The organism is Duganella sp. HH101 (assembly GCF_001758795.1).
Classification (GTDB): domain Bacteria; phylum Pseudomonadota; class Gammaproteobacteria; order Burkholderiales; family Burkholderiaceae_D; genus Rugamonas; species Rugamonas rivuli.
Map to the genome: position 1 here is coordinate 1 of NZ_LRON01000032.1, position 50613 is coordinate 50613.

Consider the following 50613-nt stretch of genomic DNA (forward strand, 5'->3'; position numbering starts at 1 on the left):
ATAAAAGCCGCTTGCGCGACTTTTGTTTTCACTACTTGTATCTATCCAGCATAAAGCCAAACATCAAACAATCAGTACAAACAACGTCAACTACAACATCTACAACTTTGGCGTCCCCAGGGGGATTCGAACCCCCGTACTCACCGTGAAAGGGTGATGTCCTAGGCCTCTAGACGATGGGGACTGCGAACAACCAATTCTGCAACGTGGTGGAGGTAAGCGGGATCGAACCGCTGACCTCTTGCATGCCATGCAAGCGCTCTCCCAGCTGAGCTATACCCCCGTTTGCTGCAGAAACAAGAGTATAGCAAAGAAGCTGCACTATGCAAATACCCTTTTGCAACTTTGCTCAGGATTCAATGCAGAATCACAGAAACTTGGCGAGGCGGGTCAGGATGACGTCGCGGCCGAAGATCTGCAGCACGGCATCGATGGCAGGGGTTTGCAGCTGGCCGGTGACGATCAGACGCAGCGGCATCGCCATCTGCGGCATCTTCAGCGTGTTGGCGGCCAATACTTCCTTGATCATCGCGGCCAGCGCTTCCTTGGTCCACTCCACCGTTTTGCAACGCTCGGCAAACTGGGCCAGCGCCGGCTTGACGGCGTCGGTCAGGTGCTGGGTCATCAGCGCGGCGTCCGGCTGCGGCGCGCGGAAGAACAGCATGGCGGCGTCGGCCAGTTCGTTGACGGTGTTGACGCGCTCCTTCATCAGCGCCAGCACGGCTGGCAGCGACGGCGCGCCCTCGCCTTCCAGCACGGCGCCGGCGGCCAGCATGCGCGGCTGCGCCAGCGCAGCCAGGCGCTTGTTGTCGGCCTGCTTGATGTAGTGGTTGTTGAGCCAGTTCAGTTTCTCGATGTTGAACTGCGCGGCCGAGTTCGACAGGTGGGTGCCGTCGAACCAGGCGCACACCTGCTCCATCGAAAACACTTCGTCGTCGCCATGGCTCCAGCCCAGGCGCGCCAGGTAGTTCAGGATCGCCTCCGGCAGATAGCCTTGCGCCGGGTAATCCATGACGTTGACGGCGTCCTTACGCTTGGACATCTTCTGGCCGTCGGCGCCCAAGATCATCGGCAGGTGGCCGTACAGCGGCAGCGGTGCGCCGATGGCGCGCAGAATGTTGATCTGGCGTGGCGTGTTGTTGACGTGGTCGTCGCCGCGCAGCACGTGGCTGATTTCCATGTCCCAGTCGTCGACGGCGACGCAGAAGTTATAGGTCGGCGTACCGTCCGGGCGCGCGATGACCAGGTCGTCCAGTTCCTTGTTGCCGATGGTGATAGTGCCTTTGACGAAATCGTCCCAGCTCACTTCGCCATCCAGCGGGTTCTTGAAGCGCACCACCGGCTTGCGGTCGGCAGGGATGGCCGGCAGGGTCTTGCCCGGTTCCGGACGCCAGGTGCCGTCGTAGCGCGGCTTCTCGCCGGCTTCGCGCATGCGCTCGCGCATCGCTTCGACTTCTTCCGGCGACGAGTAGCAATGGTAGGCGGTGCCGGCTTCCAGCATCTGCGCCACCACTTCGCGGTAGCGGTCCATGCGCTGCATCTGGTAGAACGGGCCTTCGTCGTGGCTCAGGCCCAGCCATTCCATGCCTTCGATGATGGCTTGCACCGCTTCCGGGGTCGAACGCTCCAGGTCGGTGTCCTCGATGCGCAGCACGAAGGTGCCGCCGAAGTGGCGGGCGTAGGCCCAGGAGTACAGCGCCGTGCGGGCGCCGCCCAGGTGGAGGAAGCCGGTTGGGCTGGGTGCGAAACGGGTGCGGACTGGCTTGGCTGGTGCAGTAGTCATCGAAGTAGGAATGCTTATGTGTAAAAGAAGCTATTTTACCGCGTCGGCGAAGGTGCGGCGATACCGCTCTTCGGCGTCGGCTCGGGTGTTGATCTCAAACAGCAGGCCGCCGGGCGCTTCACAGAAGAAGCGCGAGCCGCGTTCGTGATAGAACACTTCGGTTTTCATGGTGACGCCGTCCTGCTTGAATCGCTGGTACATGGCGCGCACTTCGTCGGCGCTGGGCAGCTCGAAACCGAGATGGAAGTTGTGCGGCCAGACGGCAGTACGGTCGCCGCAGTCTTCGATGACGATGTCGAAGCCGTCGCGCTTGAGGATGCTGACGGGGCCGGCCAGCTCGACGCGGCAGCCCAGCTGGCGCTCGAAGAAGGCGACGCTGGCGGCGACGTCGTTGGATGGGAAACTCAGGTGATTCAAACGCATGGCGTACTCCGTTGACGTGGTGAAGGAAAACCACAGCTTACGGAGTCCGCCCGGCACCGGCAATTCGCTATCCGGCTGGCGGGCGGCGACGAAAAACCGGTTTCAAAACAAGGCCTTGCGGCTTAGATCAGCCAAGGCGCGGCGGCGCCATTCGCTTTTCCATCAGGCCGACGACAGCGATACGAACAGCATCACCTGGGGGATGATGACGGCCAGCGTCAGCAGGTAGGCAACCATCAGCACCAGCCAGCGGGCGATCGTCGCCAGCGCTGCGCCGCCATAGACGTTCTGCATGGCCCGGGCGATATACAGGAACAGCACCGCCAGCAGCATCCGGACGCCCCAATGCCACGGCGCCAGGTGCACCAGCGCCATGACGAAGAAGGCGAAGGCGTTGACGTGCAGCGCGAACAGCAGATATTCGCCATAACGCCGGCCCGACGGCAGGTACAGCAGTTTGAGGAACAAGGCAAACACCGGCACCATAAAGAAGATCACATACGGCATGCGGGCGAAGAAGCCATGCGTCATGCGCTCGGCCTTTTGCTCGGGCGGCAAGGCATAGTAGCGGTCGAGCGATTGCTGGAAGGTCGGGAACACGATGCGCAAGGCGGTCAGCGCCAAGGATGGATTGTCGGTGCTGGGCAGCGTCATGCCGAAGTTGACCTGGTTGCCGTCCGGCGTGACGTCCACGCCGAAGTTGTAGTAGCCCAGCTTGACCTCGTGGCGGGTAATGTTGGCCGCGCCCGCCTCGCGCACCTCTGTTTTGCCGATATCGGCGCTGACCGACGGCGCCTTCGCGGCACGGCCTTCCTTGGTGCTCTCACCGACCGAAAAGCCGCTGAACTGCAGCAGCGCGAACAGGATCACGCTCAAGGTCAGGAACAGCCGCAGCGGCTGCATGTAGTTGACGCGCTTGCCGGCCATATAGGCCTTCGTCAAGGCGCCCGGACGCAGCAGCAACTGGCCCATCGTGCGCCACAGCTTGCCCTCGATGGCGACGTAGTGGCCGATGAACTCGGCGACGAATTCGCCCATGCTGGGCGGATGCAGCACGGACTCCTGGCCGCACTGGGGGCAGAAATTGACGCCGAGACGGGTCTGGCACCCGGGGCAGAATTCAGGGGCGGCGTGGTGCGCGGCCGATGCGGGGACCGCGTGCAGATGGGGCGATGTCAAGGCTGGCTCTCGGCAAAAGAAAGCCGCATGCTAACCCATGGAGTTGCGTTTTTTAATACTTTTTTTGGAAAAGTTACGCGCAGTGTGGGCTGCGCGCAACCATCGCGGCGATCGCCTTACTTGACGGTGATCTTGATGTCCTTGGCCATGCCTGGGCCGTAGGACTGGTGCAGGCCGTTGGCGAACTGCATCGACAGCACATAGGTGCCCGGCGCCAGCTTGACTTCGGTTTCGGTCTGGCCCTTGCCGAAGTGGATGTGGTGTTCATCGGCAGGCACGACTACGCCAGCCTTGACCGGCGCGGCGTTGATCAGCAGGTGATGGTGGCCGGTGTTGGCCGTCATGTCGCCGGCTGGCTTGACTTCCATACCGGTGACGGCGAACTTGACCTTGACCGGGCTGGTCACGGTGGCGCCGTCGGCCGGTTCGACAAACGATACCGATTGCTGGGCAAAGGCGGCAAAGCTCAGGCTCAGCAAGGCTGCTGCGGCTGCGATTTTCTTCATCATGTAGGTATCTCCGTGGTTAGTTAATCGTTCTTGATTACGATGCTGGGGAACTTGCTGGTCATATCTTTGGCCTTCTCCGAGACCTGCACTGCAATCTTGCGGGCGATGTCCTTGTAGATGGCGGCGATCTGGCCGTCCGGCTCGGCGACCACGGTCGGCTTGCCGGAATCGGCCTGCTCGCGGATCGCCAGCGTCAGCGGCAAGGCGCCGAGGAATTCGACATTGAAGTCCTTGCACATCTTGGCGCCGCCGCCGGCGCCGAAGATTTCCTCCGCTTGGCCGCAGTTGGAGCAGATGTGGGTGCTCATGTTCTCGACGATGCCGAGGATGGGGATGCCGACCTTCTCGAACATCTTCAAGCCCTTGCGCGCGTCCAGCAGCGCGATGTCCTGCGGCGTGGTGACGATGACGGCGCCGGTGACGGGCACTTTCTGCGACAAGGTCAACTGGATGTCGCCGGTGCCGGGCGGCATGTCGACGATCAGGTAGTCGAGGTCGCGCCAGTTGGTCTGCTCCAGCAGCTGCTGCAGCGCCTGCGTGACCATCGGGCCGCGCCACACCATCGGCTCGTCCGGGTCGATCAGGAAGCCGATCGACGACACCTGCACGCCGTAGTTTTCCAGCGGCTCCATGGTCTTGCCGTCCTTGGTTTCCGGACGGCCGGACACGCCCAGCATCATCGGCTGCGACGGGCCGTAGATGTCGGCGTCCAGCAGGCCGACCGAGGCGCCCTCGGCGGCCAGCGCCAGCGCCAGGTTGACGGCGGTGGTCGATTTGCCGACGCCGCCCTTGCCGGAGGCCACGGCGATGATGTTCTTCACGTTGGGCATCAGCTTGAGGCCGCGCTGCACAGTGTGCGAGATGACCTTGCTGTGCACGTTGACGCTGACGTTGCCGGCGCCCGGCAGCACGCGCAGCGCGGCGATGACGCTGGCGCGGATGGCGTCGAACTGGCTCCTGGCCGGGTAGCCCAGCTCGATGTCGAGCGAGATGTCGCCGCCATCGACCTTCAGATTCTTCACGGCCTTGCCGGACACATAGTCTTTCGTTGTATTTGGGTCAACGATTTGGGACAGCGCGGCTTTGACGTCTTCTACTGTGATGCTCATGTAACTCTCTCCGTAAAATGTGCCCTCATTCTAGCGCATCGCGACAGAAATCCCCTCGAACGTGCGCAGTAGCGGCTTCCACTGTTAAAATGCTCTTTTTCCACCCACAAAGTGCATCAACCATGACCCGCAAGCTGTTCGTCACCACTGCCCTGCCCTACGCTAACGCCGCTTTCCATATTGGCCACATGATGGAGTACATCCAGGCCGACATCTGGGTCCGGTTCCAGCGAATGCAGCGCGACGGCGACGCCCAACGCGTGGTGCACTTTGTCGGCGCCGACGACACCCACGGCACGCCGATCATGATCGCCGCCGAAAAAGAAGGCATCACGCCGCAGGAATTCGTCGCCAAGATCGCGGCCGGCCGCGCCCAGTACCTGGACGGTTTCCACATCGCCTTCGACAACTGGTACTCGACCGATTCGCCGGAAAACGTCGAACTGTCGCAGGGCATCTACCGCAAGCTGCGCGACAACGGCCTGATCCAGACCAAGATCGTGCCGCGCTTCTACGACCCGGTCAAAGGCATGTTCCTGGCGGACCGCAACATCAAGGGCGAGTGCCCGACCTGCCACGCCAAGGACCAGTACGGCGACAACTGCGAAGTGTGCGGCGCGGCCTACCAGCCGACCGAACTGATCAACCCGTTCTCGGTGTTCACCAACGCCACGCCGATTCTGAAGGATTCGGAGCAGTACTTCTTCAAGCTGTCCGACCCGCGCTGCTACCAGTTCCTCAAGGACTGGCTGAACACGCCGGGCCGCTTGCAGCCTGAGATGGTCAACAAGGTCAGCGAATGGCTGGGCGAAGCCGGCGAGAAGCTGGCGGACTGGGATATCTCGCGCGACGCGCCCTACTTCGGCATCCCGATTCCTGACGCGCCGGGCAAGTTCTTCTATGTGTGGCTGGACGCGCCGGTCGGCTACCTGGCCAGCCTGAAGAACTACTGCGAGAAAAAAGGCATCGACTACGAGGCGCTGCTGAAAGATCCCGGCACCGAGCAGATCCACTTCATCGGCAAGGACATCGTCTCCTTCCACCTGCTGTTCTGGCCGGCCATGCTGAACTTCGCCGACCATCCGGTGATCGACAAGCTCAAGGTCAACGTGCACGGCCACCTGACCGTCAACAACGAAAAGATGTCGAAGTCGCGCGGCACCGGCATCTCGCCGCTGCGCTACCTGAACCTGGGCATGAACCCGGAATGGCTGCGCTACTACATCGCCTTCAAGCTGAACTCCAAGGTGGAAGACCTGGACTTCACCGGCGACGACTTCGTGGCCCGCGTCAACAGCGACTTGATCGGCAAGTACGTCAACATCGCTTCGCGCTGCGCCGGCTTCATCGCCAAGAAATTCGACGGCAAGCTGGCCACCTCCTTGTCCGACGGCGCGCAGGGCTGGATCAAGCGCGCGCTGATCACCGCCGACGGCGTCGAACGCCAGGTCAGCATCGCCGCCAATTTCGAGGCGCGCGAGTTCGGCAAGGCACTGCGCGAGATCATGGAGATCGCCGACATCACCAACCAGTATGTCGACGAGAACAAGCCGTGGATACTGGCCAAGGACGAGGCCAAGCTGGCCGAACTGCACGATGTCTGCACCACCGCGCTGATCCTGTTCCGCCAGCTGACCATTTTGCTGTCGCCGGTACTGCCGGGCGTGGCCGCCAATGTGTCGAAGTTCCTCAACGACGAGCAACTGGTGTGGGCCGATACCGACGTCGCCAGCGGCGTGGTGTCAAACGCCATGCTGGGCCGTACCATCGGCGCCTACGCGCACCTGATGACCCGCGTCGACGCCAAGATGATCGAAGACCTGTTCGATGCGCCGGCGCAGCAGGGGGCGTCCGCAGGGACGCCCGCAGCTGCCGCACCGGCCGCCGCCGCCAAGCCGGCCAAGCAAGCCGCTGCCGCCGCGCCAGCCGCGCCAGCGCTGCCGATGCCGGAAGGCGTGGAGGAACTGGCGCCGCAGATCAGCATCGACGACTTCGTCAAGATCGACCTGCGCGTGGCCAAGATCGTCAACTGCGAGCATGTGGATGGTTCGGACAAGCTGCTGCGCCTGACGCTGGACGTGGGCGAAGGCCGTCTGCGCAATGTCTTCTCGGGCATCAAGTCCATGTACCAGCCGGAAGAACTGGTCGGCAAGCTGACCGTGATGGTGGCCAACCTTGCGCCGCGCAAGATGAAGTTCGGCGTCTCGGAGGGCATGGTGCTGGCCGGTTCAGCCAAGGACGAGAAGGCCAATCCAGGCATCTACATTCTCAATCCATGGCCGGGCGCTGAGCCGGGCATGCGCATCCGCTAAGGACTTGCATGAACATCGTGGTCCGCGAAGCGACGAATGACGATGCCAGGCTGATTGCCGACCTCACGCGCGCCGCGTGGGCCGGCAAGGTCAACGTCACTTCCAGCGGACACCGCGAAACCGCCGTACTCGTCGCAGAACATCTGCGTGCGGGCGGCGGTTTTGTTTTGCTGGTCGACGAGCAGCCGGTGGGTTCGGTGCGCTGGCTGCCGCTCGATGCGGAGCCGGACGTGTGGGAAGTGTGCCGCATGGGCGTGCTGCCGCAGTACCGGGGCAGCAATCTGTCGCAGCATCTGCTGGAGGCGGTGATCCATCACGGCCTGTCATCGGGCGTGGAAGAAGTGCGGCTGGCGGTGCGAGGCGACCAGCCCAAGCTGATCGATTTCTACACCGCCTTCGAGTTCGAGCTGGCCGAGGAACTCGAATACTCGCACGCCAACCCGATGGAGCCGCCGCCGCTGGTGATGCGGCGCTCGCTCAAATACTAAACTCCGGGGTCAAGTCTGACATTTGGACACGAGCTCGACTTTAGCCAGGCAACTATGGCTGAGGCCGTGTCCAAATGTCAGACTTGACCCCAACGGTTTACTTGTAGATTCCGCAGCCGATCACGACGTCGTCCACGCGCTCGACGTAGGTGCGCTTGCCGTCGACAGTGCCGGTGCTTGGGTTGGGCCATTTGTAATCGACCCAGCCCTTGCCTTCCTTGCTCATGCCCAGCGCCAGGATGTCCTTGATCAGGAACTTGCCGTCGGCGTCCTTCATCTCCAGCACGTTCTTGCCGACCAGCTTGACGTTGGCGCCGTTGGCCAGTTCCACGCCGTCGCCGTTGGCGCCGAAGGCGAAGATGTACAGATCCTTGTGGATGAACTGTCCCTTCGGATTATTGAACTCGGCGAAGGCTTTCTCCTTGCCGTTCTTCTTCAGGAACTCGCTGGCCTTCTTGACCATCGCCACCGCCTCGTCGGCCGTGCCCTTCTCCGCCGCACCCGCGCCCAAAGCCGCCAACATCATCAGCGCCGCTACCATACCCTTGAATAGTTTTTTCATGACCGCTCCTTAGAAAACATGGCGAATGCCGAGATTAAGACCACGATTGCCTGTGCCGCCTTCGATCGCGCTTCCGACCGTGTAGCCGGCGCCGTTCTTGTTGCGGATGTACGCGTACACCCCATACAAGTCGGTACGTTTGGAGAGATAGTAGCGGTAGCCCGCCGCCAGCTGCTCCGCATCCTGATTGAAACCGGTCTTGTCGTTCTTGCGGATATAGGAGCCTATCCACGTACCGAAGCCCTGCGGCACCGTCACGCCCAGCAGCACCACGCTGCTGTCGGTGGAAGGCGTCGGCGCGACCGCATAGCCGAACGGGTTGTTCAGGTTGCGCGGCAAGGCGCTGTTCAAGCCCTTGTCGACGCCATACGCGAAGTGCGCCTTCGCCACGCCGAAGTCATACAGCGCCGTCACCACGGTATTCCTCGCGCGGCTGGTGTTCTTCAACGTCGCGGTGTCGTTGTTGCGATTGTGGTGCGCGAGACGCAGCACCAGCCCACCATTGGCATACGCCAGCGCGCCGCCGAACTGGCGCTGCGCCGAGCTGTCGCCCGCCACCTCGCCCGCGCCGTAGACCAGCTCCCCACTGAAACCGTTCACCACCGGCGACGCGTACTTGACCGCGTTGTCCATGCGGCTGGCGCTGTTGCCGGTGGAGGCCATCAGGTTCTTGGTGTCGCCCGCCGTGCCGGAGCCGAAGGGATCGACCGCCGCCACCGCCAGATACTGCGGCGTGTACTGGCGGCCCAAGGTCAGCGTGCCGGCCGTCTTGCTCTGCAGGCCGACATAGGCCTGGCGGCCGAACAGCAAGCCGCCCTGTCCCATGGCGCCGGTGTCGGCCTGGAAGCCGCTCTCCAGCAGGAAGATGGCCGACAGGCCGCCGCCCAGATCCTCATTGCCCTTGAAGCCCAGCCGCGAACCCGCCTCGACGCCGCTGGTCAACTTGGTGCTGGAGGCGGCGGCACCAACGCCACCGCTCTCGCGCACCACCGCCATGTCGACGATGCCGTACACCGTCACGTTCGATTGCGCCGCAGCCGTCCCCGCCAATGCGCCCAGCATGAGCGCCAGCATAGTTTTTTTCATTGTTATCTCCAGTTGGTTTGCTTACTTGGTGCCAAAGCCGCCGCCACCCGGCGTCTCGATGGCGAACACGTCGCCAGCCTGCATATCGGCCGTGTGCGTGGCGCCGAATTCCTCTACCGAGCCATCACCGCGCTCTACCCAGTTGCGGCCCAACGCTCCAGGCGCCGCGCCTTCCAGCCCGAACGGCGCGATGCGGCGGTGGCCGGCCAGGATATTGGCCGTCATCGCCTCCAGGAAGCGGATGCGGCGCAGCGCACCGTCGCCACCCCGCTGCGCGCCCTCGCCGCCGCTGCCGCGCCGGATCGCATGCGTTTCGACCAGCACCGGGAAACGCCATTCCAGCACCTCCGGATCGGTCATGCGCGAGTTGGTCATGTGGGTCTGCACGGCGGCCGTGCCGTCGAAGCCCGGTCCCGCGCCGGAACCACCTGCAATAGTTTCATAGTACTGGTGTTGAGCGTTCCCGAAGGTGAAATTATTCATCGTTCCCTGCGAAGCCGACATCACGCCCAGTGCGCCGTACAAAGCGTCTGTGACATATTGCGACACTTCCACATTGCCAGCGACCACCGCCGCCGGATAACGCGGGTTGAGCATGGAGCCTTCCGGGATAATGAGGTTGAGCGGCTTGAGCACGCCCTCGTTCATCGGGATGTCGCTGTCGATCAGCGTGCGGAACACGTACAGCACGGCCGCCTTGCAGACCGATAGCGGCGCGTTGAAGTTGGTCGGCCGCTGCTCGCTGGTGCCGGTGAAGTCCACCGTGGCGCTGCGGCTGGCGTGGTCGATGGTCAGCTTCACGCGCAGCACGGCGCCGTCGTCCATCTCGTAGGCGAAGCTGGCGTCGCGCAGGCCGCCGATGGCCTTGCGTACGGCCGCTTCGGCGTTGTCCTGCACGTGGCCCATGTAGGCCAGCACCACGTCCTCGCCGTAGCAGGCGGTGGCCTTCAGCAGTTCATTGGCGCCGGTCTCGCAGGCGCCCAGTTGGGCGATCAGGTCGGCGATGTTCTGGTCGATATTGCGGCTCGGCCAAGGCCCGGCGGCGAACAGGCCGCGCACCATCGGCTCCTGGAACACGCCACGGTCGACGATCTTGATGTTATCGAGCAGGACGCCCTCCTCCAGGATGCTGGTGCTGTTGGGTGGCATGGAGCCCGGCGTGATGCCGCCGACGTCGCCGTGGTGGCCGCGCGCGGCGACGTAGAACAGCGGCTCCCCACGCGTCGACGCTCCCGCGCCATCGCCATACACCGGGCACACCACTGTGATGTCCGGCAGGTGCGTGCCGCCGTTGTAAGGCACGTTGAGCACATAGGCGTCGCCGGGCGCCATCGTGGCCGCATGTTCGCGGATCACACACAGCACACTGTCGCTCATCGAACCCAGATGGACCGGGATGTGCGGCGCGTTGGCGATCAGGTTGCCGTGGCGGTCGAAGATGGCGCAGGAGAAGTCCAACCGCTCCTTCATGTTGACCGAATAGGCGGTGTTCTCCAGCGTGGTGCCCATCTGCTTGGCGATCGCCATGAACAGGTTGTTGAAGATCTCCAGATGAATCGGATGCACGGCGGTGGTCATCTTGTGCGCGCTGCCGGCGGCCACGCCGCGCTCCAGCAGCAGCGTGTGGTCGGGCAGCACGCGCGCGGTCCAGCCGGCGTCCACCACCGTGGTGGCGATCTCCTCGCGGATCAGCGCGGGGCCGGCAACGCGGCTGCCCACTGGCAGCTCGGCGCGCACATGCAGCGCGATCGGCACGGTCTGGCCGTCGACGTAGCTGTAGACGCGGCCTGGCGAATCGCCCCCGCCGCCTGCCGGCACCTCGATGACGAAGCCCGCGCCGTCGCCCGCGCCTATCGCTTCGGCGGACACCGACTCAATCACCAGCGGCTGGCCTTCCATGACGAAGCCGAAGCGGCCGCGATACAGCGCCGCGAAGGCCTCGCTCATCTCGGCCATGCTGGCCAGCGGGATGACGAAGGCCGAATCGCTGTCCTGGTACTTCAGCCGCGCGCACAGTTCGACGCGGATGTCTTCCTGTGCCACCTGCTGCTCCAGCAGTTCGGTGGCGGCATCGCGGGCCAGCGCCACCAGCTGCGGCCCCAGCTCGGCCAGCGTGGCGTCGCTGAGCGGCTGCTCGACGGCGCCCTCGCGCATGGCGCGGATATCGGCCAGCCCCATGCCAAACGCGGACAGCACGCCGGCAAACGGATGGATGACGATCTTGGTCATGCCCAGCACGTCGGCCACGCGGCAGGCGTGCTGGCCGCCGGCGCCGCCGAAGCAGCACATGGCGTAGCGGCTGACGTCATAGCCGCGCTCCACCGAGATCGATTTGATGGCCTGCGCCATATTGTCGACCGCCACCGCCAGGAAGCCATCGGCCACGGCGGACGGCGACAGCCGGGTGCCGGTTTCGCGGGCGATCTTCTCGGCCAGTTCGCCGAAGGCGCGCACCACCACGTCGCGGTCCAGCGGCTGGTCGCCGTTCGGGCCGAACACGCGCGGGAAGTGCTCCGGCTGGATACGGCCCAGCATCACGTTACAGTCGGTGACGGTCAGCGGGCCGCCCTTGCGGTAGCTGGCCGGCCCCGGATTGGCGCCGGCCGATTCCGGCCCCACCTTGAAGCGGCCGTTCTCGAAGCTGCAGATAGAGCCGCCGCCCGCCGCCACGGTATGGATGTGCATCATCGGCGCGCGCACCCGCACCCCGGCCACCACGGTTTCGAACACGCGCTCGTAGGCGCCGTCGTAGTGGGCCACGTCGGTCGAGGTGCCGCCCATGTCGAAGCCGATCACCTGTTTCAGGCCTATCGCCTCGCAGCTCTTGACCGCGCCGACGATACCGCCGGCGGGGCCGGACAGGATCGCGTCCTTGCCCTGGAAGCGGCGGGCGTCGGTCAGGCCGCCGTTGGACTGCATGAACATGATGCGTACATCGCCCGTATCGGCCGACACCCGCGACACGTAGTCGCGCAGCACCGGCGACAGGTAGGCGTCCACCACGGTGGTGTCGCCACGGCCGACGATCTTCATCAAGGGGCTGACCTGGTGGCTGACGGAGATCTGCGTGAAGCCGGTCTCCTCGGCCAGCGCCCGCAGCTGCTGCTCATGCTGAGGGAAGCGGTAGGCGTGCATCAGGACGATGGCAATGGCGTCGATGCCCATCGCCCGCAGCGCCACGAACTGGCCGCGCAGCCGCTCTTCGTTCGGCACTTCCAGCACCTCGCCGCGAGCGCCTATGCGTTCATCGATCTCGATCACTTTTTCGTAGATCAGGTCCGGCAGCTCGATGCGCATGGCGAAGATGTCCGGCCGGTCCTGGTAGCCGATGCGCAGCTGGTCGGCGAAACCGCGCGTGATCGCCAGCGCGGTGCGAGCGCCCTTGCGCTCCAGCAGCGCGTTGGTGGCGACGGTGGTGCCCATCTTGATCACTTCGATCTGCTCGGCCGGCAGCGGCTCGCCGGTCTTCAGGCCGAGCAGGTCGCGCATGCCCTGCGTGACGGCGTCTTCGTAGCGCTCCGGGTACTCGGACAGCAGCTTGTGCGTCACCAGCTTGCCGTCCGGGCGGCGTGCGACGATGTCGGTGAAGGTGCCGCCGCGATCGACCCAGAACTGCCAGCGGAGTGGTTGGGCGGGGATGTCGTTTTTCATGGTGTGGCCTCTACTATTGCTGTTAGCTGTACTAAGTCAGGATTCAAGTTGTTTGCCGGCGGTTTCGGGCAACGTCAGCGCGGCCAGTATCATCACGCCGTAGGCTGTGCCGGCAAACACGCCGATCGCTTCGCCCAGCGCCATCGACTGGCTGCTCATGCCTATCATCAGCGGGAACAGCGAGCCGATGGCGCGGCCCATGTTGTAGCTGAAGCCTTGGCCGGAGCCGCGTATCGAGGTCGGGAACAATTCGGTGAGGAAGGCGCCCATGCCGCTGAACACGCCGGACACGCAGAAGCCCAGCGGGAAGCCGAGGAACAGCATCACGCCGTCCGTCACCGGCAGCCGGGTGTAGGCCAAGGCGATACACATCGAACCGGTGGCGAACAGGATGAAGTTCTTCTTGCGGCCCAGGTAGTCGGTCAGGAAGGCGCTGACGATGTAGCCGACGTAGGAGCCGACGATCACCATCGCCAGGTAGCCGCCGGTGCCCAGCACCGTCAGATGGCGCTCGGTCTTGAGGAAGGTCGGCAGCCAGGTGGTAATGGCGTAGTAGCCGCCCTGGGCGCCGGTGGTCAGCAGCACGGCACGCAAGGTGGTGCTCAGCATCCTGGGCGCGAAGATCGCGGCGAACGAGGCGCGGTCCTGCGGCGCCACCTTGTTCTGCTGCGCGACGAACACTTCCGGCTCGTCGACGAAGCGGCGGATGAAGATCACGAACAGCGCCGGCAATATCCCCAGCAGGAACAGCGAGCGCCAGGCCCAGTCGGCCGGCAGCAGCGAGAACATCAGCGCATACAGCAGCGCCGACACGCCCCAGCCTATCGCCCATCCCGCCTGCACCATGCCGACCGCCTTGCCGCGGTCCTTGGCGCGGATTACCTCGCCGATCAGGATGGCGCCGGCGGTCCACTCGCCGCCCATGCCGAAGCCCATCAGGCCGCGCGCCACCAGCAACTGCGTGAAGTTCTGCGCCAGTCCGCACAGCACGGTGAAGAATGCGAACCACAGGATGGTCAGCTGCAGCGTCTTGACGCGGCCGATGCGGTCCGACAGGATGCCGGCGATCCAGCCGCCGGCGGCGGACGTGAGCAAGGTGACGGTGCCGATCAAGCCGGCGTCGCCCTTGGACAGGCCCCAGGTGGCGATCAGCGTCGGGATCACGAAGCTGAGGAACTGCGTGTCCATCGCGTCGAGCGCGTAGCCGATCTTGCAGCTCCAGAAGGTGCGGCGCTCCTTGCCGGTCAGTGCGTGGAACCAGGAGAAGAATCCTTCTTTCTCGGCGGTCGATAGTGCTGTGGTGTTCATGGTGCTCCCCTATTTTTCAGGCGCAGCACTCCCCGTTCGGACGCGCGCTGCGGGTCCGTCGTGGGTGCCACTGTGGTTTTAAGTCAGAACGCTGCTAAGGATGAATTGAGGATGTCGGTGACGAGCATGTACCCCGGCTGGTGGGTGATCGCCAGCGGCAGGCGCGCATGGCGGATGGCTTCCTGCGGCGTCACGCCGCATGCCCAGAAGACCGGTATTTCGTCAGGCATGATCTCGACCGCGTCGCCGTATTCGGGGCGGTTGATGTCGGCGATGCCGATCAGCGCCGGGTCGCCCAGGTGCACCGGGGCGCCGTGCACCGCCGGGAATCGGCTGGTGATCTGGATCGCGCGGATCGCGTCGGCGGCCTTCATCGGCCGCATCGACACCACCATCTCGCCGCCGAACGGGCCGGCGCCATGGTTGCGGATATTGGTGCGGTACATGGCGACGTTGCGGCGCTGCTCGATGTGGCGCAGCTTGATGCCGGCGTCGATCAGCATCTGCTCGAACGAGAACGAACAGCCGATCGCGAACACCACGAGGTCATCGCGCCACAGGTCGTGCAGCGCGTGCGTCTGGGAGGACAGCTCGCCGTCGCGGTAGATGTTGTAGCCGGGCGTGTCGCTGCGCAGGTCCATGTCGGCGCCGAGCGCGCTGACGTTCCACTGCCCCGGCTCGCCGACCGCCAGCAGCGGGCAGGCGCGCTGATTGCGCTGGCAGAACAGCAGGAAGGCGTCGGCATGCGCCTGCGGCAGTATCACCAGGTTGGCCTGGGCGTAGGCGCCGCAGTAGCCGGAGGTCGGCAGGCGGAACTCGCCGCTGCGCACCTGGTGGCGTAATTGAAGTGGGGTCATGGCGGGTGTCTCGTTCTTATCGTTTAAAGTCATGATTAACTTGCATGAGTTAAGAATAAACTTGAATAACCCTACACGCCATCTAGTTATTTTTGCTGTTGTTGTATAGTTTTTCTTACCACTCCGCGCTATCTTGGTGCGCCGGGTTAAGGTATTCTTGTCTGCCATGAACACCCGCTTCCTGGAGACCTTCGTCACCCTCGCCCAGTTGCGCAGCTTCCGCGCCACGGCGCGCGCGCTGCACGCGACGCCGGCCGCCATCTCGCTGCGCATCAAGACGCTGGAGGAGGAGCTGCAAACGGAGTTGATCGACCGCGCCAGCAAGGACTTCCGCCTGACCGCCAACGCCGAGTACCTGCTGGCCCACGCCAAGGCGGTGGTCGACGCCACGCGCCGGCTGACGGCGGCGGCGCAGAAGGACAGCGCGATCCGCGGCCGCCTGCGCGTGGGCGTGATCGAATCGGTGGTCCACAGCTGGCTGGCGCAGTATATCCGCGAGTTGAACACCACCTATCCGGAGCTGGAGGTCGACCTGGCGGTCGACATGAGCAATGTGCTGGAACGCCGGCTGCGCGCGCGCGAGCTCGATCTTGTGATCCAGGTCGAAGGCGTGGAAAGCAGCGACATCGTCTCCGAGGCGCTGGCGGTGTACCCGCTGCACTGGATCGCTCGCAAGGGCCTGGTCGACACGCGCAAGGAAGGCCTGAACCAGCGCCTGCTGGCCCTGCCCATCCTGACCTTCGGGCGCGGCACGGCGCCGCAGCGCATGATCGAGGAGATCGTCAGCAAGATGGCCAACCTGGCGATGGTGCCGCTGGAGCAGACCCGCATCACCTGCTCGCCGTCGGTGGCGGCCATCGTGCAGCTGGTGAAGGACGGCTACGGCGTGGCGGCCATCCCCAGCCTGTTCGTGGTCGATGCGCTCAACAGCGGCGAGTTCATCGAACTGCCGGTGCAGCCGGAGCCGCCGGCCATCATCGTGTCGATGTGCTTTCACTCCAACGCCGAGATGCTGGTGCACGCCGCCGCCAACGCCGCCCGCCAGTCCTGCGCCAGCTACTGCGCGCAGGTCGATCCCCGCTATATCAAGTCGCTGGGCTAATCCCTAAGCCCGTCGCCGCCGCCGCGCAACAGTAGAAATACTGGGGTGCTTGTGCATGGTTTTATTTGCACTATTATCTTCCTGCCGGCGCACCCACACATCACGGAGACAAATCATGGCAATCCACATCAAGCATTTGATGTCGCGTGTGCTCGCCGCTGCGATCCTGCTGCTGACGGTCTGCGCTGCGCAGGCGGTGACTGCCGGCCCCGGCGCCTGGAGCGTGCAGCAGACCTGGGCCGCCGACAGCGTCAACGGCGGCAACCTCACCGGCTACTTCTACTGGCCCGCCTCGCAACCCACGCTGGGCGGCAAGCGCGCGCTGGTGCTGGTGCTGCACGGTTGCCTGCAAACGGCCGGCGGCGACGTGATCAACACCACCGGCGACGGCGGCTTCAATTGGAAGGCCGCCGCCGACCAGTACGGGGCCGTGATCCTGGCGCCCAACGCCACGGGCAACGTCTACAACAACCACTGCTGGGACTACGCCAACACCACGCACACCCGCAGCGCCGCCGGGCACGACGCCATCCTGCTCGACCTGGTCGGCCGCTTCGTCAACGATCCGCAATTGGCCATCGATCCGAATCAGGTCTACGTCACCGGCCTGTCGTCGGGCGGCGGCGAGACCATGGTGCTGGGCTGTCTGGCACCGGACATCTTCGCCGGCGTCGGCATCAATGCGGGGCCGCCGCCGGGCACCACCACGCTGCAGATAGGCGCGGTGCCGTCCGGGTACACGGCCGCCACGGCGGGCAACAAGTGCAAGGCCATGGCGGGCGCCAACGCCGGCGCCTTCGCCACGCAGATCGCCGGCGCGGTATGGGGCACGTCCGACTTCACGGTGGCGCAGGGCTACGGGCCTATCGACACGGCCGGCATGCGCCTGGCTTACGGCGGCAGCTACACCAAGGGCGCCGCCGTGGCGGTGGCCGGCGGCGGCAGCAACATCCCCTACACCGACAGCAACGGCAAGGTGCGTACGCACGAGATCACGGTAAGCGGCATGGGCCACGCCTGGCCGGCCGGCAGCGGCGGCCAGAACGCCAACTACGTCGACGGCACGCGGCTCAACTACCCGGCCTTCGTCATGGACTTCTGGTTCAAGAATAATCTGCGGGCGTCGGCGACACCGGGGCCGGCGATGAGCTCCTGCGGCAGCACGGTGGTCAGCGGCAGCGGCGTGACCATCAGCGGCGCGGGCACGGCCAGCGGCGGTGTCGCCAGCTACGGCGTGCTGCTGAACGGGCCGAGCGCCATCAACGACAACGCCGCCGGCAGCGGCGCCAGCTTCAGCAAGACCTACAACCTGGCCAGCGGCTACTACACCGGCAGCGTCACCGCTACCGACACGCTGGGCCGGGTCTCGACAGGATGCCCGCTGGCGCAATTTCTGGTCGGCACTGCGCCGGTGCTGCAGCCGCCTACGGGCCTTGCGGCCGGCACGCCGACGGCCAGCAGCGTGCCTTTGAGCTGGAACGCGGTCAGCGGCGCCAGCGGCTACAATGTCTATCGCAACGGCGCCAAGCTGACCGCGTCGCCGCTGGCCACGACCGCCTACACCGCCGGAGGGCTCGCGGCCGCTACCACGTACAGCTTTGCCGTGTCGGCGGTGGGCGCTTCCGGCGAGAGCGCGCTGTCGGCGGCGATCAACGTCGCCACCACGTCGGCGTGGACCTGCACCACCGTCAACGCCAGCAACTATGCACATGTACAGGCGGGGCGCGCGCACGACAGCGGGGGCTACGCGCTGGCCAACGGCTCCAATCAGAACATGGGCCTGGACAACCTGTTCTTCAGCAGCGTGCTGGCGCAGACGGCGGCCGGTTACTACGTCATCGGCGCCTGCCCGTGAGCCGCTGCAGCCACACTACAGCGCCAGCGTGAGCGCGGCGCTGCCGACGGCGGGGATCGTGGAGCACAGCAGCACTTGTCCGGGCGCGATGTCGGCGCTGCATTGGCGGGTGTATTCGACCTCGCCGGTCAGCAGGCCGACCGCGCAAGCGCCGCACTGGCCGGAGCGGCAGCTCGCTTCAGCGACGACGCCCTTGGATTCGGCCAGCTCCAGCAGATTGGCCGCGCTGCCGTCCCACAGCGCCGACATGCCCGACCGCGCAAACCGCACCGGCGCGTGCTGCGCATCCCGAGCCCTCGCGGGCGCAGTCTTCGCGGCGCCGGCAGGCGGGATCACGCTGTCGGCCAGCGCGGCATTACGCCGCATGCTGGCCGGACCGAAGGCTTCGAAGCGTATGCGCTGGTCGGCGACGTTCAGGCCGCGCAGGCCGTCGTACATCTGCTGCATGAACGCGGCCGGGCCGCACAGGTAGAAATCGTAGTCGTCGAACGGCAGCTGCGTCTTCAGCCAGTCGATGTCGATGCGGCCGCTGCTGGCCTGCCAGTTGACGATGTCGCCGGCCGCGCCGTCGCCGCCGCTGTAGCGTATGTGGACATTCAGGTTGCGGTGGCCCGCCGCCATTGTCTGCAAGTGTTCGGCAAACGGTTGCTCGTCGCGGTTGCGGGCGCCGTGGAAGAAGTGGATCGCGTGCCGATGCCGCGTGCGGCTGCCGTTCACCAGCAAGCCGTTCAGCATGGCGATCATCGGCGTGATGCCGATGCCGGCCGACAGCAGCACCGCCGGGCGCTGCGTGCCGCGCTCGAAGACAAAGTCGCCGCCAGGCCCCAACAACTCGACTCGCCCGCCCGCAGTCAGATGGTCGTGCAGCCAGCCAGAGACCGCGCCGTCGCGCTTGACGCTGATGCGGTAGCGGCGGCCGTCGGGTGCATCGGAGAGCGTGTAGCTGCGGATGCGCGCAGCAGCGCCGTCCCGCGCTTCGGCGGGCACCCGCAGCGAAATGAACTGGCCCGGCACGTGAGCAGCGACACCCAAGCCATCGGCCGGCTCCAGATAGAACGATTGCACGCTGGCGCTTTCCCGCGCCACTTCGGTGACGGTGTACGGTCGCCATGCGCTGGTCAGCGCGGCCGCCTGTTGCGCGCGGTCGGCTTCCTCCCAGCTGCCGGTGCGCGCCACCTGGGAGGCGGGCTTGGGCGCGCTCCAGCGGAATGGCAGCGCGCCGACGTTGCGCACCACTTCGCGTACATGAAAGCGCAGCAGCTGCTCGGCGCCGGCGAAGGCCTTCAATTGCGGACCTTCCCAAATGATCTCCGCCTCCACCGCCACGTGCAGCATGTCGCCGCTTTCGAAGTCGATGAACAGCAGACCCGCGCGCGGATGGCCCAGCAGGTTGCCCAGCGTGTTGAAGAAGAAGTTGCCGACGAATTCGGGCGACGTCAGCGTGCGCTCGTCGTCCACGCGCACGAAGCCGGGCCGCCCGCCGCGATGCGAGACGTCGACGCCCTGCCCGCGCCCTGCCTGCGCATCCAGATTGGCGCTGGCGATGAAGAAGGTGTCGGCGCGGGCGATCAGCGCACGGTCCTCCGCGCTCAACGCGGCGGCCCTCGACACCTGCGCGACAGGCGCGGCCGCCACCGGCGTCTGCACGCGGTCCTGGATGTACTGCGGGCAGTTGCCGAAGCTCTGCGACACCGCCACCCGCATGCCGCCCGCATCCATCGCCTCGATCACGCCGTTGACGCGGTTGCGCCGCCGCGTGGTGGGCACCAGTCCCAGTCCGCCGAGATGAGCGCCCACCCGCAGTTGGCCCTGCAGCGGATCGCCGGCCAGCATGCCGCCGGCGATGTGCAGCGTGCGCGCATCGGGCGTCGTGATGAAGCCCGCGTCGTTGACCAGCATGGTCGCCCACGGCTGCCCCGCCGCGTCCAGCGCGCCGATGAAGAACAGCGGCAGCTCGCCGAAGAACTGGCGATGCTGGTCCGGCATGTAGTCGCGCACACCGGCAGCGCCGGCGCCGGCCATCTGCTCGCGCACGCCCACGCGCTGCTGGATCGCCAGCTCGCCGGCGTGGAAGGGTGAGGTGTCCATGGCGCGGCCCCGCTTAAGCCGCTTCCGGCGCTTCAGGTGTTTCAGGCGCCACGCCGGCCTGCGTGGCCGGCATCGCCACGAAGCCCGGCAGCGCGCGCACATTGGCCAGCCAGCTGCGGATGTTCGGGTACGGCTTGAGCGACACGCCGCCTTCCGGCGCATGCTCGATGTAGCTGAAGGCGGCGACGTCGGCGATGCTGGCGTGCTCGCCCAGCACGTAGCGGCGGCCGGCCAGCTCGCGCTCCAGCACGTCGAACAGGCGCGTGGAGATGTCCTTGGCCCGCTCGTGATCCAGCGGCGCGCCGAACACCGTCACCAGCCGCGCCGCGCACGGGCCGTAGGCGATCTTGCCGGACGCGGTGGACAGCCACTGCTGCACCCGCGCCGCCGCCACCGGCTCGCGCGGCAGCCAGCGGCCGCTGTCGTCGTAGCGCGAGGCCAGGTAGACCAGGATCGCGGTCGAATCGGCCAGCGTCAGCTCGCCATCCTCCAGCACCGGCACTTCGCCGAACGGGTTGCGCGCCAGATGCTCGGGCGAGCGGTTCTGGCGGGCGCGCATATCGATCTCGACAAACTCGTAGGGCAGCTTCAAGAGGCTGAGGAACAGCCGTACGCGATGGGTGTGGCCGGACAGGGTGGCGCCGTAGAGTTTCATGGTGGTTTCCGTCAGAGTGGAGAGATGGCCCAGTATAAGCAGCCGTCATCGTGCTGATAAGCTGGACAAAAACAGAATCTGAGTTCACTCTAGGTGGACAATCATTACCACCGCCCGCCATGGTCGAATTAAACAACGTCAACCTGAACCGCCTGATCACCTTTGTCGCCGTCGTCGACGCCGGCTCGCTGACGGCCGCCGCCGAGCGCCTCGGGCTGGCCAAGTCCATGGTCAGCAAGCACATGCAGCTACTGGAGGCCGAGGTCGGCGTCGGCCTGCTGCTGCGCTCCACCCGCAAGCTGGCGCTGACCGAAGCCGGCCGCGCCTTCTACGACGCCAGCCGCCAGCTGCTGCAACAGGCCGGGCAAGCCATCGAACAAGCCCGCAGCAGCCGCGACATCCCGCAGGGCACGCTGCGCGTGGCGTCGCCGATCGATTACGGTGTGATGGTGGTGGCGCCGCTGCTGTCGCAATTGCGGGCGCGCTATCCGGCGCTGAAGGTGGAACTGGTGTGCGGCGACGGCCTGATCGACCTGATCGCCGAGGGCATCGACGTCACCGTCCGGCTGGGCAAGCTGGCCGATTCCGGCTACATGGCCGCGCGCGTGGGACGGCTGCGGCGCTGGCTGGTGGCCAGCCCCGCCTTCGTCGCCCGCCACGGCATGCCGGACGCGCCGGAAGCGCTGCCCGCCCTGCCCTACATCGCGCTGACGGTGTTGCAGCAGCCGCAGAGTTTCACGCTGGAGCACGCGGACGGCCGGCAGCACGCGGTGCGCATGCTCAATACCGTCTTCGCCACCAACACCGCCACCGTCTGCCGGGCCGCCGCGCTGGCCGGCGACGGCGTGCTGCGGGCCACCGAGTTTTCAGTGCGGGAGGACTTGGAGGCCGGCCGCCTGGTGCGGCTGCTGCCGGCGTGGACGCTGCCGGAAAGCGATATCCACGCGGTGTTCCCCGCCTCGCCCCACCTGCCGCAAAAAGTGCGGGTGTTCATCGATGCACTGAAGGAGGCCGCCGGCGATTGATCAGCGTCAGCGCCGCGCCGACACCACGATGCCGGCGACGATCAGCCCGAACGCCGTCGCGTGGTAGCCGTGCGGCGCCTCGCCCAGGAAGGCCGACGACAGCACGGCCGTGAACAAGGGCGTCAGGTTGACGAAGAAGGCGCCGATAGAAGGCCCCGCCGCCTGCACGCCCTCGCCCCAGCAGCGGAAGGCGATCACCGCCGGCCCCACCGCCACGTACAGCAGCGCCGCCGCCAGCGTCCAGCTCCACTGCACCGGCGCCGCGCCCAGCGCCTGCTCGCCCAGCGCGAAGCCGCCCGAGCACAGCACGCCGAACGCCACCTGCGCCAGCAGGAAGCCGGCCCAGTCGGCGCGCAGCGCGGCCGGTTCGCGCACCCGCATCAGCAGCCAGCTGTAGAACGACCAGGCGATGGTGGCCAGTATCATGAACAGATCGCCCGCCACCAGCCGCAGCTCCAGCACGTGACGCCATTCGCCGCGCGCCAGCACCAGCAGCACGCCGGCGATCGACAGCGCGGCGCCGGCCACCTGGCGCCGGCTGACCGGCACGCCGAAGAACAGCCAGCCGGTCAGCATCATCCACACCGGCATGCCGGAGGCGACCAGCGTGACGTTGATCGGCGTCGAGGTTTGCAGCGCCATGTATTGCAGGGTGTTGTACAAGCCGATGCCGAACAGGCCCAGCAGCGCGTATTGCTTCCAATAGCGCCACAGGCCGGCGTCGCGCCGGAACACCGGCCCGGCCAGCGGCCACAGCAGCGCGAAGGCGATCACCCAGCGCAGCAGGTTCAGCAGCACCGGCGGCAGCTGGTCGTGCACCAGGCGGCCGACAATCGAGTTGCCGGCCCACAGCAGCGGCGGCAAGGTCAGCAGGAATACGGTGCGGGGCGTCAGACGGGTGCTCATCGGGTATTTTTACGCGGAAACTATGCAATATTGCAACTTGAGCATAGCCGATTCCGCCATTTCCCGCTGGCCGCGAGCGATAGCATTAGCGCCCGGCCGCCACGGCGCGGTAAAATACCCGTTGCTGATCCACCCACTTAGAAAATATGAAACTCTCTAAACAACATTCGATGTACGAATCCGAGCACACCCTGTTCATCAAGGCGCTGAAGGAAAAGAACCCGGGCATGGAAGCTGGCCAGCAACAAGGCCGCGCGCTGCTGTGGGATCGTCCGCCGGTATCGCTCGATGAGCAGGAGCGCCAGCTGAAATCGGCCATCAAGCAACAAGCCTACGTCTACCAGAACAAGGTCTAAGCATCCCCGGGGCGGCAAGCATGTTGCCAGACGATATGGCTGAAGTCCAGCCGCCAGCAGCCGACGGCGTCCTCGCCGAGGCCGGGGCACAGCCGTCGCCCGAGGCGGCGGAGCTGGCCACGGCGGCCGCGGCGGTCGAGGCGGCGGCCGTCACCACCGAGGTGGCCGCCCTCGCCCGCCTGTACGGCGAGCCGCTGCTCAAGCTGCCCAACGATCTGTACATCCCGCCCGACGCGCTGGAAATCTTCCTCGACGCCTTCGAAGGCCCGCTGGACTTGCTGCTCTACCTGATCCGCAAGCAAAACTTCAACATCCTCGACATTCCGATGGCGCAGCTGACGCTGCAATACCTGAAATATGTCGACCAGATCCGGCTGTCCAACCTGGAGCTGGCCGCCGAGTACCTGCTGATGGCGGCCATGCTGATCGAGATTAAATCGCGCATGCTGCTGCCGCAGCGCCAGTCCGAGCTCGACATCGAGAGCGACGACCCGCGCGCCGAGCTGGTGCGCCGCCTGCTGGAATACGAGCAGATCAAGCTGGCCGCCTACGACCTGAACACGATCCCGCAGCTGGACCGCGACTTCGTCCGCACCCAGATCTTCATCGAGCAAAGCCTGGTGCCGACCTGGCCGGACGTGGAGCCTATCGACCTGCAGCAAGCCTGGCTGGACGTGCTCAAGCGCGCCAAGCTGACCCAGCACCACAAGATCAGCCGCGAGGAACTGTCGGTGCGCGAGCACATGACCGGCATCCTGCGGCGCCTGCAATCGAGCCGCTTCGTCGAGTTCGCCGACCTGTTCGACGGCGCCGGCGGCGTGCCGGTGGTGGTGGTGAACTTTGTCGCGCTGCTGGAGCTGGCCAAGGAAACGCTGATCGAAATTACCCAGGCCGAACCGTTCGCGCCCATCTACGTGCGGCTGGCCTACTCGCCCGCCTGACGGCAGGCGCCCCTGAATTCCCTTTACGCTCATAGCGACCATGTCATGAAAATCGTCACCTCCATAGAAGAACTGCGCGACCAACTCAGCGGCCAACTGCGCACCGCTTTCGTCCCGACCATGGGCAATCTGCACGAGGGCCATCTGTCCCTGATGCGCCTGGCGCGCAAGCACGGCGACCCGGTGGTGGCGTCGATCTTCGTCAACCGCCTGCAGTTCGGCCCGAACGAGGACTTCGACAAATACCCGCGCACCTTCCAGGCCGACGTCGAGAAGCTGGAGAAGGAAGGCGTGTACGTGCTGTTCGCGCCGACCGAAAAGGATTTGTACCCGGAGCCGCAGGAATTCCGCGTGCGTCCGCCGGACGACCTGGGCAATACACTGGAGGGCGAGTTCCGCCCGGGCTTCTTCACCGGCGTGACCACGGTGGTGCTCAAGCTGTTCTCCTGCGTGCAACCGCGCGTGGCCGTGTTCGGCAAGAAGGATTACCAGCAGCTGATGATCGTGCGTAATATGAGCCGCCAGTTCGCGCTGCCGACCGAGATCATCGCCGCCGAGACCTACCGCGCCGACGACGGCCTGGCGCTGTCGTCGCGCAATATGTACCTGTCGCCGGCCGAGCGCGCCGAAGCGCCGGCCCTGTACCAGAGCCTGAACTCGGTCGCGGCCGAGGTGCGCTCCGGCCACCTGGACATCTTCCAGCTGGAGCACAAGGCGATGGACGACCTGGCCCAGCGCGGCTGGAAGCCGGACTACATCTCGATCCGCAAGCGCATCGACCTGCAGCCGCCGAGCGCCGGCGACCTGGCGCAAGGCACGCCGCTGTTGGTGCTGGCGGCCGCCAAGCTGGGCTCGACCCGCCTGATCGACAATCTGGAAATTTAAGGCTTGGGCGGCGGCGCCGCGGGCACGGGCGTCGCCGGCAGCACGCTGACGCCCTGCGGCGTGACCTGGATGATGACGGCCGGCACTGCGGCGGCCGGCGCCACCAGCGGCGCGGGCGGCTGCGCCTTGGGGATCGCGTTATTCAGCACGAAGGTCATCACCGTGACGACGATGGTGATCCCTGCGGCAAGCACGCCCACCATCCATTTGACCATCTGCGAGGTGGCCCGTTCGAACGCGCTTTCGATCTTGGCTTCCAGCGCCGCGCGCATCTCCACCATCATCGCAATGATGGCTTCAAGCTTGGCGTCGGTGGCGGCGAAGCGGGCATCGACAGCGCCGAACTTGGTATCCATCTTGCCGTCGATCGCAGCTAGCCTGGCGTCGTAACTCTCCACCTTGGCGTCAATATAGTCTTTGTCGGAATTCGAGTTCATACGCCGATAATCCGCCCGACAACCCGCCTTGTCAACGCCCGCACGGACGCCGTTTGCGACGGGTCAGGCGGCGACGTTTTGCGCCCAGGCCAGCGCGGACAGGTGGGCCTGGTTGACGTCTTCCGGGCTCAGCTTGAGAGAGGCGGCCAGCGAGGCCACCAGGTCGGAATTGAGTTCGCAAGCCTCGGCCAGCGCCAGGTAGGGCCCGTACTTGCCGCTGCGCGTCAGCAGCGCCGCCACCACGTCGTCGGACAGCTGGATGTTAGCCAGCACTTCCTGCATGCTGATGCCCAGCAGCCGGTCCAGCAGCGAGAACATGCCTGCCACGAAGACGTTTTCCGCCTCGCTCTTGCCCAGCGCGCCGACCGCCAGCAGCTCGGCCAGGCGGCCGCGCACCACCGCCGTCTCCAGCAGCACCGGCGAGTAGCCGGAGGTGCTGGCCGTCGCCAGCAGCAGGGTCAGCCAGCGGTACAGCGGCGTGTAGCCCAGCAAGGTCAGCGCCTGCCGCAGCGACTGGATCTCGCGCCCGGCGCCGAAGCCGGCCGAGTTGATGAAGCGCAGCAGCTTGTACGACAGCGTGGCGTCGCGCTTGAGCACCGCCTCCAGCTGGGCGATGTCGGCGTTCTGCCGCACCATCTGCATCAGCTGCATGATGATGGCCTGGGCCGGATTCAAGCCCTTGCTGTCGGTGCTGGGACGGGGCGTCAGGTGCAGCTTGCCGACGAAGGCGTTCAGCCCCAGCGCGGCGCAGGCGTCGAAGTCGGCCCAGTTGCTGACCGGCCGCGCCACCATGCCCACCGCCGACTGCTTCAGCGCGGCGTAGGCGCGTGCCTGAGTGCCGACGTCGGCGCCGGAAAAGCGCACTTCCACGTACGAGGCGATGGTCGGCAGGCGGCTGCCGATGCGGGCCAGGTCGGCCTCGCGCAGCAGGATGCCGACGCCGCCGGCGCGCAGCGCCTGCACGGCGGCCAGCGTGTCGGGATGGGCCAGTTCGGAAGTCTTGAGCGAGAGGACGGTGCGTTCCGGCGGCAACTGATGCAAGGCATCGGTCGACAGCATGGCCGGCACCGCTTCGAGGAAAAGGATTTTGTCGCGCAAGGCCCAGTTGCCGTCGGCATCCAGCACCTGGCCGGCGACGAAGGCCACCAGCGCTTCCAGCTCGGCGGGCGAGGACGGCGCCTGCCCCTGCTGCTGCCGCTGCCGCTGCCAGCAGATCTCATACCCAACCACCCGCTGCTTGGGGTCCAGCAGCGGCTCACGAACGAGAAAATTGGTCTGATGCATGATGCTCGTATGGGAGGAGGCCCGCGGCGAACGGGCCGGTACAGATCAAAAGCCCAGACTATCCAGCAAGTCGTCCACCTGCTCCTGGTCAGCCACCACGTTCTCGCGGGTCGGATCGATCTGCGGTCCGTTCAGCAAGCCGTTGTCGATTTCCTTCTTCATCTGTTCAGGCGCAAAGTCGATCAGCATCTGCACCAACTGCTTTTCAAGGTTTTGCGCGATCGAGGTGACTTTCTTGATCACCTGCCCGGTCAGGTCCTGGAAGTCCTGCGCCATCATGATGTCCATCAGATGCGCCTTGGTCTGCGAGGTGCCGGCGGTGGCGCCGTCCAGCGCGGCGATGGTCTGCTGCGCCAGCGCGCGCCATTGCGCGTCGGAAGCGTCGCCGGCCAGCAAGCCGTTCCAGGAAGCGCTCAGCTGCCTGGCGTCGCCGGCGATCTGGTCCTGCAAGGGACTGGCGGCGTCGGTGGCGTTCAACACTTTCTGCGCCGCGTCTTCGCTGAGCCGCGCCACATAATCGAGGCGGTCACGGGCGTCGGGGATATCCGACGCCGCTTTTTCTATCAATTTATCCAGACCCAGGCCGCGCAGGCTTTCATGCAAGGCCCGCGTCATGTGGCCGATACGCGACAAAAACTCCTCATTCGGCTCCACCGCAGTGCCTGCGATGGCGCCGTTTTGTTGCTCAACCATCATCAAGCTCCGAGTTTCTCGAAGATCTTGTTCAGTTTTTCATCCAGCGTTGCAGCGGTGAAGGGCTTGACCACGTAGCCGTTGGCGCCGGCCTGGGCCGCCGCGATGATGTTTTCCTTCTTGGCTTCTGCCGTCACCATCAACACCGGCAGCTTGGCCAGCGCAGGATCGGCACGAATGTTTTGCAACATCGTCAAGCCGTCCATGTTCGGCATGTTCCAGTCGGACACGACGAAGTCGAACGATTCGGCACGCAGCTTCGCCAGCGCCATCACGCCATCCTCTGCCTCGTCGACATTGGCATAACCCAGTTCCTTCAACAGATTCCGGACAATGCGGCGCATCGTCGAAAAATCGTCAACGACTAAAAATTTCATCTTTGGATCAGCCATGAATTACTCCGTTGTTTCTCTACGCGGTTGTTAATAGTGTCTACAATTGCCAGCAAGTTGTAGGATAGCATTTTCGTTGCTTTAAGGCGAACAAAGTAGCAGTAAAACGTCACACTTGACGATTTAAAGCGCATTTGCTCCCGTCATACCCGCAATGCGCGCATGCCGTGGGCCGCCAGATAGCCCAGCACCATGCCCGGCAGCGCTTGCAAGGCCCCGACTTCGTGGGCGGCGCCGACCGCGATCGCTTCGCGCGGCATGCCGAACACCACGCAACTGGCCTCGTCCTGGGCAAAATTATACGCGCCGGCGCCCTTCATCTCCAGCATGCCGGCCGCGCCATCCTTGCCCATGCCGGTCAGGATAACCCCAACCGCGTTTTTACCGGCGCACTGCGCCGCCGAACGGAACAGCACGTCGACCGACGGCCGGTGGCGGTTGACCGGCTCGGCCTGGTCGATCTTGGTCATGTAGTTGGCGCCGCTGCGGGTCAGGTACAGGTGCGAGTGGCCGGGGGCGATGTAGGCGTGGCCCGGCAGCACCCGCTCGTTGCCGGCCGCTTCCTGCACCGAGATCTTGCACAGCGAATCGAGGCGCTTGGCGAACGAGCGCGTGAAGCCTTCCGGCATGTGCTGGGTGATCAGGATGCCCGGGCAGTCGGACGGCATCTGCATCAGGAATTCGCGGATCGCCTCGGTGCCGCCGGTGGAGGCGCCGATGATGATCAGTTTTTCCGACGAGGTCAGCGGATTGCGCAGCTGCGGCAATGGCGCCTGGCCTTCGGCGCCGGGCTGCGGCAGGGTGCGGGCCCGCACGCGCGCCTTGGAGGCGGCGCGTATCTTGTCGGTGATCAGGTCGGTGTACTCGCGCATGCCGGCCTGGATCGAGATCTTCGGCTTGGTGACGAAGTCCACCGCGCCCAGCTCCAGCGCGCGCATGGTGATCTCGGAACCGCGCTCGGTCAGCGAGGACACCATCACCACCGGCATCGGTCGCAATCGCATCAGTTTTTCGAGGAAATCGAGGCCGTCCATTTTCGGCATCTCGACGTCCAGCGTCAGCACGTCGGGGTTGGTTTGCTTGATCAGCTCGCGCGCGACCAGCGGGTCGGGGGCGACGCCCACCACCTCCATGTCGGGCTGGCTGTTGATGATCTCGCTCATCACGCTGCGGATCAGCGCGGAATCGTCGACGATCAGGACTTTGATCTTCATAAAAAGCTACTTTCCGGGCAAAAGGCCCCACTACTTACATTAAAACAGGTCGATATCGCCACCCACCGGCGCTTTCTTCAGGCGGCTGGCGTACTCGATTTCGCGCTTGGCCAGCGTGTCGTTATGGGTCTGCATCAGTTTCTTGACCAGCACCTTGCCGGTGCGCGGGAAGAAGTACACCTTGCGCGGGTGGATGTCGTTCAAGTCTTCGGCCACGACGCGGATTTTCTCGACCTTGAGGAAGTTCAGCACGAAGGCGGCGTTGCGTTCGCCGACGTTGATGGCGGTGAAGCCTTTCAGCACGGCGCCGCCGCCGAACACCTTGGCCTCCATGTTCTCGCGCTTGGCGCCCGCCTTGAGCAGGTCGTTGATCAGGATCTCCATCGCGTAGGTGCCGTAGCGGGCCGAGGCCGACACAGGGCTGCCGTTGTCGCCGCCGCCGTCGGGCAGCATGAAGTGGTTCATGCCGCCCAGGCCGGTCACGCGGTCGCGGATGCAGGCCGACACGCAGGAACCGAGCACCGTCACGATCAACATGTCCTTGTTGGTGAAGTAGTACTCGCCCGGCAGTATCTTGGCGGCTTCGCAGTCGAACGTTCTATCGTAATAAACGTTCGTGGCAAATTGTTCGAGGTCCATGTTTTACTCTCATGTGCGTTGCGATGCTTTTTGAGCAGCGCCACGGTGTTGTTCGTCCAGCTCGTACACCGTCTTGCCGCGTAGTTTGAGCGACTCCGACACGTAGAGGAAATTCTCCGAATGGCCCGCAAACAGCAAGGCGTCCGGTTTCATCAATGGGACAAAGCGGGACAGGATTTTACGCTGCGTGGCTTTGTCGAAGTAAATCATGACGTTGCGGCAAAAGATCACGTCGAACTGGCCGCTCAGCGGCCAGCCGTCGGCCAGCAGGTTGAGCGGCTTGAAGGTGATCATGTTGCGCAGCTCGGGCCGCACGCGGGCCATGCCCTCGCGGTCGCCCTTGCCTTTCAGGAAGAAGCGGCGCGAGCGCTCCGGCGACATCTTGTCCAGCCGGTCCATCGAATACACGCCGTTGGCGGCCGTGGCCAGCACATTGGTGTCGATGTCGGTGGCGATGATGTGGCAGTTGGGCGTGAGCGTGTTGAACGCTTCGCACACGGTCATGGCGATCGAATACGGTTCTTCGCCGGTCGAGCTGGCCGAGCACCAGATGGTGATGGGCTCGCGCTTGTGCTTGATGTGCTCGGCCAACAAGGGGAAATGGTGGGCTTCGCGGAAGAACGAGGTCAGGTTGGTGGTCAGCGCGTTGGTGAACGACTCCCATTCCTCGCCCAGGCGGCCGGCCTCCAGGTCGTCCAGGTACTTGGCGAAGGAGGCGATGCCGGTGGCGCGCAAACGCCGCGCCAGGCGGCTGTACACCATCTCTTGCTTGCTGTCGGCCAGCGAGATGCCGGCCCGTTTGTAGATCAGGCCGCGGACGCGTTCGAAGTCCTTGGCGTTGAAATCAAACTCTTTGACGGTGTCTTTGGTTTGCGGCATGTTCTGTATTCCTTAATCTAAACTAACAATGCCTGCGGCGACGTCCCGCAGGGGACGCCGCTTGCTGCTGCTTAAAACTCTTCCCATTCGTCGCCGGCGGCCGGGGCCGAGCTCAGCTTCTTGGGCGCGGCCGGCTTGGCGGCGGCCACCGCCGGGCGCGCGGCCACGGCAGGGGCGCGCTGGGCCACCGGCGCGGCCGGACGGGCCGGCGCCGACGGCGCCGCCGCGCGCGCGGCCGGGCGACGGCCCGACTCATCGTTCGACAGCTTGAAGATGCTGACCGCCTGCGCCAGCAACTCGGCCTGCTCCTGCATGCTCTCGGCCGCCGCGGCCGCTTCTTCCACCAGCGCGGCGTTCTGCTGGGTCATCTCGTCCATCTGGGTGATGGCCTGGTTGACTTCCTCGATGCCGTTGCTCTGTTCCTGGGTGGCGGCGGTGATCTCGCCCATGATGTCGGCCACCTGGCGGATCGACGTGACGATCAGGTCCATGGTCTGGCCGGCCTCGTCGACCAGCTTGCTGCCGGCGTCGACCTTGTTGACCGAATCGCCGATCAGTTCCTTGATTTCCTTGGCGGCGCCGGCCGAGCGCTGCGCCAGGTTGCGCACCTCGGAAGCGACCACCGCGAAGCCGCGGCCCTGCTCGCCCGCGCGCGCCGCTTCGACGGCCGCGTTCAGCGCCAGGATGTTGGTCTGGAAAGCGATGCCGTCGATCACGCCGATGATGTCGACGATCTTGCTGGAGCTGGCCTTGATCGAGCCCATGGTTTCCACGACCTGCGAGACCACGGTGCCGCCCTTTTCCGCCACCGACGAGGCGGTCACGGCCAGCTGGTTGGCCTGGCGGGCGTTGTCGGCGTTTTGCTTGACGGTCGAGGTCAGTTCTTCCATCGACGACGCGGTCTCTTCCAGCGAGCTGGCCTGCGATTCGGTGCGGGCCGACAGGTCGGCGTTGCCGGAGGCGATTTCCTGCGACGCGGTCGAGATCAGCTCGGTGCCGGTGCGGACGTCGCCGACGGTCTTGGCCAGGCTGTCGTTCATGTCCTTCAGCGCCTGCAGCAGTTCGCTGGTCTCGTCCTTGCCTTCGACGTAGACTTGCGAGGTCAGCTCGCCGGCCGCCACTTTTTGCGCGACTTCGACCGCGCCGGCCAGCGGGCCGGTGATCGAGCGGGTGATGACGGCGGCGCAGGCGATGCCGATCGCCACCGCGATCGCGCCCAGCAGGAACAGCATCATCATCAGGCTGCGGTCGGCCGTGACCGAGCCGGCCATCACATCCTTGGCGGCGGCCTGCTGCATGTCGACCAGCTTGTTGATCAGGGCCAGCGTCTGCTGGTTGAGCGGGTCGATGCGGCCGGAAATGACCTTGGCCGCGCCTTCGCTGTTAAACGCCAGCACCTGGCCGATGGCCTCCTTGAAGGCCTTGTCGGTGTCGGTGTCGAGCGCGGCGATATCGGCCAGCACTTTCTTTTCGGCGTCGTTCAAGCCCTGCGCCTTCAGGCTGGCCAGCGCCTTGTCGTAGCGGGCGCGCTGGTCCTTGACCTTTTGCTCTTCCTTCTGCATCAGGCTGACGTCGGACTGCAGGCCGATGTTGCGCATGGCGATGCCGGTTTCCAGCATCGCGCTCTTCATGATGCCCGCCTCCAGGTTCTTCTCGGTCGCCAGCTCCAGGCCGCCGGTCAGCTTGCTCTTGTTGCTGTAGTTCAGGTAGTTGGTCATCAGGACCATGACCACCAGGATCAGCAGAATGCTGCCGAAGCCGATGCGCAGCCGTGCGCCGATTTTGAAGTCGCGTAAATTCATGTGGTTTCTCCCCTATTGCTGTCTGTTCTATTTGTCCGCCGGGTACGGCCTGCGAACCCCGTATCGTTGTGTTCGTTGCGGCGCGCACTCTGCCGGGCGCTGCCGCGTGCTGCTGCCCGGCCTAGGCCGCCAGCTGTTCCATCAAGCCCATCTCGGCGCTCGACATCAGCTTGTCGATGTTCACCAGGATCAGCATACGCTCATCGATGGTGCCCAGGCCGATCATGTAGTCGGAACTGAAGGCGGTGCCCATTTCCGGCGACGGCTTGACCTGTTCGGGCGTGAGCGTGGTGACGTCCGACACCGAGTCCACCACCATGCCGACGATGCGGCCGCCGATGTTGAGGATGATGACCACGGTGAACTGGTCGTACACCGGCTCGCCCAGGTTGAACTTGATGCGCATGTCCACCACCGGGATGATGATGCCGCGCAGGTTGATCACGCCCTTGATGAACGCGGGCGCGTTGGCGATCCGGGTCACGGTTTCGTAGCCGCGGATTTCCTGCACCTTCAGGATGTCGATGCCGTATTCCTCCGAGCCCAGCGTGAACGCCAGGTATTCGTGGCCGGCGATCTCGTTTGCCCCGGTGGTTAGTACGTCTGCCATGATGGTTTCCTTGATGGGATTAGCTAAAAATCTGTTCGTCAGCGAGCTGGCGGGATGAGCGTATCAATGCGGCGACGTCGAGGATCAGCGACACGCCGCCGTCGCCCAGGATGGTGGCGCCGGAAATGCCGGCCACCTTGCGGTAATTCGATTCCAGGTTCTTGACCACCACCTGCTGCTGGCCGACCAGGTCGTCGATGAACAGGCCGGCCTTGCGGCCGTCGGTCTCGATGATGACCACGATGCCCTGGCAGGGATCGGTGAAGCGCGGCGCGATGCCGAACATCTGGTACAGCGGCACCAGCGGCAGGTATTCGCCGCGCACCTTGATCACCCTGCCCTTGCCGGAAATTTCCTTGACGTCTTCCGGCGCCGGCTGCAGCGATTCGATGACAAAGCCCAGCGGCAGGATGTAGACTTCCTCGCCGACCCGGATCGACATGCCGTCCAGGATCGCCAGCGTCAGCGGCAGCGAGATCGAGATCGTGGTGCCGAAACCCTTGGCCGAGCGGATGTCGACCACCCCGCCCATGGCGGTGATGTTGCGCTTGACCACGTCCATGCCGACGCCGCGGCCGGAGACGTCGGTCACTTGCTCGGCGGTCGAGAAGCCCGGCGCGAAGATCAGTTGCCAGACTTCGGCGTCGCTCATGTTCTCGTGCAGCGGCAAGCCGTTCTGCTCGGCCTTGGCCAGGATGCGTTCGCGGTTCAGGCCGCCGCCATCGTCCGACACTTCGATGATGATGTTGCCGCCCTGGTGGGAGGCCGACAGGAACAGGCGGCCGGCGTCGCTCTTGCCGGCGGCGCGGCGCACCTCGGGCATTTCGATGCCATGGTCGATGGAGTTGCGCACCAGATGGGTCAGCGGGTCGACGATGCGCTCGATCAGGCCCTTGTCCAGTTCGGTCGCGGCGCCGTTGGTGATGAAGTCGACCTTCTTGCCCAGCTTGGCCGCGAGGTCGCGCACCATGCGCGGGAAGCGCGAGAACACGAAGTCCATCGGCATCATGCGGATCGACATCACCGCTTCCTGCAGGTCGCGGGTGTTGCGGGTCAGCTGGCTCACGCTATTGAGCAGGCGCTCGTGCACCATCGGGTCCAGCGTGTCGACGCGCTGCTCGATCATCGCCTGCGTGATGACCAGCTCGCCCACCAGGTTGATCAGCTGGTCGACCTTTTCGATCGACACGCGGATCGACGACGATTCGGCGCCGGGGCCGGGACCGCCCTTCTCTTCCTTCTTGGCGGCTTTCTTTTCCTCTTCGGCGGCTTGCTGCTGCACGGTCGGCGCGGCCTCGGCGACGATGCCGGCCGCCGCGCGGATTTGCTCGACCGGCTGGAAGAAGCCATAGCCCTGCGCATCCTCGGCGCCGGCCTGGGCGGCGGCGCGGATCTCGTCGAGCGGCTGGAAGAAGCCGTAGCCCTCGCCACCCTTGGCGGCCGGATGCAGCTCGGTCTCGTCGAAGAAGCCATAGCCCAGCGCGCTCTCGACCTTGGAGCGTTCGGCGTTTTCCAGCTTGGCCTGCCTGGCGTCCAGCGCCGGCAGTTCGGTGACGACCATGTCGTCCGGGTTCAGCACGAAGGAGCAGATGGCGATGATGTCGTCCAGGCTCTCGTGGGTGGTGACGACCATGGCGTTGCGGTCGTGGTCCAGCGGCGTGATCGAGACGTGGCCCATCAGGCCCAGCTCGGCGCCCAGGGCCGTCACTTCGCGGTGCACCATGGCCGGCAGTTCCAGCCGGTAGCGCCGTCCGCCGCTGTGGTCGACCGCCTTGGTCTCGCCGGCGTGGAACGATGGCGCCACATGGGCCATGGCCGCCAGCGGCACGTCCTGCGCCAGCGACTGCAGCATCATGCGCACGTCGCCGACCGCGTCCTGGTCGACGGCCGCGCCGTGGCGGTGGCCGTCGAGCTGCATCTTGAGGATGTCCTTGGCCGCCAGGAAGGCGTCCACATGCTCGGAGGTCAGCGCCATCTCGCCCTTGCGGATGCGGTCCAGCAGCGTTTCCAGGATGTGGGTCACTTCCGTCATGTCGGTGACGCCAAACGTGGAGGCGCCGCCCTTGACGGAATGGGCGGTGCGGAAGATCGCGTTCAGATCCTCGGGGTCCGGCTGCTCGACGTTGACGGCCAGCAGCAGCCGTTCCATTTCCGCCAGCAGTTCCTCGGCCTCATCGAAAAAGACCTGGAAAAACTGGCTTATATCGATGGTCATGGGGATACTCCGTAAGTTTCGCTTAGCATCATTGCACGCGCCTTATCAGCCGATGACCTTCTTCACTACCTCGATGAGCCGCTGGGGATCGAAAGGCTTGACCAGCCAGCCGTTGGCGCCGGCGGCGCGGCCCTTGGCTTTCATCTCGTCGGACGATTCGGTGGTCAGCATCAAAATCGGCGTCTTCTGGTAGGCCGGCAGTTCGCGCAGCAGCTTGATCAGCTGCAGGCCGTCCATGCGCGGCATGTTCTGGTCGGTCAGCACCAGGTCGACGCTTTGCAGCTTGGCTTTTTCCAGGCCGTCCTGGCCGTCCACCGCTTCCACCACCAGGTAGCCGGCCGCTTTCAGGCTGAAGGCCACCATCTGGCGCAGGGAACTGGAATCATCAACTGCAAGTATTGTCTTGGCCATCTTGGTTCTCACTCTTATCAATGCGGACGGGGTCCGTTTTTAAAACAATCGGTAGGTCGCGGCGCTCAAAACAGTTCGATGTCGCCGCTCTCCAGGTGTTGTTGACTGACGGCCTTGCGCAGCACGCTGCGCAATTCCAGGCTCTGGATCGCCAGCGCCATGCTGACCTTGCCCAGCAGCGCGACGATTTCCTCGTTGTCGCTCTCGGGCAGCATCTCGGCGCCGTGCGCGCCCAGCGTGCCGAGGAACTCGCGCAGGCCCGTCACGCGCTTGAGCGTGCGGTCGATCAGCTGGCTGGTCATGTCCTGGAACTGCAGGCTGGTGATGGCGGCGTTGACGTAGCCGCCGACCTGGCCCTGCAGCGCCTCCAGCTGGGCGCGCTGTTCGGCGCTGGCGGTGCCGCCGTCGAGCAGCAGCTGGATCGTGGCCTGCTCGGCCTCCACCGCCTGGTGGATGGCCATGAAGTTGAAGGACAGCTTTTCGATCGCTTCCTCCAGCAGCAGGCCGGTCTGGATCAGGTCGGTCTCGACCTCGGTTAAATGCTTGCGTCCATGGTCAGACACGCCCGACAACAGGCGTTTTACATGTGAGCCCAGGATTTTTTTTCTCGTCATAACAGTCTCGTTGTTCCGCTTGCCGTACTTGTTGCGTGCTACTTGCGCACCGGCGGACCGGCCGGCGCCGCCGGCGGCGCCTGGCCTTCGTCGGCGCCCACTTCCAGCTGGCGCGCGCCGTCGCGCATCACGTTTTCCTCGGTGCGCTTGTTCATCACGATGATGCTGATGCGGCGGTTGATCGGGTTGAACGGGTCGGCCTTGTCGAGGTTGGCGGCCGAGGCCAGGCCCACCACGCGCAGCACCTTGGCGTCGGCCATGCCGCCGGCGATCAGCTCGCGCCGCGAGGCGTTGGCGCGGTCGGCCGACAATTCCCAGTTGCTGTAGCCGGCGTCGCTCAGGTAGGGCGTCGAATCGGTGTGGCCGGACAGGCCGATCTTGTTCGGCACGTCGTTCAGCACGAAACCGATCTCGTGCAGGATCTCGCGCGTGTACGGTTGCAGCTCGGCCTTGGCCAGCGCGAACATCGGGCGGTTTTGCTCGTCGACGATCTGGATCCGCAAGCCTTCGCTGGTGATGTCGAGCAGCAGCTGTTCCTTGTATTTCTTCAGCAGCGGGTTGGCCTCGATCTTGGCTTCGATCTTTTCCTTCAGCGCTTTCAGGCGCTGGTTTTCCTCGGCTTCCAGCGCGGCCTTGGCGGCGGTCAGGTTAAAGGTTTTCTTGATCTGCGGATCGTCGCTGGCCTTGACCTGGCCGTCGCGCCGCGTCAAATCCTTGCCGCCGCCCGGGATCACCGACGAACTGTCGCCGCTGCCCGAGCCGCCCTGCATGGCGACCTTCAGCGGCGTCTTGAAGTATTCGGAGATACCGTTGAGGTCGCCCTTGGTGGTCGAGCCCAGCAGCCACATCAGCAGGAAGAAGGCCATCATCGCCGTCACGAAGTCGGCATACGCGATCTTCCAGGCGCCGCCATGGTGGCCGCCGCCGCCCTTCTTGATGCGCTTGACGATAATCGGCCGCAAGCCCTCTTCAGCCATGGCGATTCCTTATGGTTGCTGTCACTTGGACTTCGATTTCTTGATATGGTCTTCCAGCTCGGCGAAGGTCGGGCGCTCGGTCGAGTACAGCACCTTGCGGCCGAATTCCACCGCCAGCGCCGGCGCATAGCCGTTCAGGCTGGCCAGCAGCGTGACCTTGACGCACTGGTACATCTTGGTCGATTCATCCAGCTTTTGCTCCAGCAGGCTGGCCAGCGGGCCGACGAAGCCGTAGGCCAGCAAAATCCCGAGGAAGGTGCCGACCAGCGCGTGGGCGATCAGGATGCCCAGCTCGGCCGGCGGCAAGCCCACCGATTCCATCGTGTGCACCACGCCCATCACCGCCGCCACGATGCCGAACGCCGGCATGCCGTCGCCCAGCTTGGCGATGGCGTGCGCCGGCACGGCGTGCTCGTGGTGGTGGGTGTCGATCTCGTTGTCCATCAGGTTTTCGATCTGGAACGCATCCATATTCCCCGACACCATCAGGCGCAGATAATCGGTCATGAACTCGACGATGTGGTGGTCTTCCAGCACGCTGGGATACTTGCTGAACAGCGGGCTTTGCTCCGGGCTGTCGATATCGCCTTCGATCGACATCAAGCCTTCCTTGCGCACCTTGGACAGGACGTCGAACAGCAGCGACATCAGCTCCATGTACAAATCCTTGGTGTAGCGCGACCCCTTGAACAGCGTCGGCAAGGCGGCCAGCGTGGCCTTGATCGCCTTGCCGTTGTTACCGACCAGGAAGGCGCCGAGCGCGCCGCCGCCGATCATCACCAGCTCCAGCGGCTGCAGCAGCGCGGCCAGATGCCCGCCGTTCATGGCGAAGCCGCCGAACACGCCGACACAGACCACTACATATCCAATTATGACTAACAAGCGCGCTGACTCCCCAGAATGAAAACGGCACGCATCATACCTAACAAACGGCCGTTTTCAATAAATTTACATGTAGAACTACAATAGCGTGACTAGGGGGGAGCGGGCAAGAGAATAACGCGAAATGATGCTTAAAAGTACCATATGTAGAGGGCGGCGCCGCCCTCTGTGGCGTGAATGGTCTGATCGGGCGCACGGGCGTGGATGGCAAACTCGTAGCTGATCAGCATGGCGCCGGGCTGCATTTCGGCGGCGGCCTTGCGCCACAGGCCGTCCATCGCGGCCGGCGACAGGTAGGCGAACACCAGCTCATATTGGGCGAAGTCGAGCTGTTCGTAATCGCCCAGCGTGAAACGGGCGCGGCTGCCGGCCAGCGCGGCGCGCAAGCGGCTCGCCAGCCACGGCAGCGGCGCCAGTTCGATGCCGCTGCACTCGGCGTCCGGCCGCTGCCGCGCCAGGTACAGCACCAGCCCGCCCAGCCCGCTGCCGATGTCGATCATGCGCAGGCGCTTGCCGGCGGCCGGCGGCGGCAGCACTTGACGTACCGCATCCCAGACCGCCGGGCGCGACGGGTAGTACGGCACTTGCGTGCGGAAGGTCGACCAGTACAGGCCGAGCAGCAGGAGGAAGGCCGCCAGGAACAGCCACGGCGGCAGTTGCAGCGCCAGCGCCGCCAGCAGAGCGGCCGGGAACAGCAACTGGATCGCGCGCCACCACACGGCCAGGCCCAGCTTCCAGCTCAGGCCGGCCGCGAGCAGGCCCTGCACCAGCACCAGGCTGCGGCCGTCGACGTCAAAACGGAAACTGGCCATCACGTACAGGATGGCCAGGGTCAGGGGCGCGGCGCCGCACTGGATCAGCAGCGCCCGCACGGCGGGCGCGCGGGCCAGGCGCCGGAGATAGGAGTCGGGGCGGGACGGCCGGTTCACGCGGCCAGGGCGTCGGCGTCGCGCGCCTTCTTGGTCTTGCCGGCGCGCGAAGGCATGTGGCACAGGCCGCAGACATAGCTGCCGTTCAAGTCCATGCAGTTGACCACGAACTTGCCCTGGCATTTGCCGCACGGGGCCAGTTCCAGCATCTTGCTGCTGAAGAAGCGCACCAGGGTCCAGGCGCGGGTCAGCGACAGCAGCGGCTCCTCGCCCGCTTCCGGCGGCATTTGTTCCAGGTACAGCTTGTAGGCTTTCATGACCGCCTCGATGCCGGTGGCGCCGGCGTGCTCGGTCAGGAATTTATGGATGTTGATGAACAGCGAAGCGTGGATGTTCGGCTGCCAGGTCAGGAACCAGTCGGTGGAAAACGGCAGCATGCCCTTGGGCGGCGACACACCCTTGAGTTCCTTGTACAGCTTGAGCAGGCGTTCGCGCGACAACGACACTTCCGACTCCAGCAACTGCAGGCGCGCGCCCAGCTGTATCAGTTCGATGGCCAGCTGGATTTCCTGGGCTTCCGTCACTACGCTTTTCTTGGTCATGATCGGCTCCGGCGGCGGTTAAGCGATTTCTTCGACGGCCTGGCCGGCCATCAGGATGGCGGCGTGCGACTGGGCCAGCACCCGGTCTTTATTGTAGTTGGTCAGCATCGACAGGATGGCGCTGTCGTCGAAGCGGAAGCGGGCCAGCATCATGTTGCCGCCTGCCAGTTTCAGGATCTGGGCGTTGCTCATGCCCTCGATCAGGTCGGCGATCTCTGCGGCGATGCCGAGGCGGAAGATCGCGGTGACTTTGTCGGCGCGTATCATCTGCTGGGCCAACATCAGGTAGCTCAGATTGGCATCGCGAATTTCAGCCATCATATCGTTAGCGGTCATTTCCATCTCCTAGTCCGTGATCTGCACTGCGGAACACAATTGCGTTTCCAGTGAGATACATTCTGCGGGAGCAACAAAAATACGAGTAGAGGATGTCCTCCGTATTTTTCGTCGGGAAATAGCGGGCACGACCCGTCGGTGTTTGTCTGACAAACACTCGCAGATCGCTCACCCACGCCCTTGCGGCGCGGGTTTCATAAGGTCCAAGATCTTCAAAAAAGTCCTGTCGTGAAACGAAAAATAGTCTGTATGGCGACTCTTTTTTGCTACATCTAACCCGGTTACGGCAGCATTTCGGGGAACTTTAGGGTTTCCGCAAAAATATTTTGAAGTATTTTCGACTTCCGTCTTGCCACCTGATGGCGCTTTTCCGCTCATCATGAAACTGGTAACGGCAGCGTTTTGGGGAACTTTAGGGTTTTTTTGAAAAAAATCGAAAATAATTTAAAAAAAGTCGCAAAGCCAGCAAACATGCGGGTTTCAAGGCGCCCCAAGGGCTTGGTATCGGCCTACGAACCGGGTCCGCCCCCGGTATTTCGGGTTACACTGGCAACTTATTTAAGCCTAAAGCATTCCACCTACCCTGCAAGAAAGTTACACAATGACAACTCGCAACGACTGCCTGGCCCGCGACGCGCAAGACCCGCTCGCCGCCCTGCGCGACCAGTTCGACCTGCCGCCGCATGTGATTTATCTGGATGGCAACTCTTTAGGCGCCCGCCCCAAGGCCGCGCTGCCCCGCGCCCAGCAGGTGATCGCCCAGGAATGGGGCCATGACCTGATCCGCAGCTGGAACACCGCCGGCTGGTTCGACCTGCCCAAGCGCCTGGGCAACCGCCTGGCGCCGCTAATCGGCGCCGCCGACGGCGAAGTGGTCGTCACCGACACCACCTCGGTCAACCTGTTCAAGGCGCTGGCCGCCGCGCTGCACATGCAGGCCGCCGACCCCGCCCGCCAGGCCCGCCGCGTGATCGTCACCGAACGCTCCAACTTCCCCACCGACATCTATATGGCCCAGGGCCTGAGCAGCTGGCTGGAACGCGGCTACAGCGTCAAGCTGGTCGACTCGGTGGAGGAACTGCCGGCCGCCATCGGCGCCGACACCGCCGTCGTCATGCTCACCCACGTCAACTACCGCACCGGCTACCAGCACGACATGCGCGCCGCCAGCGCCCTGGCCCACGCCGCCGGCGCACTGATCGTCTGGGATTTGGCGCACTCGGCCGGCGCGGTGCCGGTCGCCCTGAACGACGACGGCGCCGACCTCGCGGTAGGCTGCACTTATAAGTACCTGAACGGCGGCCCCGGCTCGCCGGCCTTCATCTGGGTGCCGCGCAAGCACCAGGCCGCCTTCCGTCAGCCGCTGTCGGGCTGGTGGGGCCACGCCGCGCCATTCGCGATGGCGCCCGACTTCGCGCCCACCGACGGCATCGGCCGCGCGCTGTGCGGCACCCAGCCGGTGGTGTCGCTGGCCATGGTCGAATGCGGCCTGGACGTGTTCGGCCAGACCAGCATGGCCGCCATCCGCGCCAAGTCGCTGGCCCTGACCGACCTGTTCATCACGCTGGTCGAGCAGCGCTGCGCCGATCATCCGCTGGGCCTGGTCACGCCACGCGAACATGCGCGCCGAGGCAGCCAGGTCAGCTTCACCCATCCGCACGGCTACGCGGTGATGACGGCGCTGATCGCGCGCGGCGTCATCGGCGACTACCGTGAACCCGCCATCATGCGCTTCGGCTTCACGCCGCTGTACACCAGCTATGCCGACGTCTGGGATGCGGTCGAGATCCTGCGCGACATCCTGGACCGCAAGGATTACAACGTCGACGCCAAGCGCGACGCAGTGACTTAATAACGAGATAAACGATATGAGCGATTCCCAAAAAACCGGCTGCCCGATGCACGCCTCCGATGCACAGTGGCACGGCGCCGATATGGACTTCAGCAACAAGATGAGCTACGGCGACTACCTGGGCCTGGACCAGATCCTCACCGCCCAGCACCCGCTGTCGCCCAACCACAATGAAATGCTGTTCATCGTCCAGCACCAGACCAGCGAACTGTGGATGAAGCTGATGCTGCACGAAATGCACGCGGTGCGCGCCCACCTGCAATCGGACGATCTGGCGCCGGCCTTCAAGATGCTGGCCCGCGTGGCCCGCATCATGGACCAGCTGGTGCACGCATGGGACGTGCTCGCCACGATGACGCCGCCGGAATACACGGCCATCCGCCCCTACCTGGGCGCATCGTCGGGTTTCCAGTCCTACCAGTACCGCGAGATCGAGTTCATCCTCGGCAACAAGAACGCCGCCCTGCTCAACGTCCACACCACCGCGCCCGACGCGTTCGCCGTGCTGGACAAGGCATTGCGCGAACCCTCGGTCTACGACGAAGCGATCAAGCTACTGGCCCGCAACGGCCTGCCCGTCTCCGCCGAACGCCTCAACGCCGACTGGACGCTGCCGACCGCCTCCGACGAGTCCGTCAAAGAAGCGTGGCTGGAAGTCTACCGCGACCCAAGCCGCTACTGGGCGCTGTACGAGCTGGCCGAAAAGCTGGTCGACCTGGAGACCGCGTTCCGCTTCTGGCGCTTCCGCCACGTCACCACGGTCGAACGCATCATCGGCTTCAAGACCGGCACCGGCGGCACGGCCGGCGTCAGCTACCTGCGCAAGATGCTGGACGTGGTGCTGTTCCCCGAACTGTTCGCCCTGCGCACCGCCCTCTGAGATTGCCGCGAGAATACACACCATGGGTAGTACCGCATTCTCCTTATAGCAAACCTACTGAATCTTCTCCTGAAATCTACTGAATTGAACTTCCTGCTACTGGGCCGGTCTAATTCAGTAGCCAGAAGCAGAATTCAGTAGATTTCAGTAAGGAGAAAAGTATGTTTGCCACAATGAGCGTGCAGGTCTCCCCCACCACCCTGCTCGCGTTGATGGAGCGGCTGCGTGAAACCGGCAGCGCCATCGATCCGGCCGAAGCCGTCGACGCCGCGATCCGGCTATGGCTGGCAGCTCCGAGCGGCGCACCGCCAGCCGCACCGCGCGGCTACCAATGGAAAACGCTGTTCCTGCCCGAAGGCACATGGCTGCGCATGGCCTACCGTGGCGACCATGAATACGCCATCGTCGAAGGCGATCACATCATGTACAAAGGCCGCGCCATCTCGCCCAACCAATTCGCCGGCGGCTACGCCGAAAGCGTACGCAACGCGTGGCAAGACATCTCCATCCGCATGCCCGGCGAAAAGAACTGGAAAATCGCCGACGCGCGCCGCCGCGAACTGGCCCGCGCCGCGGCCACCCCTGTAGCTCCTGCGACCCCGACCGCGGCTGCGGCAGCTGCCGCGACGCCGGCAGCTTCATCCAGCGCCGCGCCTATGTCCGCCGCACAACCGGCACCCCGCGACACCACTCCCGGCCAAGGCTGGACCGAGCCCGAACGCAGGAAATACCGCTTCCGCCTGGAGGACGTCGCATTCGATTGAAGCCATTTGTCCATGCTTGCGCAAACTGCCGCCGCCAGCAAAACAAGCGCCCCCAGCCGAAGTAAGATAAGCACCCTCTTACCCAGCAAGGAAACCGCATGGATGACGAAGTACTGACCCTGGCCGGCCTGTGGAACTCCGGCCCCGCCCACTGGCAATCGCAATGGGAGCGCAAGTACCCGCACTGGGTCCGCGTCCCGCACCGCGACTGGGAGACGCCCGACAGCACCGAATGGGTGGCCGAACTGGAAGCCGCCATCGCGCAATGCAAGCGCCCGCCGGTGCTGGCCGCGCACAGCCTGAGCTGCTCGCTGGTCGGCCGCTGGGCCGCCTCCGGCTCGCAATTGAAAATCGCCGGCGCCTTCCTGGTCGCCCCCAGCGACACCGACGCCCCCAGCTACCCCGACTGCACCACGGGCTTCCAGCCCATGCTGCTGCAACGCCTGCCCTTCCCCAGCCTGGTGATCGCCAGCAGCGACGACCAGTACGTCAGCCCGCAACGCGCCCGCCAGTTCGCGCAAGCCTGGGGCAGCGGCTACGTCGAGATCGGCAATGCCGGCCACATCAATGGCGACGCCGGCTACGGCCCCTGGCCCGAAGGCGAACAATTGCTGCAGGATTTTTGCGCAAAACTGTCCCGCTGACGGAACTTGCGCGCCTGAGCGCCCTCTAACTGTCATCAAGAACAAGGAGGGAAGCAAGATGAACCAGCGTATCCGCAACTGCGCGGCGGCCGCCGCCCTGCTGCTGACTGCCATGACAGCCAGCGCCACCAACTACACCGCCATCCTCACCGGCCCGCAGGAATCGCCGCCCAACACCTCGCCCGCCATCGGCGCGGCGGTCGTCAGGTTCGACCCCGCCACCCACGTGCTGGAGGTGGACGTCGCCTTCAGCGGCCTGCTCGGGCCCACGACCGCCTCGCACATCCACTGCTGCACCACCTCGCCGCACGCGGGCACCGCCGGCATCGCGACGGAAACGCCCACCTTCGGCGGCTTTCCCATGGGCGTGACGAACGGCGCCTACACCAATACCTACAACACGGCGCTGGCGGCCAGCTGGAACCCGATTTTCCTCAGCAGCCATGGGGGCACCACGGCAGGCGCCGAGTCCGCCTTCGCCGCCGGCCTGGCCAGCGGCGAAGCTTATCTCAACATCCACAGCAGTCTCTACCCAAGCGGCGAAATCCGCGGCTTCCTGACGGCCGCGCCAGTGCCCGAACCCGCCATGTTCGGCATGCTGGGCCTGGGCGTGCCGGCCGTGCTGCTGATGGCGCGCCGCCGCAAGACCCCGGCTTGATGACTGCTTAGCGGGTCGCGCCAACCAGCGGCAGCTCGATATAACTGTCGTGGTAGACACGCTGGGTCGCCTTCCTGTAGTCGGCCGGCTGGGCGTAGAAAATATTGGGCACAAAGGTCTGCGGGTTGCGGTCGTACAGCGGGAACCAGCTCGACTGCACCTGCACCATGATGCGATGCCCCGGCAGGAATACGTGGTGCGCGGTAGGCAGCGCGAAGCTGTACGGCAAGGCCGTGTTGGCCGGGATCGGCCTGGCCGTCTCCAGGCTTTCGCGATAACGGCCACGGAAGATATCGCCCGCCACCATCAGCTGGTAGCCGCCCATCTCCGGCTGCGCCGCCACCTGGTCCGGATAAACATCGATCAGCTTGACGACCCAGTCAGCGTCGGTGCCACTGGTCGAGGCCAGCAGATGCGCGACCGGCTCGCCGGCTATCTTCACCGGCGCCGTCAACACATCGGTCGTATAGGTGAGCACATCGGTGCGCCCCGACGCCTCGCGCTGGTCGTCGACCAGCCAGCGCGGCCAGGTCTGGCCCTTGGCCTCGTCATAACCGTAAGGCGCGATGGGCCGCGCGCGATAAGGTACGGGCTTGGCCGGATCGGACACATACTCATCGAACGCCGCCCGCTGCGCCGGCGCCGAGGCCGGCCGCGACGCCGCATTCGTCAAGTTCAGCCGCGAGTTGGCCGCCAGCTTCAGCGTGGCCGGCGCGATCGCACAGCCGCTGACGCAGCCGCTAGGCCAACTATTGAGCGAATGCCACTTGTTGCTGCCCGTCTCGAACGCCGACACCGGCGCAATCTGCGCCGGCGGCGCATCATCTTTCAGATAGCGATCCAGGAAAGGCCGCAGTATCTCCTGCCGGAAATGCAGCGCCGTATCGCTGTTGAAGCGCAGCGCGCCCAAGCGGCTGCCATCGCCGATGGCCCCGCCATGGTTCCACGGCCCCATCGCCAGGAACACCTTGCCATCCTGATCGCGCGGTTTGATCGCCTTGTACACCGCGATGGCGCCATAAATATCCTCGGCATCCCACAGGCTGTGCACCAGCAAGGTCGGCACCGTCACCGGCTGCGCCGCCAGGATACGGTCCATCGCCTGCCCGCGCCAGAACGCGTCATAGCTCGGATGCGCAACGATCTTGCGCCAGAAACCGCTCTGCTCCAACCCGCGCTGGCGGGCCAGCTCGCCCACCGAACCGGCGCGGATGAACATATCGTAATCGTCGTAATGGCTGGTGTACCACTTGGCCTCATTGCGCCGCGTCACCACCTGCTCCAGCACATAGGACAGATTGACCTGCCGGAACGCACCGTTGTGGAACCAGTCGTCGCCGCGCCAGCCATCGACCATGGGATTCATCGGCACCGCCGCCTTCAGCGCCGGATGCGGATTCACCAGCGCCATCAACGGCAAAAAGCCATCATAGGAAATGCCGATGATGCCGACCTTGCCATTCGTCTCGGGAATATTCTTGACCAGCCAGGCTATGGTGTCCCAGGTATCGGTGGAATGGTCAACCGGCGTCGGATTGAGCGCGCTGCCACTGAGCGCCCGGTTCATCACATAATCGCCCTCGGAGCCGTACTTGCCGCGCACATCCTGCACCACGCGGATATAGCCGCCCTCGACGACGACATCGGCCGCATTGTCATAGCCCTGCAGAATGGACTCCATCTGCGAGCTCTCGTTATGGCTGGTCAGCTCGGCCGCACTGTACGGCGTGCGCGTCAGCAAGATGGGCGCATTGCGCGCCTTGCGCGGCACGATGACCACGGTATTGAGCTTGACGCCGTCGCGCATAGGCACCATCACTGAGCGCTTGACATAGTCATAGCCATCGACCGGCGCCTTGAACTCATCGGGCGTCTCGCTCGGCAATGCGGGATACATCGGGGAAGCCGCCACGCCCGGCGTCGATGCCGGCAGCGTATTCTGGGCCAGGACGGCCTGTGCGGATAAAACGAAGGCGCCAGTCAGCGCCAGCACGATCTTATTCATGAATATCCCGGAAGCTGAGCCAGTGAAACCTCAACATAGCACAACTCCCGGGACGGGTCTTGCCAGCTTATTTGCCGATTACTTGCTTGCGCCGCTCAGCAGCATTTCATTCAGGCGCTTGACGAAGGTCGCCGGATCGCTCAGCGAGCCGCCCTCGGCCAGCAGCGCCTGGTCGAACAGGATGTTGGCCCAGTCGCTGAAGGCGTTGCCCGCTTCCTCGTATTTCAGGCGCGTCACCAGCGGGTGGTTAGGGTTGATCTCCAGGATGGGCTTGGACTCCGGCGCGCTCTGGCCGGCCGCCTTCAACATGCGCAGCAGGTTGCCCGACAGCTCATGCTCATCCGCCACCAGGCAAGCCGGCGAATCGGTCAGACGGAACGTCACGCGCACATCCTTGGCCTTGTCCGACAAGGCTTCCTTCATCTTGCCGACCAAATCCTTGTACGAAGTCTCGGTCTCCTCGTGTTCCTTCTTCTCGGCCTCGTCTTCCAGCGCGCCCAGATCCAGGCCGCCTTTGGCCACCGACACCAGCTCCTTGCCTTCGAACTCGGTCAGGAAGGACAGCATCCACTCGTCCACGCGGTCGGTCAGCAGCAGCACTTCCACGCCCTTCTTGCGGAAGATCTCCAGGTGCGGCGAGTTCTTGGCGGCGACATAGTTATCGGCCGTGACGTAGTAGATCTTGTCCTGGCCTTCCTTCAGGCGCGCGACATACTGCTCCAGCGAGACATTCTGCTCGTCGTTGTCGTTCGCGGTCGACGCGAAGCGCAGCAGCTTGGCCAGACGGTCCTTGTTGGCCGCGTCCTCGCCCACGCCCTCTTTCAGCACCTGGCCGAATTCCTTCCAGAAGGTGACATACTTGTCCTTCTTCTCCTGCTCGTCCGCGTTCGCCAGCTCTTCCAGCATGCCGATCACACGCTTGGTCGAACCGTCGCGTATCACCTTCACATCGCGCGACTCCTGCAGGATCTCGCGCGACACGTTCAGCGGCAGGTCGGCCGAATCGATCACGCCCTTGACCATGCGCAGATAGGCCGGCATCAGCTGCTCGGCATCGTCCATGATGAACACGCGCTTGACGTACAGCTTGATGCCGCCGCGCTTGTTGCGGTCCCACAGGTCGAACGGCGCCTTGGCCGGAATGTACAGCAACTGCGTGTACTCGCTGCGGCCTTCGACGCGGTTGTGCGTATGCGTCAGCGGCGCCTGGAAGTCGTGCGACACGTGCTTGTAGAATTCCTCGTACTGCTCCGGCGTGATGTCGGCCTTGTTGCGGGCCCACAGCGCGCTGGCCTGGTTCACGGTTTCCAGTTCGTCCTTGACGACGGTTTCCTTCTTCTCCTCGTCCCACTCCTCTTTCGCCATCACGATAGGCAGCGAGATATGGTCCGAGTACTTGCGGATGATGGACTTGATCTTCCACGACGACAGCAGCTCGTCCTCGCCCTCGCGCAGGTGCAGGATGATGTCGGTGCCGCGGCCCGGCTTCTCGATCTGCTCGACCGAGTAGTCGCCCTGGCCTTCGGATTCCCAGCGCACGCCTTCGGAGGCGGGGGCGCCGGCGCGGCGGGTTTCGACGGTGATCTTGTCGGCCACGATAAAGCCCGAGTAGAAGCCCACGCCGAACTGGCCGATCAGGGCCGCGTCCTGCTGCTGGTCGCCCGACAGCTTGCCGAAGAATTCCTTGGTGCCCGATTTGGCGATGGTGCCCAGGTGCGAGATCGCCTCGTCGCGGCTCATGCCGACGCCGTTGTCGGAGATCGTGATAGTGCGCGCAGCCTTGTCGAAGGCCACCTTGATCTTCAGTTCATGGTCGTTGCCGTACAGGGCATCGTTGTTGATCGCCTCGAAACGCAGCTTGTCGGACGCGTCGGACGCGTTCGAAATCAGCTCGCGCAGGAAAATCTCTTTATTCGAGTACAGCGAGTGGATCATCAGCTGCAGCAGCTGTTTCACTTCGGCCTGAAAGCCCAGGGTTTGCTTGTCGTTGTCTGCCATTTTAAAAGCCTCAATAGTCTTGTGGTTGATGCAAGGGTTTGACGAAAGTGGGGATTATAAGAGGGTTTTCAAGAGCGGCCCCTCATTTGCCCAACTCCCGTTCGAAGAAACGCCACACCGCCGGCTCCTGCATCGCCGCCACGTTCAGCCGCATGCGGGTCGACGGCAGCTGCTTGGGCGAGAACAGGCTGCCCGGCGCCAGCAGCAGGTTGTGCGCCATCGCCCGCTCGGTCAGCACATTGGTGTCGCAGCCGGCGTCGGCCCACACGAACATGCCGGCCGGCGGCGCCACGTCCACCTTCAGCCCCACCCGCTCCATCTGGCGTATGGTCTTGGCGCGGATCGCATCGAGCCGCGCGCGCACCCGGTCCGTATGCTTGCGGAACGAGCCCTCCGACAGCACCTTGTACACCACCCGTTCGCCGATATCGCTGGTGGTGAGCATGGTCAGCATCTTGCGGTCGGCCAGGCGCTCGGCCCGTTCGGCCGACGCCGCGATGAAGCCGACCCGCAGATTGGCCGCCATCGTCTTCGAGAATCCACCCAGGTAGACCACCCGCTGCAGCTGGTCCAGCGCCGCCAGCCGCGTGGCCGGCTGCACCGCGCTGCCCGGATGCAGGTCGCAATAGATGTCGTCCTCGACGATGATGAAGTCGTGCTCCTCCGCCAGCCGCAGCACCTGGAAGGCCTTGGCCGCCGACAGCGAGGTCGAACTCGGGTTGTGCAGCACCGAATTGATGATGTACAGCTTGGGCTTGTGCAGCGCCGCCAATTCGGCCAGCTGGGCGATGTCCGGGCCGTCGCCCAGGCGCGGAATGCCCACCACCTTGGCGCCCAGCGCCGCGAAGGAGCCGAACATCAGGAACCAGGCCGGATCGTCGACGAAGATGGTGTCGCCCGGCCGCGTGAACTCGCGCGCCACCAGGTCCAGCGCCTGCGTCACGCCGGCCGTGGTGACGATCTGCTCCGGCGCCGCCGCGATCTCCAGCTCGGCGAACTTCAGCTGCAGCTGCTGGCGCAGCGGCAGGAAGCCCTGCGGCACGCCGTAGCTCACCAGCAGATTGGCGTTCTGCCGGCTGACCGAACGCAGCGCGTTGGCGATGGCGGCGCCGTCCAGCCAGTCCGGCGGCAGCACGCCGGTGCCGGGGGTCTGCCCGTGCGGCATCTGGCGGAACATATTCCGCACCAGCCAGACCACATCGATAGGCTTGACGCCCAGGCGCTCGCGTTCGCGCTCGCTCTCCCCGGCCCGGCGCCGCCCGCCCGGCCGCCGCTGCGCCAGCTCCAGCTCCAGCGCCGCCGGCTCGCGCACGAAGAAACCGGCGCCCCGGCGCGATTCCAGATGGCCCGAGGCCACCAGCTTGTCGTAGGACGCCACCACCGTGAACGCCGACACCCCGTGCGCCGCCGCGAACGCCCGGATCGACGGCATGCGCGCGCCGCCGCGCAGCAGGCGGTCGTCGATGCGCGCCGCCACCGAGCGCACGATCTGGTCGATCAGCGTCTCGCCGGACTCGCGCGACAGCAATCCCAGCATGGGCCCCGTCTTCGCAGCCTTCGGTGGCGCGACGGCCACCGACGTCACGGCCGGCCCCGGCGCCGCGGCCGCCTTGGCCACGGAACGCGCCTCGGCCGCCGCCAGCGCATCGGCCACCGCCTCCGCCGCGGCCGACGCGGCGGCGCCCAAAAGTGAAGTGCGCGTACGTGTATTGGTCATTTTACCGTCACAGTATGAGAAATTATGTGTCGAAGTGTACTGGCACTGTACTGGTTTTGTCACGTAGCATACCTCCATACCGCTTATAACCATATTTGTAACGCCACCGGAGACCCGCATGACCCGTCTCTTATACACATCTCCGAGCCCACGAGACGG

General features: G+C 64.8%; 46 protein-coding genes and 2 tRNA genes. 13 read left to right on the forward strand and 35 right to left on the reverse strand.

Translation table 11 applies throughout. The features are described 5' to 3' along the window. Positions 1-108: 108 nt before the first annotated feature. From DUGA2_RS29840 to apbC, 7 genes are all read right to left on the reverse strand, one after another. Positions 109-184 (reverse strand) — tRNA-Glu (locus DUGA2_RS29840). Between the two features lie 23 nt (positions 185-207). Continuing rightward, positions 208-283, reverse strand: a tRNA-Ala gene (locus DUGA2_RS29845). Between the two features lie 84 nt (positions 284-367). Beyond that, positions 368-1783, reverse strand: a complete 1416-nt coding sequence (gltX, locus tag DUGA2_RS29850) for a glutamate--tRNA ligase (RefSeq protein ID WP_070272974.1) — start codon at positions 1781-1783, stop codon at positions 368-370. A gap of 30 nt (positions 1784-1813) precedes the next feature. Further along, positions 1814-2206: a VOC family protein gene (locus DUGA2_RS29855; protein WP_070272975.1), complete on the reverse strand. Its 393-nt coding sequence runs from the start codon at positions 2204-2206 to the stop codon at positions 1814-1816. 162 nt (positions 2207-2368) lie between these two features. Continuing rightward, positions 2369-3385, reverse strand: coding sequence for a DUF3667 domain-containing protein (locus DUGA2_RS29860; RefSeq protein WP_141753426.1), 1017 nt, complete (start codon positions 3383-3385; stop codon positions 2369-2371). 116 nt (positions 3386-3501) lie between these two features. Beyond that, the gene (locus tag DUGA2_RS29865; RefSeq protein ID WP_070272977.1) at positions 3502-3894 is read right to left on the reverse strand and encodes a DUF4399 domain-containing protein; all 393 of its coding nucleotides are present in this window, start codon (positions 3892-3894) and stop codon (positions 3502-3504) included. A 20-nt stretch (positions 3895-3914) separates the two neighbouring features. Continuing rightward, the gene (apbC, locus tag DUGA2_RS29870; RefSeq protein WP_070272978.1) at positions 3915-5003 is read right to left on the reverse strand and encodes an iron-sulfur cluster carrier protein ApbC; all 1089 of its coding nucleotides are present in this window, start codon (positions 5001-5003) and stop codon (positions 3915-3917) included. Positions 5004-5020: 17 nt separating this feature from the next. Here apbC and metG point away from each other — a divergent pair, with 17 nt between their 5' ends. Continuing rightward, complete coding sequence (metG, locus tag DUGA2_RS29875) at positions 5021-7315, forward strand: methionine--tRNA ligase (RefSeq protein WP_373994860.1); 2295 nt, start codon at positions 5021-5023, stop codon at positions 7313-7315. Between the two features lie 8 nt (positions 7316-7323). After that, positions 7324-7803, forward strand: coding sequence for a GNAT family N-acetyltransferase (locus DUGA2_RS29880; protein WP_070272980.1), 480 nt, complete (start codon positions 7324-7326; stop codon positions 7801-7803). Positions 7804-7900: 97 nt separating this feature from the next. Here DUGA2_RS29880 and DUGA2_RS29885 read toward each other — a convergent pair whose 3' ends face one another. The 5 genes from DUGA2_RS29885 to DUGA2_RS29905 form a co-directional block, all read right to left on the reverse strand. Then, a complete protein-coding gene (locus DUGA2_RS29885) occupies positions 7901-8365 on the reverse strand; it encodes a cache domain-containing protein (protein WP_070272981.1) in 465 nt (154 codons plus the stop codon). A 9-nt stretch (positions 8366-8374) separates the two neighbouring features. Beyond that, positions 8375-9451: a porin gene (locus DUGA2_RS29890; protein WP_070272982.1), complete on the reverse strand. Its 1077-nt coding sequence runs from the start codon at positions 9449-9451 to the stop codon at positions 8375-8377. Between the two features lie 21 nt (positions 9452-9472). Then, a complete protein-coding gene (locus tag DUGA2_RS29895; protein ID WP_070272983.1) occupies positions 9473-13102 on the reverse strand; it encodes a hydantoinase B/oxoprolinase family protein in 3630 nt (1209 codons plus the stop codon). Positions 13103-13138: 36 nt separating this feature from the next. After that, on the reverse strand, positions 13139-14410 hold the full coding sequence (locus DUGA2_RS29900) for an MFS transporter (protein ID WP_070272984.1): 1272 nt from the start codon (positions 14408-14410) through the stop codon (positions 13139-13141). 83 nt (positions 14411-14493) lie between these two features. Next, complete coding sequence (locus DUGA2_RS29905) at positions 14494-15300, reverse strand: putative hydro-lyase (protein WP_286162330.1); 807 nt, start codon at positions 15298-15300, stop codon at positions 14494-14496. A 133-nt stretch (positions 15301-15433) separates the two neighbouring features. Here DUGA2_RS29905 and DUGA2_RS29910 point away from each other — a divergent pair, with 133 nt between their 5' ends. Continuing rightward, positions 15434-16369, forward strand: coding sequence for a LysR family transcriptional regulator (locus tag DUGA2_RS29910; protein ID WP_008450047.1), 936 nt, complete (start codon positions 15434-15436; stop codon positions 16367-16369). Positions 16370-16484: 115 nt separating this feature from the next. Then, entirely contained in the window at positions 16485-18224 is a 1740-nt protein-coding gene (locus tag DUGA2_RS29915; RefSeq protein WP_070272986.1) for a PHB depolymerase family esterase, read from the forward strand. 15 nt (positions 18225-18239) lie between these two features. On the opposite strand, the gene DUGA2_RS29920 is transcribed toward DUGA2_RS29915, so the two are convergent. Further along, a complete protein-coding gene (locus DUGA2_RS29920; RefSeq protein ID WP_070272987.1) occupies positions 18240-20312 on the reverse strand; it encodes a pyridoxamine 5'-phosphate oxidase family protein in 2073 nt (690 codons plus the stop codon). Between the two features lie 13 nt (positions 20313-20325). Then, on the reverse strand, positions 20326-20967 hold the full coding sequence (locus DUGA2_RS29925; protein WP_070272988.1) for a glutathione S-transferase family protein: 642 nt from the start codon (positions 20965-20967) through the stop codon (positions 20326-20328). 119 nt (positions 20968-21086) lie between these two features. Between DUGA2_RS29925 and DUGA2_RS29930 the strand changes: the two genes are divergently transcribed. Continuing rightward, entirely contained in the window at positions 21087-21992 is a 906-nt protein-coding gene (locus tag DUGA2_RS29930; protein WP_070272989.1) for a LysR family transcriptional regulator, read from the forward strand. A 6-nt stretch (positions 21993-21998) separates the two neighbouring features. Here the strand turns inward: DUGA2_RS29930 and DUGA2_RS29935 are convergent, their stop codons facing one another. Further along, positions 21999-22898, reverse strand: coding sequence for a DMT family transporter (locus DUGA2_RS29935; RefSeq protein ID WP_070272990.1), 900 nt, complete (start codon positions 22896-22898; stop codon positions 21999-22001). Between the two features lie 146 nt (positions 22899-23044). Here DUGA2_RS29935 and DUGA2_RS29940 point away from each other — a divergent pair, with 146 nt between their 5' ends. The 3 genes from DUGA2_RS29940 to panC are packed head-to-tail and all read left to right on the forward strand — an operon-like array spanning position 23045 to position 25080. Then, positions 23045-23254 carry a DUF3460 family protein gene (locus DUGA2_RS29940; RefSeq protein ID WP_008450053.1) on the forward strand — a complete coding sequence of 70 codons (210 nt, stop codon included), beginning with the start codon at positions 23045-23047 and terminating at the stop codon, positions 23252-23254. Between the two features lie 20 nt (positions 23255-23274). Further along, positions 23275-24195, forward strand: a complete 921-nt coding sequence (locus DUGA2_RS29945) for a ScpA family protein (protein WP_070272991.1) — start codon at positions 23275-23277, stop codon at positions 24193-24195. A gap of 45 nt (positions 24196-24240) precedes the next feature. Further along, positions 24241-25080: a pantoate--beta-alanine ligase gene (panC, locus tag DUGA2_RS29950; RefSeq protein ID WP_070272992.1), complete on the forward strand. Its 840-nt coding sequence runs from the start codon at positions 24241-24243 to the stop codon at positions 25078-25080. Here the strand turns inward: panC and DUGA2_RS29955 are convergent. From DUGA2_RS29955 to flhD, 17 genes are all read right to left on the reverse strand, one after another. Further along, positions 25077-25517, reverse strand: a complete 441-nt coding sequence (locus tag DUGA2_RS29955) for a hypothetical protein (protein WP_070272993.1) — start codon at positions 25515-25517, stop codon at positions 25077-25079. The genes panC and DUGA2_RS29955 overlap by 4 nt on opposite strands. Positions 25518-25580: 63 nt before the next feature. Next, complete coding sequence (locus tag DUGA2_RS29960; protein ID WP_070272994.1) at positions 25581-26801, reverse strand: EAL and HDOD domain-containing protein; 1221 nt, start codon at positions 26799-26801, stop codon at positions 25581-25583. A gap of 45 nt (positions 26802-26846) precedes the next feature. After that, positions 26847-27494, reverse strand: coding sequence for a protein phosphatase CheZ (gene cheZ, locus DUGA2_RS29965; RefSeq protein ID WP_070273008.1), 648 nt, complete (start codon positions 27492-27494; stop codon positions 26847-26849). Between the two features lie 2 nt (positions 27495-27496). Next, positions 27497-27886 carry a chemotaxis response regulator CheY gene (gene cheY / locus DUGA2_RS29970; protein WP_008450066.1) on the reverse strand — a complete coding sequence of 130 codons (390 nt, stop codon included), beginning with the start codon at positions 27884-27886 and terminating at the stop codon, positions 27497-27499. Between the two features lie 143 nt (positions 27887-28029). After that, positions 28030-29100: a chemotaxis response regulator protein-glutamate methylesterase gene (locus DUGA2_RS29975; protein ID WP_008450068.1), complete on the reverse strand. Its 1071-nt coding sequence runs from the start codon at positions 29098-29100 to the stop codon at positions 28030-28032. A gap of 39 nt (positions 29101-29139) precedes the next feature. After that, entirely contained in the window at positions 29140-29739 is a 600-nt protein-coding gene (gene cheD, locus DUGA2_RS29980; RefSeq protein ID WP_008450069.1) for a chemoreceptor glutamine deamidase CheD, read from the reverse strand. A 9-nt stretch (positions 29740-29748) separates the two neighbouring features. Further along, on the reverse strand, positions 29749-30618 hold the full coding sequence (locus DUGA2_RS29985; RefSeq protein WP_070272995.1) for a CheR family methyltransferase: 870 nt from the start codon (positions 30616-30618) through the stop codon (positions 29749-29751). 71 nt (positions 30619-30689) lie between these two features. Further along, complete coding sequence (locus DUGA2_RS29990; protein ID WP_070272996.1) at positions 30690-32420, reverse strand: methyl-accepting chemotaxis protein; 1731 nt, start codon at positions 32418-32420, stop codon at positions 30690-30692. A 121-nt stretch (positions 32421-32541) separates the two neighbouring features. Next, positions 32542-33030 (reverse strand): chemotaxis protein CheW, encoded by a 489-nt coding sequence (locus DUGA2_RS29995; RefSeq protein ID WP_008450076.1) that lies wholly within the window; start codon positions 33028-33030, stop codon positions 32542-32544. A 19-nt stretch (positions 33031-33049) separates the two neighbouring features. Next, positions 33050-35245: a chemotaxis protein CheA gene (gene cheA / locus DUGA2_RS30000; RefSeq protein ID WP_070272997.1), complete on the reverse strand. Its 2196-nt coding sequence runs from the start codon at positions 35243-35245 to the stop codon at positions 33050-33052. Positions 35246-35290: 45 nt separating this feature from the next. Further along, positions 35291-35656 carry a response regulator gene (locus DUGA2_RS30005; protein ID WP_008450079.1) on the reverse strand — a complete coding sequence of 122 codons (366 nt, stop codon included), beginning with the start codon at positions 35654-35656 and terminating at the stop codon, positions 35291-35293. Between the two features lie 65 nt (positions 35657-35721). Then, positions 35722-36270 (reverse strand): hypothetical protein, encoded by a 549-nt coding sequence (locus DUGA2_RS30010; RefSeq protein WP_008450081.1) that lies wholly within the window; start codon positions 36268-36270, stop codon positions 35722-35724. A 38-nt stretch (positions 36271-36308) separates the two neighbouring features. Then, positions 36309-37247, reverse strand: a complete 939-nt coding sequence (gene motB / locus DUGA2_RS30015) for a flagellar motor protein MotB (protein WP_070272998.1) — start codon at positions 37245-37247, stop codon at positions 36309-36311. A 21-nt stretch (positions 37248-37268) separates the two neighbouring features. Then, complete coding sequence (gene motA, locus DUGA2_RS30020; protein ID WP_070272999.1) at positions 37269-38129, reverse strand: flagellar motor stator protein MotA; 861 nt, start codon at positions 38127-38129, stop codon at positions 37269-37271. Between the two features lie 131 nt (positions 38130-38260). Further along, positions 38261-39058: a class I SAM-dependent methyltransferase gene (locus DUGA2_RS30025; protein ID WP_070273000.1), complete on the reverse strand. Its 798-nt coding sequence runs from the start codon at positions 39056-39058 to the stop codon at positions 38261-38263. Continuing rightward, positions 39055-39600 carry a flagellar transcriptional regulator FlhC gene (gene flhC / locus DUGA2_RS30030; protein ID WP_008450088.1) on the reverse strand — a complete coding sequence of 182 codons (546 nt, stop codon included), beginning with the start codon at positions 39598-39600 and terminating at the stop codon, positions 39055-39057. The genes DUGA2_RS30025 and flhC overlap by 4 nt, the downstream gene beginning before the upstream one ends. Before the next feature lie 18 nt (positions 39601-39618). Further along, positions 39619-39936, reverse strand: coding sequence for a flagellar transcriptional regulator FlhD (gene flhD, locus DUGA2_RS30035; RefSeq protein ID WP_008450090.1), 318 nt, complete (start codon positions 39934-39936; stop codon positions 39619-39621). 601 nt (positions 39937-40537) lie between these two features. Here flhD and kynU point away from each other — a divergent pair. The 5 genes from kynU to DUGA2_RS30060 all read left to right on the forward strand — a co-directional run bounded on the left by kynU (position 40538) and on the right by DUGA2_RS30060 (position 44734). Continuing rightward, positions 40538-41788, forward strand: a complete 1251-nt coding sequence (kynU, locus tag DUGA2_RS30040) for a kynureninase (RefSeq protein WP_070273001.1) — start codon at positions 40538-40540, stop codon at positions 41786-41788. Between the two features lie 16 nt (positions 41789-41804). After that, on the forward strand, positions 41805-42668 hold the full coding sequence (kynA, locus tag DUGA2_RS30045; RefSeq protein WP_070273002.1) for a tryptophan 2,3-dioxygenase: 864 nt from the start codon (positions 41805-41807) through the stop codon (positions 42666-42668). Positions 42669-42829: 161 nt separating this feature from the next. After that, positions 42830-43432 (forward strand): hypothetical protein, encoded by a 603-nt coding sequence (locus DUGA2_RS30050; RefSeq protein ID WP_070273003.1) that lies wholly within the window; start codon positions 42830-42832, stop codon positions 43430-43432. 98 nt (positions 43433-43530) lie between these two features. Beyond that, positions 43531-44076 (forward strand): alpha/beta hydrolase, encoded by a 546-nt coding sequence (locus tag DUGA2_RS30055; RefSeq protein ID WP_070273004.1) that lies wholly within the window; start codon positions 43531-43533, stop codon positions 44074-44076. Positions 44077-44134: 58 nt separating this feature from the next. After that, the gene (locus DUGA2_RS30060; RefSeq protein ID WP_070273005.1) at positions 44135-44734 is read left to right on the forward strand and encodes a CHRD domain-containing protein; all 600 of its coding nucleotides are present in this window, start codon (positions 44135-44137) and stop codon (positions 44732-44734) included. Between the two features lie 7 nt (positions 44735-44741). On the opposite strand, the gene DUGA2_RS30065 is transcribed toward DUGA2_RS30060, so the two are convergent. The 3 genes from DUGA2_RS30065 to DUGA2_RS30075 all read right to left on the reverse strand — a co-directional run bounded on the left by DUGA2_RS30065 (position 44742) and on the right by DUGA2_RS30075 (position 50454). Beyond that, a complete protein-coding gene (locus tag DUGA2_RS30065) occupies positions 44742-46739 on the reverse strand; it encodes a CocE/NonD family hydrolase (RefSeq protein WP_070273006.1) in 1998 nt (665 codons plus the stop codon). A 78-nt stretch (positions 46740-46817) separates the two neighbouring features. Further along, positions 46818-48737, reverse strand: coding sequence for a molecular chaperone HtpG (gene htpG / locus DUGA2_RS30070; protein WP_070273007.1), 1920 nt, complete (start codon positions 48735-48737; stop codon positions 46818-46820). 82 nt (positions 48738-48819) lie between these two features. Continuing rightward, positions 48820-50454, reverse strand: a complete 1635-nt coding sequence (locus DUGA2_RS30075) for a PLP-dependent aminotransferase family protein (RefSeq protein ID WP_141753428.1) — start codon at positions 50452-50454, stop codon at positions 48820-48822. Positions 50455-50613 lie beyond the last annotated feature (159 nt).

Excerpts from the sequence above, each read along its gene's own strand:
- DUGA2_RS29880 (WP_070272980.1), top strand. The coding sequence starts at position 7,324 with ATGAACATCGTGGTCCGCGAAGCGACGAATGACGATGCCAGGCTGATT.
- DUGA2_RS29925 (WP_070272988.1), bottom strand. The coding sequence starts at position 20,967 with ATGAAACTCTACGGCGCCACCCTGTCCGGCCACACCCATCGCGTACGG.
- flhD (WP_008450090.1), bottom strand. The coding sequence starts at position 39,936 with ATGACCGCTAACGATATGATGGCTGAAATTCGCGATGCCAATCTGAGC.
- metG (WP_373994860.1), top strand. The coding sequence starts at position 5,021 with ATGTGCCCTCATTCTAGCGCATCGCGACAGAAATCCCCTCGAACGTGC.
- DUGA2_RS29940 (WP_008450053.1), top strand. The coding sequence starts at position 23,045 with ATGAAACTCTCTAAACAACATTCGATGTACGAATCCGAGCACACCCTG.
- DUGA2_RS29985 (WP_070272995.1), bottom strand. The coding sequence starts at position 30,618 with ATGCCGCAAACCAAAGACACCGTCAAAGAGTTTGATTTCAACGCCAAG.
- DUGA2_RS29960 (WP_070272994.1), bottom strand. The coding sequence starts at position 26,801 with ATGCATCAGACCAATTTTCTCGTTCGTGAGCCGCTGCTGGACCCCAAG.
- kynU (WP_070273001.1), top strand. The coding sequence starts at position 40,538 with ATGACAACTCGCAACGACTGCCTGGCCCGCGACGCGCAAGACCCGCTC.
- DUGA2_RS29990 (WP_070272996.1), bottom strand. The coding sequence starts at position 32,420 with ATGAATTTACGCGACTTCAAAATCGGCGCACGGCTGCGCATCGGCTTC.
- DUGA2_RS29915 (WP_070272986.1), top strand. The coding sequence starts at position 16,485 with ATGGCAATCCACATCAAGCATTTGATGTCGCGTGTGCTCGCCGCTGCG.
- panC (WP_070272992.1), top strand. The coding sequence starts at position 24,241 with ATGAAAATCGTCACCTCCATAGAAGAACTGCGCGACCAACTCAGCGGC.
- DUGA2_RS30075 (WP_141753428.1), bottom strand. The coding sequence starts at position 50,454 with ATGACCAATACACGTACGCGCACTTCACTTTTGGGCGCCGCCGCGTCG.
- DUGA2_RS29895 (WP_070272983.1), bottom strand. The coding sequence starts at position 13,102 with ATGAAAAACGACATCCCCGCCCAACCACTCCGCTGGCAGTTCTGGGTC.
- DUGA2_RS29885 (WP_070272981.1), bottom strand. The coding sequence starts at position 8,365 with ATGAAAAAACTATTCAAGGGTATGGTAGCGGCGCTGATGATGTTGGCG.
- kynA (WP_070273002.1), top strand. The coding sequence starts at position 41,805 with ATGAGCGATTCCCAAAAAACCGGCTGCCCGATGCACGCCTCCGATGCA.
- DUGA2_RS30060 (WP_070273005.1), top strand. The coding sequence starts at position 44,135 with ATGAACCAGCGTATCCGCAACTGCGCGGCGGCCGCCGCCCTGCTGCTG.
- DUGA2_RS30065 (WP_070273006.1), bottom strand. The coding sequence starts at position 46,739 with ATGAATAAGATCGTGCTGGCGCTGACTGGCGCCTTCGTTTTATCCGCA.
- motB (WP_070272998.1), bottom strand. The coding sequence starts at position 37,247 with ATGGCTGAAGAGGGCTTGCGGCCGATTATCGTCAAGCGCATCAAGAAG.
- DUGA2_RS29855 (WP_070272975.1), bottom strand. The coding sequence starts at position 2,206 with ATGCGTTTGAATCACCTGAGTTTCCCATCCAACGACGTCGCCGCCAGC.
- DUGA2_RS30005 (WP_008450079.1), bottom strand. The coding sequence starts at position 35,656 with ATGGCCAAGACAATACTTGCAGTTGATGATTCCAGTTCCCTGCGCCAG.
- apbC (WP_070272978.1), bottom strand. The coding sequence starts at position 5,003 with ATGAGCATCACAGTAGAAGACGTCAAAGCCGCGCTGTCCCAAATCGTT.
- DUGA2_RS29955 (WP_070272993.1), bottom strand. The coding sequence starts at position 25,517 with ATGAACTCGAATTCCGACAAAGACTATATTGACGCCAAGGTGGAGAGT.
- DUGA2_RS29905 (WP_286162330.1), bottom strand. The coding sequence starts at position 15,300 with ATGACTTTAAACGATAAGAACGAGACACCCGCCATGACCCCACTTCAA.
- DUGA2_RS29935 (WP_070272990.1), bottom strand. The coding sequence starts at position 22,898 with ATGAGCACCCGTCTGACGCCCCGCACCGTATTCCTGCTGACCTTGCCG.
- cheD (WP_008450069.1), bottom strand. The coding sequence starts at position 29,739 with ATGGACCTCGAACAATTTGCCACGAACGTTTATTACGATAGAACGTTC.
- DUGA2_RS30055 (WP_070273004.1), top strand. The coding sequence starts at position 43,531 with ATGGATGACGAAGTACTGACCCTGGCCGGCCTGTGGAACTCCGGCCCC.
- DUGA2_RS29975 (WP_008450068.1), bottom strand. The coding sequence starts at position 29,100 with ATGAAGATCAAAGTCCTGATCGTCGACGATTCCGCGCTGATCCGCAGC.
- cheZ (WP_070273008.1), bottom strand. The coding sequence starts at position 27,494 with ATGGTTGAGCAACAAAACGGCGCCATCGCAGGCACTGCGGTGGAGCCG.
- flhC (WP_008450088.1), bottom strand. The coding sequence starts at position 39,600 with ATGACCAAGAAAAGCGTAGTGACGGAAGCCCAGGAAATCCAGCTGGCC.
- cheA (WP_070272997.1), bottom strand. The coding sequence starts at position 35,245 with ATGACCATCGATATAAGCCAGTTTTTCCAGGTCTTTTTCGATGAGGCC.
- DUGA2_RS30050 (WP_070273003.1), top strand. The coding sequence starts at position 42,830 with ATGTTTGCCACAATGAGCGTGCAGGTCTCCCCCACCACCCTGCTCGCG.
- gltX (WP_070272974.1), bottom strand. The coding sequence starts at position 1,783 with ATGACTACTGCACCAGCCAAGCCAGTCCGCACCCGTTTCGCACCCAGC.
- DUGA2_RS29865 (WP_070272977.1), bottom strand. The coding sequence starts at position 3,894 with ATGATGAAGAAAATCGCAGCCGCAGCAGCCTTGCTGAGCCTGAGCTTT.
- cheY (WP_008450066.1), bottom strand. The coding sequence starts at position 27,886 with ATGGCTGATCCAAAGATGAAATTTTTAGTCGTTGACGATTTTTCGACG.
- DUGA2_RS29890 (WP_070272982.1), bottom strand. The coding sequence starts at position 9,451 with ATGAAAAAAACTATGCTGGCGCTCATGCTGGGCGCATTGGCGGGGACG.
- DUGA2_RS29930 (WP_070272989.1), top strand. The coding sequence starts at position 21,087 with ATGGTCGAATTAAACAACGTCAACCTGAACCGCCTGATCACCTTTGTC.
- htpG (WP_070273007.1), bottom strand. The coding sequence starts at position 48,737 with ATGGCAGACAACGACAAGCAAACCCTGGGCTTTCAGGCCGAAGTGAAA.
- DUGA2_RS29995 (WP_008450076.1), bottom strand. The coding sequence starts at position 33,030 with ATGGCAGACGTACTAACCACCGGGGCAAACGAGATCGCCGGCCACGAA.
- DUGA2_RS29910 (WP_008450047.1), top strand. The coding sequence starts at position 15,434 with ATGAACACCCGCTTCCTGGAGACCTTCGTCACCCTCGCCCAGTTGCGC.
- DUGA2_RS30010 (WP_008450081.1), bottom strand. The coding sequence starts at position 36,270 with ATGACGAGAAAAAAAATCCTGGGCTCACATGTAAAACGCCTGTTGTCG.
- DUGA2_RS29920 (WP_070272987.1), bottom strand. The coding sequence starts at position 20,312 with ATGGACACCTCACCCTTCCACGCCGGCGAGCTGGCGATCCAGCAGCGC.
- DUGA2_RS29945 (WP_070272991.1), top strand. The coding sequence starts at position 23,275 with ATGTTGCCAGACGATATGGCTGAAGTCCAGCCGCCAGCAGCCGACGGC.
- DUGA2_RS29900 (WP_070272984.1), bottom strand. The coding sequence starts at position 14,410 with ATGAACACCACAGCACTATCGACCGCCGAGAAAGAAGGATTCTTCTCC.